At 41.9% G+C, this 57,671-nt stretch carries 52 protein-coding genes (1 of these 52 cut by a window edge); 7 read left to right on the top strand and 45 right to left on the bottom strand.

Annotated elements, in window-relative coordinates:
* Nucleotides 1-92: 92 nt before the first annotated feature.
* The 3 genes from U5K72_08395 to U5K72_08405 form a co-directional block, all read right to left on the bottom strand.
* Entirely contained in the window at nt 93-551 is a 459-nt protein-coding gene (locus U5K72_08395; protein ID MDZ7718819.1) for a hypothetical protein, read from the bottom strand.
* 365 nt (nt 552-916) lie between these two features.
* Complete coding sequence (locus tag U5K72_08400; protein MDZ7718820.1) at nt 917-1,288, bottom strand: DUF2784 domain-containing protein; 372 nt, start codon at nt 1,286-1,288, stop codon at nt 917-919.
* Between the two features lie 340 nt (nt 1,289-1,628).
* Entirely contained in the window at nt 1,629-4,253 is a 2,625-nt protein-coding gene (locus tag U5K72_08405; GenBank protein MDZ7718821.1) for an alkaline phosphatase D family protein, read from the bottom strand.
* 670 nt (nt 4,254-4,923) lie between these two features.
* On the opposite strand from U5K72_08405, the gene U5K72_08410 reads away from it, so the two are divergent.
* The gene (locus U5K72_08410; GenBank protein MDZ7718822.1) at nt 4,924-6,807 is read left to right on the top strand and encodes a histidine kinase dimerization/phosphoacceptor domain -containing protein; all 1,884 of its coding nucleotides are present in this window, start codon (nt 4,924-4,926) and stop codon (nt 6,805-6,807) included.
* Here U5K72_08410 and U5K72_08415 read toward each other — a convergent pair.
* The 8 genes from U5K72_08415 to U5K72_08450 form a co-directional block, all read right to left on the bottom strand.
* A complete protein-coding gene (locus tag U5K72_08415; protein ID MDZ7718823.1) occupies nt 6,802-7,263 on the bottom strand; it encodes a GNAT family N-acetyltransferase in 462 nt (153 codons plus the stop codon). The genes U5K72_08410 and U5K72_08415 overlap by 6 nt on opposite strands.
* 10 nt (nt 7,264-7,273) lie before the next feature.
* On the bottom strand, nt 7,274-8,002 hold the full coding sequence (locus U5K72_08420; protein ID MDZ7718824.1) for a methyltransferase domain-containing protein: 729 nt from the start codon (nt 8,000-8,002) through the stop codon (nt 7,274-7,276).
* Between the two features lie 220 nt (nt 8,003-8,222).
* Nucleotides 8,223-9,968, bottom strand: coding sequence for a histidine kinase dimerization/phosphoacceptor domain -containing protein (locus U5K72_08425; protein MDZ7718825.1), 1,746 nt, complete (start codon nt 9,966-9,968; stop codon nt 8,223-8,225).
* Nucleotides 9,965-11,005 carry an ABC transporter substrate-binding protein gene (locus U5K72_08430; protein ID MDZ7718826.1) on the bottom strand — a complete coding sequence of 347 codons (1,041 nt, stop codon included), beginning with the start codon at nt 11,003-11,005 and terminating at the stop codon, nt 9,965-9,967. Before U5K72_08430 ends, U5K72_08425 begins: the two co-directional genes overlap by 4 nt.
* A gap of 922 nt (nt 11,006-11,927) precedes the next feature.
* Complete coding sequence (locus U5K72_08435; protein ID MDZ7718827.1) at nt 11,928-12,317, bottom strand: VOC family protein; 390 nt, start codon at nt 12,315-12,317, stop codon at nt 11,928-11,930.
* A 132-nt stretch (nt 12,318-12,449) separates the two neighbouring features.
* A complete protein-coding gene (locus U5K72_08440; GenBank protein ID MDZ7718828.1) occupies nt 12,450-12,863 on the bottom strand; it encodes a nuclear transport factor 2 family protein in 414 nt (137 codons plus the stop codon).
* A 222-nt stretch (nt 12,864-13,085) separates the two neighbouring features.
* Nucleotides 13,086-13,439, bottom strand: coding sequence for a VOC family protein (locus tag U5K72_08445; GenBank protein ID MDZ7718829.1), 354 nt, complete (start codon nt 13,437-13,439; stop codon nt 13,086-13,088).
* Between the two features lie 175 nt (nt 13,440-13,614).
* The gene (locus U5K72_08450) at nt 13,615-14,550 is read right to left on the bottom strand and encodes an SMP-30/gluconolactonase/LRE family protein (protein MDZ7718830.1); all 936 of its coding nucleotides are present in this window, start codon (nt 14,548-14,550) and stop codon (nt 13,615-13,617) included.
* A 228-nt stretch (nt 14,551-14,778) separates the two neighbouring features.
* On the opposite strand from U5K72_08450, the gene U5K72_08455 reads away from it, so the two are divergent.
* On the top strand, nt 14,779-15,714 hold the full coding sequence (locus U5K72_08455) for a D-2-hydroxyacid dehydrogenase (GenBank protein MDZ7718831.1): 936 nt from the start codon (nt 14,779-14,781) through the stop codon (nt 15,712-15,714).
* Nucleotides 15,715-16,124: 410 nt separating this feature from the next.
* Here U5K72_08455 and U5K72_08460 read toward each other — a convergent pair whose 3' ends face one another.
* The 3 genes from U5K72_08460 to U5K72_08470 are packed head-to-tail and all read right to left on the bottom strand — an operon-like array spanning nt 16,125 to nt 18,842.
* On the bottom strand, nt 16,125-16,586 hold the full coding sequence (locus U5K72_08460) for an isoprenylcysteine carboxylmethyltransferase family protein (GenBank protein ID MDZ7718832.1): 462 nt from the start codon (nt 16,584-16,586) through the stop codon (nt 16,125-16,127).
* Nucleotides 16,583-17,125 carry a gluconate 2-dehydrogenase subunit 3 family protein gene (locus U5K72_08465; GenBank protein MDZ7718833.1) on the bottom strand — a complete coding sequence of 181 codons (543 nt, stop codon included), beginning with the start codon at nt 17,123-17,125 and terminating at the stop codon, nt 16,583-16,585. The genes U5K72_08460 and U5K72_08465 overlap by 4 nt, the downstream gene beginning before the upstream one ends.
* A gap of 10 nt (nt 17,126-17,135) precedes the next feature.
* A complete protein-coding gene (locus U5K72_08470) occupies nt 17,136-18,842 on the bottom strand; it encodes a GMC family oxidoreductase (protein ID MDZ7718834.1) in 1,707 nt (568 codons plus the stop codon).
* Nucleotides 18,843-19,022: 180 nt separating this feature from the next.
* On the opposite strand from U5K72_08470, the gene U5K72_08475 reads away from it, so the two are divergent.
* The 3 genes from U5K72_08475 (at nt 19,023) to U5K72_08485 (ending at nt 21,243) form a co-directional block, all read left to right on the top strand.
* A complete protein-coding gene (locus U5K72_08475; protein MDZ7718835.1) occupies nt 19,023-19,445 on the top strand; it encodes a hypothetical protein in 423 nt (140 codons plus the stop codon).
* The gene (locus U5K72_08480; GenBank protein MDZ7718836.1) at nt 19,442-19,639 is read left to right on the top strand and encodes a helix-turn-helix transcriptional regulator; all 198 of its coding nucleotides are present in this window, start codon (nt 19,442-19,444) and stop codon (nt 19,637-19,639) included. The genes U5K72_08475 and U5K72_08480 overlap by 4 nt, the downstream gene beginning before the upstream one ends.
* Before the next feature lie 395 nt (nt 19,640-20,034).
* On the top strand, nt 20,035-21,243 hold the full coding sequence (locus U5K72_08485; GenBank protein ID MDZ7718837.1) for a serine hydrolase domain-containing protein: 1,209 nt from the start codon (nt 20,035-20,037) through the stop codon (nt 21,241-21,243).
* Nucleotides 21,244-21,393: 150 nt separating this feature from the next.
* Here U5K72_08485 and U5K72_08490 read toward each other — a convergent pair whose 3' ends face one another.
* The 13 genes from U5K72_08490 to U5K72_08550 all read right to left on the bottom strand — a co-directional run bounded on the left by U5K72_08490 (nt 21,394) and on the right by U5K72_08550 (nt 36,050).
* Nucleotides 21,394-21,828 carry a type II toxin-antitoxin system VapC family toxin gene (locus U5K72_08490; protein ID MDZ7718838.1) on the bottom strand — a complete coding sequence of 145 codons (435 nt, stop codon included), beginning with the start codon at nt 21,826-21,828 and terminating at the stop codon, nt 21,394-21,396.
* Nucleotides 21,825-22,085 (bottom strand): type II toxin-antitoxin system Phd/YefM family antitoxin, encoded by a 261-nt coding sequence (locus tag U5K72_08495; GenBank protein ID MDZ7718839.1) that lies wholly within the window; start codon nt 22,083-22,085, stop codon nt 21,825-21,827. The genes U5K72_08490 and U5K72_08495 overlap by 4 nt, the downstream gene beginning before the upstream one ends.
* Before the next feature lie 449 nt (nt 22,086-22,534).
* Nucleotides 22,535-23,761, bottom strand: coding sequence for an aminotransferase class V-fold PLP-dependent enzyme (locus U5K72_08500; GenBank protein MDZ7718840.1), 1,227 nt, complete (start codon nt 23,759-23,761; stop codon nt 22,535-22,537).
* A gap of 234 nt (nt 23,762-23,995) precedes the next feature.
* Entirely contained in the window at nt 23,996-25,348 is a 1,353-nt protein-coding gene (locus U5K72_08505; protein ID MDZ7718841.1) for an enolase C-terminal domain-like protein, read from the bottom strand.
* Between the two features lie 391 nt (nt 25,349-25,739).
* A complete protein-coding gene (locus U5K72_08510) occupies nt 25,740-26,864 on the bottom strand; it encodes a hypothetical protein (GenBank protein MDZ7718842.1) in 1,125 nt (374 codons plus the stop codon).
* Between the two features lie 406 nt (nt 26,865-27,270).
* Entirely contained in the window at nt 27,271-27,924 is a 654-nt protein-coding gene (locus U5K72_08515; protein ID MDZ7718843.1) for an NAD(P)H-binding protein, read from the bottom strand.
* Entirely contained in the window at nt 27,921-28,640 is a 720-nt protein-coding gene (locus U5K72_08520) for a DUF4386 domain-containing protein (GenBank protein MDZ7718844.1), read from the bottom strand. Before U5K72_08520 ends, U5K72_08515 begins: the two co-directional genes overlap by 4 nt.
* A gap of 817 nt (nt 28,641-29,457) precedes the next feature.
* Entirely contained in the window at nt 29,458-30,537 is a 1,080-nt protein-coding gene (locus tag U5K72_08525) for a hypothetical protein (GenBank protein ID MDZ7718845.1), read from the bottom strand.
* 146 nt (nt 30,538-30,683) lie between these two features.
* On the bottom strand, nt 30,684-32,042 hold the full coding sequence (locus U5K72_08530; protein ID MDZ7718846.1) for an FAD-binding protein: 1,359 nt from the start codon (nt 32,040-32,042) through the stop codon (nt 30,684-30,686).
* 76 nt (nt 32,043-32,118) lie between these two features.
* Nucleotides 32,119-32,847 carry a class I SAM-dependent methyltransferase gene (locus U5K72_08535; GenBank protein MDZ7718847.1) on the bottom strand — a complete coding sequence of 243 codons (729 nt, stop codon included), beginning with the start codon at nt 32,845-32,847 and terminating at the stop codon, nt 32,119-32,121.
* A gap of 34 nt (nt 32,848-32,881) precedes the next feature.
* The gene (locus U5K72_08540) at nt 32,882-33,259 is read right to left on the bottom strand and encodes a hypothetical protein (protein ID MDZ7718848.1); all 378 of its coding nucleotides are present in this window, start codon (nt 33,257-33,259) and stop codon (nt 32,882-32,884) included.
* A gap of 9 nt (nt 33,260-33,268) precedes the next feature.
* The gene (locus U5K72_08545; protein ID MDZ7718849.1) at nt 33,269-34,678 is read right to left on the bottom strand and encodes a SpoIIE family protein phosphatase; all 1,410 of its coding nucleotides are present in this window, start codon (nt 34,676-34,678) and stop codon (nt 33,269-33,271) included.
* A gap of 865 nt (nt 34,679-35,543) precedes the next feature.
* A complete protein-coding gene (locus tag U5K72_08550; GenBank protein MDZ7718850.1) occupies nt 35,544-36,050 on the bottom strand; it encodes a cytochrome c in 507 nt (168 codons plus the stop codon).
* Nucleotides 36,051-36,313: 263 nt separating this feature from the next.
* On the opposite strand from U5K72_08550, the gene U5K72_08555 reads away from it, so the two are divergent.
* Complete coding sequence (locus tag U5K72_08555; GenBank protein ID MDZ7718851.1) at nt 36,314-36,946, top strand: Crp/Fnr family transcriptional regulator; 633 nt, start codon at nt 36,314-36,316, stop codon at nt 36,944-36,946.
* A gap of 143 nt (nt 36,947-37,089) precedes the next feature.
* On the top strand, nt 37,090-37,299 hold the full coding sequence (locus U5K72_08560) for a DUF2892 domain-containing protein (GenBank protein MDZ7718852.1): 210 nt from the start codon (nt 37,090-37,092) through the stop codon (nt 37,297-37,299).
* A 212-nt stretch (nt 37,300-37,511) separates the two neighbouring features.
* On the opposite strand, the gene U5K72_08565 is transcribed toward U5K72_08560, so the two are convergent.
* The 18 genes from U5K72_08565 to U5K72_08650 form a co-directional block, all read right to left on the bottom strand.
* Nucleotides 37,512-38,957, bottom strand: coding sequence for a DASH family cryptochrome (locus U5K72_08565; GenBank protein ID MDZ7718853.1), 1,446 nt, complete (start codon nt 38,955-38,957; stop codon nt 37,512-37,514).
* Between the two features lie 279 nt (nt 38,958-39,236).
* The gene (locus U5K72_08570; GenBank protein MDZ7718854.1) at nt 39,237-40,181 is read right to left on the bottom strand and encodes a matrixin family metalloprotease; all 945 of its coding nucleotides are present in this window, start codon (nt 40,179-40,181) and stop codon (nt 39,237-39,239) included.
* A 472-nt stretch (nt 40,182-40,653) separates the two neighbouring features.
* A complete protein-coding gene (locus U5K72_08575) occupies nt 40,654-42,081 on the bottom strand; it encodes a nicotinate phosphoribosyltransferase (GenBank protein MDZ7718855.1) in 1,428 nt (475 codons plus the stop codon).
* 16 nt (nt 42,082-42,097) lie between these two features.
* Nucleotides 42,098-42,718, bottom strand: coding sequence for a phosphoribosyltransferase (locus U5K72_08580; protein ID MDZ7718856.1), 621 nt, complete (start codon nt 42,716-42,718; stop codon nt 42,098-42,100).
* A 71-nt stretch (nt 42,719-42,789) separates the two neighbouring features.
* Nucleotides 42,790-43,572 (bottom strand): uracil-DNA glycosylase, encoded by a 783-nt coding sequence (locus U5K72_08585; protein MDZ7718857.1) that lies wholly within the window; start codon nt 43,570-43,572, stop codon nt 42,790-42,792.
* A 163-nt stretch (nt 43,573-43,735) separates the two neighbouring features.
* Nucleotides 43,736-43,945, bottom strand: a complete 210-nt coding sequence (locus U5K72_08590) for a helix-turn-helix transcriptional regulator (GenBank protein ID MDZ7718858.1) — start codon at nt 43,943-43,945, stop codon at nt 43,736-43,738.
* Nucleotides 43,946-43,947: 2 nt separating this feature from the next.
* The gene (locus U5K72_08595; protein ID MDZ7718859.1) at nt 43,948-44,577 is read right to left on the bottom strand and encodes a DUF2975 domain-containing protein; all 630 of its coding nucleotides are present in this window, start codon (nt 44,575-44,577) and stop codon (nt 43,948-43,950) included.
* 867 nt (nt 44,578-45,444) lie between these two features.
* Entirely contained in the window at nt 45,445-48,819 is a 3,375-nt protein-coding gene (locus tag U5K72_08600; GenBank protein ID MDZ7718860.1) for a DUF4175 family protein, read from the bottom strand.
* A gap of 63 nt (nt 48,820-48,882) precedes the next feature.
* Nucleotides 48,883-49,764: an MBL fold metallo-hydrolase gene (locus tag U5K72_08605; protein ID MDZ7718861.1), complete on the bottom strand. Its 882-nt coding sequence runs from the start codon at nt 49,762-49,764 to the stop codon at nt 48,883-48,885.
* A gap of 172 nt (nt 49,765-49,936) precedes the next feature.
* Entirely contained in the window at nt 49,937-50,245 is a 309-nt protein-coding gene (locus U5K72_08610) for a cytochrome C oxidase subunit IV family protein (protein ID MDZ7718862.1), read from the bottom strand.
* Nucleotides 50,246-50,265: 20 nt separating this feature from the next.
* A complete protein-coding gene (locus U5K72_08615; GenBank protein MDZ7718863.1) occupies nt 50,266-50,925 on the bottom strand; it encodes a cytochrome c oxidase subunit 3 family protein in 660 nt (219 codons plus the stop codon).
* A gap of 12 nt (nt 50,926-50,937) precedes the next feature.
* Nucleotides 50,938-52,680 (bottom strand): cytochrome c oxidase subunit I, encoded by a 1,743-nt coding sequence (ctaD, locus tag U5K72_08620; protein ID MDZ7718864.1) that lies wholly within the window; start codon nt 52,678-52,680, stop codon nt 50,938-50,940.
* A 7-nt stretch (nt 52,681-52,687) separates the two neighbouring features.
* Nucleotides 52,688-53,629 carry a cytochrome c oxidase subunit II gene (gene coxB / locus U5K72_08625; GenBank protein ID MDZ7718865.1) on the bottom strand — a complete coding sequence of 314 codons (942 nt, stop codon included), beginning with the start codon at nt 53,627-53,629 and terminating at the stop codon, nt 52,688-52,690.
* Entirely contained in the window at nt 53,626-54,462 is an 837-nt protein-coding gene (locus U5K72_08630; protein MDZ7718866.1) for an SCO family protein, read from the bottom strand. The genes coxB and U5K72_08630 overlap by 4 nt, the downstream gene beginning before the upstream one ends.
* A 15-nt stretch (nt 54,463-54,477) precedes the next feature.
* The gene (locus U5K72_08635) at nt 54,478-54,981 is read right to left on the bottom strand and encodes a transposase (protein MDZ7718867.1); all 504 of its coding nucleotides are present in this window, start codon (nt 54,979-54,981) and stop codon (nt 54,478-54,480) included.
* A gap of 23 nt (nt 54,982-55,004) precedes the next feature.
* Nucleotides 55,005-56,204 (bottom strand): hypothetical protein, encoded by a 1,200-nt coding sequence (locus U5K72_08640; protein ID MDZ7718868.1) that lies wholly within the window; start codon nt 56,202-56,204, stop codon nt 55,005-55,007.
* 27 nt (nt 56,205-56,231) lie between these two features.
* Entirely contained in the window at nt 56,232-57,218 is a 987-nt protein-coding gene (locus U5K72_08645; GenBank protein MDZ7718869.1) for a c-type cytochrome, read from the bottom strand.
* A 10-nt stretch (nt 57,219-57,228) separates the two neighbouring features.
* A protein-coding gene (locus U5K72_08650; protein ID MDZ7718870.1) for a DUF3341 domain-containing protein crosses the window boundary here: on the bottom strand, nt 57,229-57,671 show its 3' portion. 109 nt of this gene lie beyond the right edge of the window; the window shows 443 of its 552 coding nt (coding positions 110-552); its start codon lies off the right edge, out of view; the stop codon is at nt 57,229-57,231.

Consider the following 57,671-nt stretch of genomic DNA (forward strand, 5'->3'; position numbering starts at 1 on the left):
AACAGGTTATCTGAAGACCAAGACTCACAAAACAGAATGGCTACTTTCAAAAACTTTTTGAACTGAGAGTCATTTTTTGTGCGAGCAGTGGATTAAAGGTTGTGTTCTTTTTTGTATTTATCTATCAGGTCTTTGGTTTGTTCGGCCAAAAAACGATGAAAATCATTTGCTTTCTGAAGCCTTTCCGGATCCTTATTATTCTCTTTTTTTGCCAGCTCAAGCCCTTTTTTTGTAATGGACTCCAGATCAAGTGTGAGCTTTAGTTGCTTCTCCATGAATTCTATCAGCGACCCTTTTTTTAATTTAAAATAGATTTGACGTTCTCCCTCTAAGCGTACTTTTTCAATAAGTTCTCGTTCCATCAACATTCGGGTAGTATTACTAACGGAAGCCTTGCTGATTCCCAGGTTTTCAGTCAGATCGGAAAAAGACTGATGCGGAGGTTCGCAAATAAGCAGCCAGCCAAGAATTTGTCCATAGATTCGGGGATGACCGAACTCCTCGATTTTCAAACTGAACTTTTCTACAAACTCTTTTTTACTTTCGTACATGGAACTACGGGTTAATCTGTCAGACCAAAATTAGTTAGCTTTATTTACTCATTTTATAAGATACTAAAAACAATTTTCGATCTCAGAATTGTTCACTTCAAAAAATCCCAAAGAGTAGTGTTATGCCAATGAAAGAATGTTGGTTAGAATCATCGGATGAGTCAACTCTGAAAAAATGCAAGACTTCAAAATGGTTGCTTTATCGAAAAATCCCATATTTCTTCTCCATACATCACCTTGCATTTCTTCACCGTTCGAATTCCGAACTCTTTTATTCTCCAGGTTTTTTCATTTCTGCTTGTGAAAGGCAAGTATATAATTTATAAGATGCAGTTTTGTTAAAATCAGTTCTTATTTAGTCGAGATTATTTTTTTGTTTTTCTGTCGCTCCAGTTAAAATAAATTGACAAAAGAAATGCGGAGATACCGATTGCAGCCGTACTCATATTAACCACGAAGGGATCCCAGTTCATCCCGGTCAGGTAATCTGCATAGTATTTAATGTAGGAGGCAGGCAGATTTTGTTCGCCAAGTTGCCGTTTAACCTGCCAGTGCCAGTCGGTAGACGGACAATATCCCCAGCCGTAAAAAAGCCCAAGACCGATCCATGATAGAATTGTCAGGCTGATTGTATAGAGATGAATCCGGCGCGTTCGTTTCCAGGCCCAGCCGAAGATGTTAAAGAGAGTGAAACTCCCGTGAAAAATCACAAAGAAACAATTGAGGAAAACATACATGGATAACTTCTTTTAAATACAAGTGTAGCAACCAGTAAATTAATATAGTGTCAGGATCAATAAATCAATTCAATAGTCAACTTGAAAAGAGGCCACAAAAGCACAAAAACACAAATAATTTTGTGATTTCGTGTTTTTGTGGCTACCTAATTGACTATACCTTTTTAAAGATTGTAAGACTATTGGGCTTTGAAATACCGTGTGTATTTCGACTTCGCTCCGCTCAATAGGACGTCAGTTTGAATACTATGAGGAGGTGCGACGAATGAAGTCGAAAACAAATCAATGGTTCTGCAAAGCCCTCTACTAAACTCTGAATTCCGAGAACAAATATGAAATTTTAAAACGAACAAAGTATGGGCTCATTATCATCCACTGAAATATTCTCAAACTCCTGCCAAAGATTTCTATCCGGTTCACCCACTCGCAATCGATAGGTTGACTGATTATCAAAAATCTTAGGCGTAAACGTTTTTCCTTGAATTCGAAGCGAATACTCCAATTCACTGCTTGTTTCATTATAAACCTGAATAACAGGATTTGTAATTCCTTCAATCCGTAGTTCAGGTAAAAAACCTTTTCCCTTTCTGCCGTAATTTTCATCCTGCTTGATGGTAATCGGCCATCCGTCAAACTGTCCCTCAGGGTCCATCTCAGGATTCACATATCGCGGCCAGCATTCGATCCGCATGGTTCGTTCGTTTTTATCAAAAACAATCATTCCGTAACCGGTGGCTCGATCGTAAATAAGCCCGGGCTTTCGATTGGTTTGAACCGGATTTCCGACTGCATATACGGTCATTTTATTTCCAAATCCATCCTCAAAGTCACCCGTATTTTTACGACGCCCCGGCAATGGCTTATGATCTGTATTAACCTGAGGCCACCATCGTCGCGGCCAGATATTATTTAATGCCGGTCCGGCAAACGCAAACCCGGCATCGCCATGTTCATCAATCCCGTACTGAACAGTACTCGCCAGATGTTGGTCTCCGGCGATATGCAGGGCAAATCCTTTTCGAATTCTCCTTAACGCTTCATCGCGTCCTTTTTGAGGCCACCCATTGGAGTCCATATCAACGGTTGGAGCATCGCCGGTTACATATTCGCCTTTTCGCGGTATAGGAAGCCTGGGTACAATCTCATCAATAACACTGCCTTCTGGTAATGTAGCAACGGTACAAAAGTTAGTTTGCGAAAATACAGCCTTCATTTGCGCATGGTGACTCCAGTCAGCCGACCAATGCTCCAGAAATGTAAGTTGCCGGTCTCCAAGAAGATTAGCCTCAATATCGTAATACTCTTTGATATCAAAATTGTGGTTCTGAATAAATCCATTAACAACTTCTGCTTCTTCAGGTAACACATTTTTGGGAGCGGTCTTGAACTTACGGTCTTCCAAAATAGCAAAACTGACACCACCATAAGTCCAGTCGGTATAATAAACACTGATATCTTGATCAACCGGTGTTGGATCATACGGATCGGGTAAATTACCGGCCTGAGCCCGCTGTACCATGTTGACCCATTCGGGCGGCATTTTGTACCCACCTTCATCTTGAGAATTATAGTTCCAGCCCTTTTCAACAGGTGCATCTTTTCCGCCCTGCCCCCATATATTACCGTGATAAACATCATGATCATCAGCAATAAACGCTGATGGAATATGTCTGAAAATGTCCCGGTACGACCAACCGAACATGTACCATTTTCGCAGCCAGTCAAGTGCAGCTTTTTCAAGGGGGGCGTGCTGAACCCCAAACCCACCGTGGCTTTCATAAAGTTGATCCCCCAGGAAGACAGCCATATCCGGCTGATGTTTTTTAACATTGTCAACCACTTCCTTATTGGGGAAACCATAATGACTATTACAACTAAAAACGGCCGTTTTTAACTTATTTGAATGAATCGGTTCTGCGGCTATAGTTCCCTCATAGAAGAATTCCCGGGTATCATTCATCAGGGGCAATACAAGTCGTATTCTGTATGGTATATCATCATCAGATTTCCAATTTTCCTGCCTGAAAAGAGCAGTTCTGGACAGCGGCTCAACCGTTGTTGTTTGTATTGTATTCCAATCCCCGTTTCGGTGTACTTGTAGTTCTACGGAGTGATCTTTAATGGATTCAACCGGTGCCAATTGTGCAGTCATCTTTAGAATGCCCCGATTCAATGTATATTGAGCAAAACAAATTGGACCAAATTTCTGATTGGGATCCGACTTGAGTGGGTTGCCGGAGATGGACCAGTTGGAAAAACGAACAGATGGTGAATCGGATGCACTGGTTTCGGACTGAAAATCAGAAAGAAGTGCGAGACCACCGATCAATATTTCGGCTTCAATTTCTGAAGACAGTTCACTCAGAACAGTTCCATTGTTAGGATGCAAAGCAGATATTGTTAGAAGATGTTTGTCTTCAAATGGTTCCAAAGAAACAGCCAGCTGAATGGATGTTGAAAGATCTATAGGTTGGTCTCCCGTTTTATTCCCGATAAACAACCTTCCGTCTGCCTGCACTCCCAGGTCTAAGCCTTCACCGAAGATAGCATCCCGCCGGTAATCGTTAAATTCTACGGACACAGGATCATCTGCCGCTTTTGCTCCAAGACGCATGCCAATTTTATCGCTTGCTGAGCCGGATTGAGACAAAAGTTTAACATCCACTTGAAGATCGAGTTTGGAAGGGTTACCGGTTATTTGATGAGTAAGAATATGCAGTGTTCGGTTTGGAGCCGATACTGCACATTGAACTTTGCCATCTCTGAGTTGCCAGTCCTGCAGTCGATTTCCCCAAAAACCGGGTCCAACCCACTCCATATCCGGCCATTCTTTCCAACCACTTTGGAAGGTGACTTTTTTTTGATTGGCCTCTCTGCGATAATTGTTAGTGTTATTTAAGCGATTGTAAAACGGCAGGGATACTGAGCCAAATAAGATGGTTTTTAAACTTTCTCTGCGATCCATTGGTTAAATCCTGTTTTGAGTGTTTTTTCGGTAAACTTATATCTGGCTCAATTTATAAAACGAGGGAAGAAAGACAAGTAATGCAGTGATTTCTTTTTGATTCAGGAGATGGTTTTGCAAAGCTTTTAAAAATATGAAAGCAGGAATGGCAGTAATCGAGAAAGAGGACTTACTCCATTTTTTGATGTAAAAGTATTACAAGTTCTATGTTCTTTTGGCTTGACCCAAAAGGAACCAAAAGGTCAAGGCTGTGAATCCTTGGCGGCGGACACGAGTTCACCGTGGAATCCTTTCAATGGTCCACATCGCTTATAGCCCTTACATTCCGTTTCTCGCCGGTATGAAAGGATTCTTCTCACGGTTCAATCGATGTCCTTTTTTCCGCCAACGATTCAAGGCCAACTATTCTTCCAAAATCATTATTTCCACTTAAAGGATATTATAAAATACTGTTTATATCGATCTTAAATATTATAGTTTGAAAATATTGGGGTAACTTCTCAATCGAGAAAAGCTTGTTTTTTATGGGGTAAAAAAGTATTTAGATTCGGTCAGCACTTTTAATGAATACCTGCTAAATTTCAAGAAAGAACGCTGTAACTGTTTATTATTGTTTATAGCTAAAATCTTTGTGTCCAGTTTAAAAATCCCGGAGGAATAAAATATAAGATTGAAATTTCTTCAAAAATACAGACTTGTTATATCAGTGGCTATAGCCCTGATACTTAGTTTACTAACTATTATTGTATGGAATTACAACCAAGAGAGATGGCAGGATTCACTTGCAAGTAAAGTGGAAGATACCGGCCAGCTGCTTGTTCAGCAGTTCCATGTTATTCTGCAAGAGAATGTAGATCGGCTTGGCAATTTAAAACACCGGCTTGAGCTTACCAATGGAGATTATTTTCAGTATTGGGAGCAAGATGCCTCCAGGATTGTTGAGTCGTCAAATACTTTCAGATTTGTAGAGTGGATTGACAGCACAATGGTTATTCAGCGTATTGAGCCTTATGAGGGTAACGAAGAGGCCGTAGGGCTTGATATTTCGCGACTTGATTACAGGAATTCAGACTGGCAGCAGGCCCGCCGGGATTCAATCTTTAATATGACGCACTGGCTTGAACTGGTTCAGGGTGATAAATCTTTTTTGATGGATGAACCGGTGTACATCAATGGAGAGTTTTGGGGTACAATTACTGCGGGGATCGATTTTACATCCCGGTTCAACCAGGTATTGCAGGGTTTGGATGAGTATAATATTCAGATAGCGGATGGCAAAGGCACCGTGTTCTACACATTTGGGAGTTCCGAGGGTACAGAATCATTTCGCAATTTAACAAAAACACACCAGATTGAGATTGGAGATGCCAACAAAAGTGTCTGGACAGTTACTATGATTCCGAATACCCTGTTCGGAGTTGTCAATTCCACAATTTATAATGATGTAGTTTTGGGTTTAACCATCATTCTGGGGCTTTTCCTGGCTATCAGTTTCTATCTGACTCAAAAATCAGCGGCGGCTGAGCAAACCTCAACAGAAGCCAATCAAAAACTCAGGGCTTTAATTGAATCTGCCCCGGTTGGAATCTATGTGATTGATGCTGACGGGTATATCACGGATTTTTGGAATCCTGCCGCAGAACAGATGCTCGGATGGAAACGCGATGAAGCGATTGGTAATTTTTTGCCCCAGGTAAATGATCAGTATGAGGGAAGTTACCAGGATTTGATGAAAGAGATAAAAGAGAAGGGCAGTATATCCAATCGGGAGATTACCCGAAAACGGAAAGATGACACCACAAGAACCTTTCGGGTCAACATCAGCAATATTATTGGCAGTGAGGAGCAGATGTTGGTTGTTTTTGAGGATATTACCAAAGAGAAGGAGTATGAAGAACAACTTAAAAAATCGGTTGAGGAGAAGGATATACTGCTCTCTGAGATACACCATCGCGTAAAGAACAATCTTGCCATAATCGTGGGACTTATTGAGCTGCAAAATGCCGAGGTGGAGGATGAAGTTACAAAATCAAACCTGTTTGAAACCAAAAACCGGATCTACTCCATATCGGGTGTGCACGAGTTGCTCTACCAGACCGATAATTTTTCTGATATCAGTTTTTCCGAGTATATCAATCAGCTTGTGAATCGGCTGCAGGATACGTTTGAAAATCAAAAGAAACCGGTTACAATTAAAAAAAGTATTTCCGGTTTAAGGATGAATATTAACCAGGCCATTCCGCTGGGTCTCTTGCTCAATGAATTGATCACCAACTCCTACAAACATGCTTTTGATGGCGTAGATGACCCTCAAATTTCTCTTGATCTTGTTCAAAAAGACGGATTTGTAGAGATAGAGTACAAAGACAACGGCATTGGGGTGGATTACAAGTCGATGCAGACATCTCCGTCGCTGGGAGTTACTCTCATCAAAACTTCATTGAGTCAGCTGTCTGCCGAGTATGAATTCCTGGACCATTCCGGTTTTGGCATCTATCTTAAATTTCCCGAAAATTTGAAAGGAGCTCACTCCAATTTGCAGGAAGAGTCATAATTTTTTCTTCATAATCAGTACCTCTTTGCCCCGATAGGTTGCTTTTTCAACCGGTTTCCAGCCAAGGCGTTTGTAAAGTCCACCGTCTAATTTTTCTGTTTGAAGAAACAGAATATCCACTTCATGAGATTTCGCAATCTTCATTGCATGCAGAATAAGTTTTCGCGCGATTTTTCTTCCCCGGTGCTTTTCTGGTACAAACACACCACCCAGCCAATGTTCTCTGTTTGGGTAGATATCCATTTCGTAGAATTTTAGCTGTATGGCTCCCAGGATTTCATCTTTTTCTAAGGCAAGAATTAAGAGAGGCATGGTATTCCGATTGAAGTAATCAGATAGTATCTCTTCAGATCTTTTTACAGAATCTATTCCGTGTTGCCGGCCCCACTGTTCGTAATACCATTTGGCAACGATTGGCAAAGCCTCCGGATAATCTGCTAAAAAGACAAATTTCATGTTGTTTCTATCAATCTTTTTTAATCGCTCCAAACGCAGCAAAGCAGGAGTTTTTATGCAGGATCTCCACTGTTTTAAACCCAGATTTTTTTAGTAAATCAAGCTGATAGGTTACCGGCCGCGGTGAGTCTTCCAGGTCGATATATTCAAAAACTCTGTCCCTGTATTCAGTTCCGCCGGTGGATTTTAAATATTCCCCGTACCGGTTCCACATCAAATGTTCAATAGTATCACTTTCGTGTGTCACCAAATCGCTAATCCAAACGCTGCCGCCGGGTGCTGTTATCTCATATATTTTTTTGAACGCGTTCTCCCAGTCCTCATCATCCCGCAGGTGATGCAGAACAGCCGCGGCAATCACAATATCATAATATTCGGTGGACAGATCTGCATTTCTAAAATCTTCACGCAGTGTGCGAATTTTCCCCAGGCTTTCAGCTTTAATGCGCGCCTGGGCCCGGTCCAGCATCGGTTGGCTCAGGTCAATAAGATCACAATTCAGATCAGGCAGATGTTCCAAAAGTTTTAGTGTGTTGTTTCCGGCGCCACAGCCAATATCCAAAATATTTTTAGCGTCGGGATTGTTGCCGGCGGCTGCCTGCGCAATCAGCTCCATCATTAGTGGAGCATCGATGGTGGCCTCCTGACCGGTTTCTATATTTGAGAAACGTTCTACATCATTGTCAAACCGCTTCCTGATCTCATCAACGGAAGATTTATCACTTAAAGAGGTACTCATAAGGATTTCTATTTACTTTAACTTCAGAATAAAAAGATAGCGGATTCAAGTTGTTGAATCACGATAAAATTTTTCTCGGATTTACTTGTTGGCGGATGCTGGACTGACTAATTTTATAGGGTAGTTGAGGAGCTTTTATGAGATTTAATATTGGGGAATTGACAAAACAGACCTCATAACTACAATTTTGATTTTCCGCTGATAGACACTTGCCTGAGTGTTATGAACTCTCTTCTATCCTGAATTTTAATTTTGCGATGGTCCCGTTACTCTTTTTAATATCAAATGTACCATCCACCTGGCGGATCAATGTTTTTACAATGGTAAGGCCGAGCGATGATTTACTCTCGTCGGTTAAAATATCTTCTGGAATTCCCCTGCCATTGTCACGGACGGTAAACTCTACATCATCATTTTTTTGGGTGATGGTGATATCAATTGTTCCGGACTCTCCCTGTTCAAATGCATGCTTATAAGAATTGGTAATCAGCTCATTCAGTATCAGGGCGCACGGTACCGCCTGTGTCACGTTTATTGAAAAAGAGTCTGATGAAGTATTAACATTAATATTTTCGTCCGGATCGAGAGAGTCCCGTATCAACCCAACCAGGTTGGTAATGTATTCATCAATCGGAATGGAGGAGAGGTCAGACGAGCTATAGAGCAATTCGTGAATCAAAGTCATGGTTTTAATGCGGCGTTCACTTTCGCCGAGTAAGCTTGCAATTTCGGGATTATCCGTAGAAACCCTCTGCATATAGAGCAGACCGGAAGTTACCGCAAGATTATTTTTAACACGATGATGAACCTCCTGCAGCAAGATGGTTTTTTCCTCGATTGATTTCTTTAGCTCATTTTCATACTTCACGTGTTCAGTAATATCCAGTCCAACGGTTTGTCTCGCTTTTTTACCGAAATAGCGGATAGGTACCGATTGTATCTGCACAAACCGCTCCTGGTGATCGAGTCCGTACACCTTGCGAATGGCGGGAGAATAGGAGCCATTTTGTTCTTTTGAGATGTCGGCCTCTCTTCTTTTTTGATAGTCACTTTTATGGAAAAAATCGCGTGCTGATTTTCCCACAAGATCTTCCGGGTTGGAGGCTCCCATCATCTCTGCTCCGGCCGGATTAATAAATTGTATTTCTCCGTCAATATGAATCATCACAAGATTGGGATCCTGTTCCACCAGGCCTTCCCATCGTTTTTGATTTTCTTCGGCTTTTTCTCGTGCATCGCGTTCTCTGTTAATGAGTTCTTGAAGGCGGTGGGTCATCAGATTGAAATTATCAGCCAGGGTTTTGTGCTCGTCATTTCCCTCTACTTCAATTCTTAAATCCAAATTTCCTTTTGCAATCTCCTTGGTACCCTTAAGTAAATTATTAAGAGAGCTTTGAATCCGGGACCGAAGTTGATAAAGCAGATACCCGAGAAATGTAACTACAGGTATCAAAATCATTAAAAAATTCGACTGCTGGCTTACCTGTATTTCGCGAATGGTTTGCCTGCGGTTTGAGGCGATATTTTGCGAGATAGTCAGCAGCATCTGGATGTCAGACCGTATTCTTGATTCAGCACGCTCCAATAGCCGGTAACGATCAATAATATCGGGGTATTCATTGGGGTTTTGCCGAACTTTTTCAATCAGTTCGAACGCACTTTTGATGGAGGAAAGTGAATTACCAATAACGTTGGTTTCAGAGAGATCGTCAATATTTTCCTGGTACTCCGTTAGCCGGTTGAATAGAGTATTCCAGCTATCAAGGTGACGCTGTTCCCGGTACTCCAGGTAATTCTCAATAACCAGGTTCATCTCAGAAGCGGTATTTGTAAAATCACTAATCTGATCAATTTGATCAAAATGCTGATCTACCTGGAACGTAGAAAACCACAGGTACAGATATAGCCCAATTATAGAACCAATAGACAGAATTGTAATTATATTCAGTCGAGTTTGAATTTTCATCTTACAATAGTGATTCCACTTGGATGAACTTCTTCCATCGGACCAAAGTTTATAAACCGTTCCATGCTTTGGATGGTTGTATCCGCCAGGTCATTACGGATCATCCAGCGGGCCTGCTCCTCGAGAAGAGTTAACATTCGTTCGCTCAGCGAGAGCTTAAAATCTATCTCAGTCCACAAAGATTTTACAACACCCAGTGGCACATCGATTTTTTGAGCTAAAAGTTCCTGCGTGTATTCCGGATTTTCCAGGATATAATCCTGAGCAGTTTTGATGGATTTGAGATAAGCGGTAAGTATTTCAGGATGAGATTCTGCATAAGAATCGAGTGCAACGGATAGCCAGAGTGTAGAGTAGGTAAGATCGGTATCGAGATATTTGGCATTGTCCCCCAGTTCTTTTTGGATATATGATGAATAGGGCTCCCATGTAACTGATATATCAATATTTCCGTTTTTTATCGCTTCTAATTGATTTTCGGGAGTCATATTCACCGTCTCAACTTCATCATTTAAAATTTGATGCTCCAGCAAAAATGAATCAAAAAAATAATCGAGTTGAGTACCCTTATATATAGCCACTTTTTTGCCAACTATATCCTCTGCTTCGTTAATTCCCCGATCCTTCCGGGCAATAATTTTTTGAATTTTATGAGAGTAAATCTTGTCAGCAAAAATTTGGAAGGAGGGCAGGGAGGATCCATCAATGTAATTGGTGTCCATTATGGAATAAATGAACGGTGTTTCGGCCACATGAGCAATCTGAACGGTTCCGTCTATAAGATCCTGTAGTGAGTTTTTCCCCGATGCATTTGCCTTCAGTGTTACATCCAGGCCATTTTGTTTAAAGTAACCCAGATCTTTTGCAACATAGGCAGCAGCTTCTCCCTGGTAGGTAGAAGTAATGCCAATGGTTACCTTTTCAAGCCCTTTGTTTTGCCCCGAATTAGAGTTGTTACATGCCACCAAAAGTAAGCAGAGGCCGGCAATCCAGCAGCCGGACCGCAATGTGTAAAAAATATTTTTGCATACAATCATCGTAAAGAAAAAAGTTGAATTCTCAGAGCAATGTACTTTTTCAAACCGCATAGTTGTACAGCATATTGAATCAAAAAAATAAACATAAATACAAGCAATAGCTTGTTGAGGACTTACCCCATTTTTATGATGTAAACATGTTACATGTAGTTTGTTCTTTTGTCTTGATACAAAAGAACGAAAAAATCAAGGCTGTGAATACTTGGCGGCGGACCCGAGTTCACCGTGGAATCCTTTCAATGGTCCATCACGCTTTTAGCCCTTAAATTTCGCTTCTCGCCGGTATGAAAGGATCCTTCTCACGGTTCACTCGTTATCCTTTTTTCCGCCAACTATTCAAGGCCCATTACACTCCCATGTTTACCATTTCCACTTTATAAAAATTATAAAACACTGATTATATTTGTCTTAGATATTTTAATTTGAAAATATCGGGGTAACTTCTCATAGCTTGTTGAGAGCGGGAATCTAATGTTCAATAAATAATAAGCCAATCGCACATCATAAATAACATAAAGAAGGCTCTGAAACGGCGGAAATTATCGACTTTTCTGACAGTTTGGAACAGGCTGCTCAGCTTCTGATCAATAATACCTGATAGAATACTCAAGGCATTAATCTTGGGGTAATGTGGAAGTATGAACCCGACTGCTCAAATAAAAAATAGGGGGTTGATTCTTCAAAGCTTTCAGTATAGGGGTTTAGGATGTTTCCAATAATTGCAGATGATCTTATAAAACACAAATGAATGTAAAATAAAAGTTGATCTAAAAAATTGAGTAAGCATACATACATAGGATGTATGAGAGTGGCTAATGTTACACATATTTTTTTGTGAAGTATCTTGATTCGTATAGCTATCAATAGTGGTGAAAGCGAGAACAGTTTTATTAAAGAAAAGACAGGTTGATCTATGATCGGTTCAAACAGTAATCTCTATTCGATTTCCGTCAGGATCTGTCACTACGCTTTCATAATATCCGTCACCGGTTCGTCGAGGTCCGTCAAGCACAGTGAATCCATCTTCTTTTAATATATTTGTAAGACGATTAACCGTTTCTTCTGAACCGACAGAAATGGCGAGATGTGCATATCCATAAACTTCCCGGCCATCCGAACTTTGGTTGGATTCAATATCAGGCCGTTGCATCAGTTCAAGTCGGGCTCCTGAATCAAATGTTAAAAAGTAGGACTTGAATTTCTTAGTTGGGTTGATGTAGAGATCGTTCGAAGTGGCTTGAAAATATTTTTCATAGAACTTTTTCATCCTATCAATGTCTTTGGTCCAGATGGCAAGGTGTTCAATATGCATATCAGCCGGGTTTATTTATCTTTGATAACGTGAATTAGGGATAAGAATATTAAGAATTGGTATGGAAAAGTCCCCTCATAATCATAGGAGGGGATTTCATTTTCAATGTTCTCATCCCGAACTCAGACTTTGTTAAGTATTGGTATAATGTGATTCAGGAATTGAAACGTGTGTCTGAACAATCTGCCAGTTCCCATCTCTGTTTTCAAGCACTCCTGTAAATCTTGCCCCTTTCCAGGTTTGAACAGTTGTGGCGGATTTGATCTTTGCATCCAACAGATGGGAATACCACGCTACCGCACCGGTATCTGAAAGATGGATGGAAAGTTCACGAATAGTAGCTTTATAAAATTTGAGGTTCTCAAACTGCTCGGCAGTGGCTTCACTGAGTTCACTCCATCCACGCCAGATTTCGTCCGTATCCGTCCCGATGTGTACCATATTTTCTTTTTGAGCAATCACCTCTTCCATCAGGTCAAAATCCTGGACATCCATCGAATGAAAGAACTTCTGAATGGTTTGTTCGATCTCTTCTTTGGGAGACATGGAAATATAGTTTTTAATTTTAAATTAAAGCTGATTTCAGAATGATCGGGGCTTACGACAAATTTCGTTTAGCTTAAACACATCGTTCAAAAGAGGGCGCGAGCGTCTCGCTCGTGTATTGAGAAAAAAATCTTAAGCAAAACGCTTACTTCAACACCCAACAAAAAAGTGCAATTTGTCTTACACTGAAACAATCTCAGGTCGAGTTCGACCCGATAATTTTTACTTATCCGACCATATCGAAAGTTCATTTCCACTCGGTTCGGTAAAATGAAATCGTCGTCCCCCCGGAAAAGAGAAGGTTGGCTTAGTGATTCTGCCGCCCGCTTTTTTAATTTTCTTCCGGGTTGATTCAAGATCATCACTGTAAAAAATAATCAGCGCAGCTCCATTTTCAGTTGAGGATTTTTTGTCTGATTGATAGAATCCGCCCTCGAATCTGTCTTCGGTAAAAGCGGTATACTCATCGCCATAGTCCTGGAAAGTCCAATTAAAAACCTCTTCAAAGAATTTTTTTGTAGCCGATATATCAATAGCCGGAAGCTCAAGGTAGTTGATGGTTTCGTGTTTACTCATGGGACCAACAGATTAATAGTTATGGTTTACAATCCTAACCGGTAAACGTATTATAAGAATCTTATCATCACTTATTATTTACTATTTTTTTATGGCATCTGATAAAATCTTTCCTTCTCAAAATAAAAGAGCCCCGGTCCATAAAGACCGAGGCTCAAAGAAATTGAATGAATATTTACTCCATTGGCAGTTGCCAGATATCAACACGATTCAACGCAATGTACGGTACGGCAATCTGGTTTCTCTGTGTATCGATGCCGATATCAGCGGGATCGCCGGGGGTTTGGATAGCAACATGATCGGTGCCATCAGAAATCACATGAATGCTGTTATCATTCTGACTGGCTACAACCATTCGTCCGTTTACGAATTCAATCCCGTCAAAATTTCCGCCGCTTTGAGCATTGGTGTACTCTTCGTAACCGGCTTCATTTTCTGCCAATACGGGAAACATCGTTGCACCATCCCACGGTGCGAGAACGAGGTTGTTATCCGGATCGATGGTGATTCCATTGGGTGGTGCCGGAAGATTCTCGACAAGAACTACAGGTGTTCCATCGTCAATTCTGTAAACGGTGGATTTTCCGGTGTCGGTTACATATAAGTGTCCGTCGGCTCCCTGTACAACGTCATTTAAAAAACCCGGTTCGTGAGCGATAAAATCGACAAAGGCAATCAATTCACCGGATTCCGTATCAAAACCGTGAACGCCTTCAGCATCGGCCGCCCAGAGTGTATCACCGGCAATGTACATTCCGCGGGGACCGTGAAGCGGACGAACATCGGATCCTGTGATAAATTGCAGATCCTCAATGGTTCCGTCAGGCGTAACTTTGGAGATAAACCCGTTGGAATCCCCGGCGGGATCACCGTTAAAATTGGATACAAAGTAAACATCCTGGGCCGGATCGTACCGAACGGCTTCAGGTCCCGACAGGCCGGTAACGCTAACCAGGATATCTGTAGAATCCTGTACAGAATCCCAGGTCAGATCAACTGAGTCCGCCATTGGTTCGGCCTCTTCAGAAGATTCTTGTGAGCAGGAGATAGCTAAGATACCCATTGCTAAAACAGCTGTAAGTGATAAAGTAATTGTTTTCAGACGTTTCATTTTTTTGTAAGAAGGTTTTGGTTAAGAATTAATTCCGAAAATCCGCCATAAATAAACGGCTTTTTGTAAATTTATAATCCCTAATTGATTGATATATTTGATTTTACTTGTAATATAATAGATAAAAATAGAGATGTTAAAAACAAAGAAAAGTAAAGATATTTTTAAGCGATAAGGAAGTCGATTATCTTAAGGCCGAATAGTCAATTAGATCAAAAAGTATTAAGCATGAACATTGTATTTCTCGATGCCAAAACAGTCGGTGATGTAACCAATCTTGAAGATTTACAAAAGTTTGGCGATACAACTTTTTATCAAACCACATCACCCGATCAAACCGAAGAGAGAATCAAGGATGTCGATATTGTTATCACCAATAAAGTAGTTTTAGATCGCGAGTTGATTGAAGGAGCCGGGAATCTGAAGCTGATCTGTGTGGCGGCTACGGGAATGAATAATATCGACCGGGAGGCTGCAAAAGAAGCCGGAATTCAGGTAAAAAACGTGAGCGGATATTCCACCAACAGCGTTGCCCAAACCACCTTTTCGATGATTCTTCACCTGGTTCAAAAAGTCTCGCAGTACGATGAGTTTGTAAAAAGTGGTGAGTATGCAAAGCACGATATTTTTACCAATATGGATCTCAGTTATTCTGAAATTCACGGGAAACAGTTTGGAATTATCGGGCTTGGAAATATCGGCAGTAAGGTAGCTGCGATTGCGGAAGCATTTGGGGCGAAGGTGGTGTATTACTCAACATCGGGGAGGAACCTGGATCAGCCGTATCCTCATATGGAGCTGAACGAATTGTTGAAGAGTTCCGATTTTGTATCTATTCACGCGCCCCTGAATGAGAACACGGAAGGATTGATAGGTGCGAACGAATTGGAATCAATGAAAGAAACAGCATATTTGATTAATACCGGTAGAGGTGGAATTGTCAACGAATCTGATTTGGCAGAAGCTCTTGATAAAAATGAGATAGCTGGCGCTGCACTGGATGTGTTTGAAGAGGAGCCGATCAATGCGGATAATCCGCTGCTTTCCATCAATAATAAACATAAGTTGGTGATGACCCCGCATATCGCCTGGGCAAGCATCGAAGCCCGAACGGAGCTCATTGAGGGAGTGAAGGAAAATATTGAAGAGTTTTTGGGTGGTTAATTCCAAAAAAAACACCGCGTTCCCCGCGCTCTCAGCGGTTACTAATCAACCGCGGGGTACGCAGTGGGACGCGAGAGATGTACACAGTGCTTCCTAAAGGCAGATTCCCAAAAAGGGTTGTAAGAAAACACCCTGTCAAATGTTTAAGAACTTAAATTATTTAGGTGATTGATTTTATGAAGGCTCCCCCTCCTTGTCACGCTTCTTTTTAGCGTGATAGGGAGGGGACGGGGGTGGGTCCGAAAAGACAGAACTCTGATTATGGTTACTAACTTAAATTTTTAAAGTCAGAATATTTTGAAAAATAATATTTTCATAGCCTCTTGAAGTTGGAATGTACACCCCTCCTTCCGTCGGCTGACGGAAGACTCCCCTCCCCGAATGGTCGGGACGCAAGCGCAAGGGGAGATTTATATCCACCGCCGAACCGATTCTTTGTAATCTAAAAAATCCTCTCCAAATTTTTTGGTCATTGCTCTCTCTTCAGGTATGATTTGAAATCGATTCATGTACAGGATGAAGCCTATCACCAATAAAATATTGATCGGATTTGCGAAGAAGAATAGAATTCCAATCAATCCGATTAACAGGCCCAGATACATAGGATTACGGGTGAATTGATAGATCCCGGAATTCACAAATGATGATGCTTTCTCGGGCCGGTGCGGATCAACGGTAGTTTTCTTTTTCCAAAATTCCCAGACTCCCGCAATACCAATTAGGATTCCAATTGAGAAAAGAGCTTTGGCAATCCAGGGAAGGATGGGATGTGAAAACGAAAAGCTTTTTAGATATTTAAAGGTGACCCACATCAAGCCTGTAGAAATCGCAAAGAGAAGTGCCGGCGGAACCTTGCATTCCAAAAACTTCATGTAGCCCAGGTTTTGCCGCCGAGTTCTTCCAGAGATTCACAACCCAAATATCCTCCCGGAATAGGATCGTATTGCAATACCTGGGTAGCACCGATCTCGGAAGTAAAAAATCCCATCAAAGTAGTTTGCTTGAACAATAGGAAGAAATCCCGGTTTTCTTCGTTGCTGATAAACTGAGAGACGAATTCAGTCTGGTTCTCAAAATTCAACTCTAAAAAATCAGATCGGTTCAGTTCATCAAGTGAATCAATGATCAAATTTCGTTCAGCAGTGGGATAAAATTCGCTGACCATCCGATCGATAAACCGCTCTACTTTTGCATCTTTTGCTCCGGGAGTGTCGGTGGCGGGCAGAATCACTTCGGCGAGATCGGCTGCAACCTGCAACTGTTCATTTGTAAGGGCAGAAGGTGACCATCCGGAAGACGTTTGCGTATTTGAACAACCGGAGAGAACGGCTGAGATTAGTGTGCCGCTCAGCGTACAGCCCATGATTGCTGCCGTACGTTTAATGGCTTCTCGTCTATCTATTTTTTCCATAATTATTGGTTTAAAAGTTGCCCTTTTTTAATTCACTCACAGCATAATCACAAGCACGGGCTGTCAATGCCATATAGGTAAGCGACGGATTTCCCCAGCCATTGGATACCATACAAGAACCGTCCGTTACAAAGACATTTGGGATGTCGTGAATTTGATTCCATCTGTTGAGCACCGAGGTTTTGGGATCTCGCCCCATCCGGGCTGTTCCCATTTCGTGGATACTCAGGCCCGGCGGACTTTCTTCGTTGTATGTTTCAATATCTCTGAAACCGGACGCCTCCAACATCTCCGCGCTGGATGATTCCATCTCCTTTCTCATTTCGGCCTCGTTTTCACCAAACTCCATGTCGATCACCAATTTAGGGAGTCCCCACTGATCAGTGTTTTCATGATCCAGGTACACACGGTTTTTATGTCTTGGCAGGCATTCGCCAAAGGCTAATAATGTCATTTCCCAAGGACCCGGCGTTGTCTGCTGATCTTTATATTCAGCTCCAAAATCCATCGGATCACCCTGGCCCACTCCTTGCCGACCGGCCCAGCCGTAGGTAGAAAATCCGCGGAGATAGTTGTTTCGCTTCGTTTTTTCATCCAGGTTTTGGAAACGAGGGACAAGCACATCCACCGGGCGTCGTCCTTTATAATATCGGTCTTCAAAGCCATCGAACGTTCCGTACGCGCCCACCTGGAAGTGATTATCCATCAGGTTGTGGCCCAGTTCACCGCTGCTGTTGGCCAATCCGCCGGGGAAGGTGTTTTCAACGGAATTCAAGAGGATACTTGTGGATCCAAGAGTAGAGGCGCAGAGAAAAACGATATCTGCATAAAAGTCGATGGTCTCTTTCGTCTCCTTATCCACAATTCTCACACCGGATGCTTTTTTACTTTGCTCATCATACAAAATCGTGTGGACGATGGAGTTTGGCCTGAGCGTCATATTTCCGCTGGCTTCGGCTGCCGGAAGGGTAGAGGAATTGCTGCTGAAGTAGGCTCCGTAGGGGCATCCCCGCCTGCACAGGTTTCGTGCCATACATTTTCCGCGTCCGCCGTGCGGCTGGGTAATATTCGTAGTCCGCCCGATGGTTAAAACACGATCATCAAAATTTTTCTTCAACTGATCCCGAACATGTTTTTCGAGACAGTTCATCTCCCAGGGCGGGAGAAAATTTCCATCCGGGATCTGCCAGAGTCCATCCCGGTTTCCACTCACGCCGATGAAATTTTCCACGTAATCGTACCACGGTTCAATATCCTCATACCGAATCGGCCAGTCGATGCCCACGCCATCCTGTTCGTATACACCCAATTCCAAATTACCACGGCGATATGCCCATCGTCCCCAGATCAAAGATCGTCCACCCACCTGGTAACCACGAGTCCACAAAAATGGTTTTTCCTGGATGTAGGGGTGCTCCGAATCCTTCACAAAAAAGTGTTTGGTATCCTGTTTAACGGCATATGATGTCTGACTCTGAACCGGGTAGATCTCCGTCTTCTCTTCATGTGTCAGTTCATTGGCATAGGGCAGTTCCCAGGGATGCTTCATCATGGTGGGATAATCTTTGACGTGCTCCACCATCCGGCCCCGTTCAAGCACAAGTGTGTTCAATCCCTTTTCTGAAAGCTCTTTGGCCGCCCAGCCCCCGCTGATGCCGGTTCCTACGACGATGGCATCGAAGGTTCTCTGTTTTCTGGATTCAAGATTCAGGTTCATGGCTGCTTTATTTGATCAGATAGAATGAAAATTTCAGTCCTAATTTAGCAATGATGTAACCAGTTACAAATCAATAAAAGTAAAGTCTCTAAATTATTTGTCAAGTGTGCTTGACATTCATCTGGAAGAAGAATATTATATGTAAAGTAAACTTAACATAAAGACAACTAACATAGACTTATGGAAAATCAAAAAGTAAAATCAAGTGATTGGTCGAGTCAGATCAAAAAGTCAACAGCACGGCTCGCAACATGGACGATTTTGTGGGTAGTGACGGTTGCCATACCTGCATTTGGCCCGGAACTGTTTTGGGGAGAGAATAATCTTATAAATGTGATGGCAATACTACTAAATATTGGAGTGGGAATCGGGATGATTATTGCGAATATCCGGCATATCAAACTACAAGATGAGATGATGCAGAAAGTCCAGCTTGAAGCTATGGGAATTTCCCTGGGTGTAGCTGTGGTAGGTGGTATTGCCTATTCTATGCTGGATGCAACAAATGTGATTCCGTTTGATGCGGAGATCGGCTTTCTTGTGATGCTAATTGGGTTTACCTATCTCATTTTATTATTTATTAACATGAGGAGATACAAATGAAGAATAAACTGAAGGTACTACGGGCAGAAAGAGACTGGACGCAGGCAGATTTGGCAAATGCACTGGAAGTGTCGCGCCAGACGGTAAACGCAATTGAAACGGGAAAGTACGATCCCAGTTTACCACTGGCGTTTAAAATCGCACGGCTTTTTGAGAAGCAGATTGAGGAAATTTTTGATGATGAAGAGGAGTGAAAAGGCAAACGTGAAACGGCAGAAGTGGGTACTGTCATCAAACTGGTGCAGGTTATAAATCCAATATTTCAGATTTTGAATTGGAGAAGTGGAAGTATTTTTTAGTTGGGAAATTTCATCTGCTCTCAGTAAATCAAGGATGTCACTTGTGGCCAAGCTTTTTTGCAAAGGGAAGGGGCACAAGTGACGCTACGCTGAACACTTGCGCCAGCTGGGGGACGCTTCATGTAACACTTGCACCAGATGAGGAAAGTTAAGGATGATTTAAATATTGGTTTAGATCAATGCGTCCAAAACGATAAATACTTTTTATATTGTAGTCAGTTTTTTAGTATCCTTGACAAAATTTCTTCACAGAAACCAGAATTGTCTTTAAAACTACACATCTATATTCAGTGATTCGATTTTTTTCTGCAATTTTTTTACTGGTCGTAACAATCGGGTTTTACATGGCCTTTACCGACATCAAACCGGAACCGAACGCTGTTGAGTCTGAGCCCGAAGAAGAATGGATGATGGATGAATCCTTAGCCATCTACCTGGATGAATTTGAACAAGGTTTTAAGGAAGGACTGAACGACGAAGAAATACCAGGTGCTTCTGTTGCCATTGTAAAAGATGGCCGGGTTCTGATTCAAAAGGGATTTGGCGTAAAAGAGAAAGGGACATCCGAAAACGTAGATGAACATACCGTATTCAGATTAGGGAGTCTGTCAAAAGGCTTTGCTTCGGTTCTAACTGGTGTATTGGTGGAAGAGGAAGTTATAAACTGGGATGATCCTGTATCCCGTTATTTGGAGGAATTCAGGTTGAATGATCCGGGACAAACTGACCGGGTTCAGATCAAACATCTGTTATCTCATACCTCTGGATTGCCGCGCCATGCCTATACAAATTTGATAGAAGACGGTCTTTCGTTGGAAAGCATCCTCCCCCGATTGGAAGTAGTTCCTTTAATCAATAAAGAAGGAAGGCAACATTCCTATCAAAATGCGGCCTATTCAGCGATAGAAAGAGTTCTTGAAGTGCAAACCGGTACCGACTTTAACACTCTTCTTCATGAGAAGCTTTTCGAGCCATTAGCGATGGATCATTCCTCGGCAAGCTATGAGGGTATTAAGAGTTCCGGGAATAAAGCGTTGCCTCATCTGTACTATTCCCGTTCGAGGGGACGTGTGCTCACTTCAATTTCTGAGAAATACTACAATGCGGTTTCTTCCGGCGGGATGAATGCTTCAGCCTCCGATATGGGAAAGTGGTTGCTTTTGTTAACAGGCCATTATCCTGAAGTGATCTCTAAAGAAACGCTAAAGGAGATATATGAACCGTTAGCTACCATCCGTAACCGCCGATATAGCCGGCATTGGGATGGAGTGAACAGGTCGCAATATGCAATGGGGTGGAGAGTGCTTGATAATCATGGACAAAAGATTGTTTACCACGGAGGATATGTAAATGGATACCGCAGCGAGATTGCATTTGCTCCTGACGAAGGGGTGGGAATCTGCATTCTCACCAATACCAACTCAAGCTATCCGTTAGAAGTCATCCCGGACTTCTTTAATCACTTCAAATCAAATTCTTCGGTCGTTATTTCAAAGTGAGCTATAAGTGCATGGCATTTATATCCCCTAACTGGCACAAGTAACGCTTCGCTTAACACTTTCGCCAGTTTGGGGCTCGGGCTCGCCAGGGATAGATTTCCTTGAGCCCGAATAGCTGTCACTAAAAGATGCCGCCTGAATAAAATAAGGTTATGTGTTTGGTTCATAGGTCCATGGATTAATCACGTCAACTCCTGAGCCTTCCATGTCCTGCGTATTTCTTGTAACAACTGAAAGTTCATGAACCTGGGCTGTTGCAGCAATAAGTGAATCAATTGCCGGAAGTGGTTTTCCATTTTTTTCTGCTGTAGCCAAAATCTTGCCCCATCTATTCACTTCTTCCATGTTGATGTTGATTACACGATTTTTGAATCGACGGTTTAAATCCTCATTGACCCATTGATTTAACTCTTTCTTCTTTTTTGAGTCAGGCAATTTTTCAATTCCTTTTCGTAATTCACCAAAAGTAATGACGCTTAAATACATCGAAAGCTCATCCTGATCGGCGAACCATTTCAGAACATTTGGATTTGGTTTCTTTTTAACCAATTCTGAAATACAGCATGTATCAATCAAATAGCTCATAGTTCAACCTGACGGGAAGGGGATTTATCTCGCTTCAAATCAATCTCGATCTTTGAAAGTGGAGAATTTTGAAAAAACTCTACCAAAGATGTTTTCGGTTGTTCCAATTTTCGATAATCTTCAGCCGAAAGAACCACTACACTGTCTTTTCCATGCTTTGTAACCGTTTGAGGCCCTTCTTCGGATGCTTTTCGGACAACTTCGCTAAATCTGTTTTTAGCTTCCTGTAACTGCCATTTTTTTGTTTTAGATTTCATAAACACCTCCATTTTCATCTAGTCTGTCCAGAAACTACTAATTTATAACAGATTATAGAAGTGAAAATTGCCTGTTGCAAAAAATGTGGCTTCCGACACATAACGTGTATTTAAAGGAGATAACATTGACCTTGATTTTGCCTCATAATAATCTAAAATGAGTTTTTGAACAAACCATACACGGATTTTGCCGGATGAATATTTAATTCAAAGGGAAAAATGTCTGATGAATCCGCCGATTAATTCTTAAAAAGGATTTGGCGAAACGATTTTGCCAAAAACCTTATCCAGAAAGTATCCGAAGGCAGCTAAAGAACTGAAATGGCAATATCTGTTTCCATCAAAAATAAGAAGAGTTGACCCACGGTCGGGAGTAAGACATCGCTATCATATTTCACCAAGAACAGTTAGACGGGTGCTTAGAAAAATGCCCAATCATCAGCAATCTATCAAACAGCCTCCTCAAGAACCTCTCTCACCCGCTCACCTACAACCGAAACCTGTTCCGGTTTCAGTGTTACCACGGCAATGTTGAGTTCTTCGTCATTTCCGCCCACTTCAATTCGGGGCGTGCTGGTTCTCAGTTTTTCAGCTAAATCTGTTGGTGAGATTTTTACACGGCTTTGATCCCATCGTACTTTCAACCCCGGGAAGTGGTTGGCCGGTCCGTCGTGAATATGAGTTTCGCCTTTCACTGTTGGTACATTTTCTACAGCCGCGGCAATCTCTTCGGTTCGGTCAATCCACTCCTGCCACTCTTTTTCGTGATCTTTTTCAAGATACGATTCCAATGCCACGAGCATCGCAAAGATCTCTTCCTTGTTTACTTTCATCGAGCGTCCGATTGGGGACTCATGCGGATTGAAATTCAGTTTGGCGGCTTCAACCAGGTCTTTTCGTCCCAATAAAATACCGGCGCTTTGGGGACCCCGAAGCATTTTTCCGCCTGAGAAGGTGACCAGGTCAAAGCCCATCTCCTGGTATTTGAAGAGGTTTTCAACAGGAGTTACGTCTGCCGCTGCATCATTGAAGGTAGGAATACCATGTTTCTTTCCAATCGATACAAATTGCTCATGCGGAATGCTGTACTCTTCCAATCCAAACCAGGACGCTGCCCCATTAAAAAACAGGGCCATGACTGTATTTTCGTTGATCGCCGCTTCCATCTCGTCCGGCCCTTCCACTTCAACCAGTTTCACTCCGGCACATCGAACCGCGTGATCAAACACATACCGGTGTTCTTTTTGGATGATCACCTCTTTTTGCGGACCCGGCAGATTCGGAAGCTGCTCGATTTTCTCAGGATCATCTCCGGTGATACATGCCGCCGTTCCCAGCGTCAATGCTCCGGCCGCTCCGGAAGTCACCATCGCTGCCTCAGCGTTTAGCAACTCCGCAATTCGTTCGCCCACTCTGTTCTGCACCTCATACATATTGGCAAAATCGTGGGAGGTAGATTGAATCGCCTGAACCACTTCCGGCAGCATCAGCGAACCGGAGAGGTAAGTCATCGTCCCCCGTGCATTGATGATTGGCTCGATTCCAAGCTCATCAAATAGATTTGGTGCTTTCTTGGAATTTTCTGTGGCTGTGTTACTGAATTGAGCTGTCGCTGCCAGTGTGCCAAGAATTGGAATTCCGGCAAGCGCTTTTAACATTTTTCGTCTGCTGAGCATAATCTTATTTAGTGTTTATAAAAGTTTAACTTGAATCGTTTTCGGGTGTAAATGACAAAATTTGGACCTTAAAGGCAAGGTGTTATTCCCAGCTTATTCAGAGTTTTCAGTCATCGGAATAAGCTCAGGATTTTCCACAGCCTCACTCTGCTTTGGATCGATCTATTTCAGAAGGATCTGCTCCACAAATCCACCATAATAGTTTGTAATCTAAAGCCACTTCTCTGTATCCGTTTATGGACGAATCGGTGTTCCGTCAAGTGCACGGACTTGAGTCCAGGTGTTGAGTTGCTTGTCGGGAATTGGGAATTTTTTAGCTTCTTCCTCATTCAGGTCAACACCAATACCCGGCGCTTCATTAATTTTTACGTAGCCATTTTCTACACGGGGTGCTCCCGGAAATATCGCACGCAACCGGTCCGTCATATTCGGTGCCTCCTGGATCCCAAAATTCCATACGGCCAGGTCAATGTGGGCGTTGGCGGCATGTCCTATCGGGGATACATCACCCGGTCCGTGCCACGCAGTACGAACATTAAAAAATTCGCCCAGCCTGGCTACCTTCATGGCCGGTGTGATGCCACCGATCTGTGAAATATGAATGCGGATGAAGTCGATCCAGCGGTTTGTCATCGGTTGGGTCCACTCGTGGGGATTGTTATAGAGCTCTCCCATAGCGATGGGGACAGACGTTTTCTGCCTCAAAAGCTCAAACCATTCGTTATTTTCGGGAGAAAGCGGATCTTCAATAAAGAAGGGGCGGTATTGCTCCAGGTCTTCGCAGAGCTGAATCGCATCGCGCGGCTGTACCCGCTCATGGACATCGTGACAAAGTTCGATCCGATCACCGCAAGCTTCCCGTACTTTCTCAAACAGTTCCCGTGTGCCCTGCAGATAGGTATGGGTATCCATAAAACGATCGCGGTCCATTCCAAATCCTGCTTTTTTGAAATCGGGCTCGCCCGAAATGGCTGTTGAACCGTATCCTCCAAGCTGAATTCGGCAGTGACGAAAGCCCTGCTCCATCGCTTCTTTTACATTATCAATGACCGCTTCGATCGATTCATCGCCGCAATGGGTATAGGTATCCACTGCAAAACGAGTTTTTCCACCCAGCAGCTCATAGACCGGCATATTAGCCCGCTTACCTTTGATATCCCACAACGCCATGTCGAGGCCACTCAGGGCATTGTTCAGCACCGGGCCATTCCGCCAGTACGAGTTCTGGTACGTCATCTGCCATACATCCTCAATGTTGTTTACATTCATTCCCACACAGAAATCAGCCAGGTAATCGTTAACCGCGGAAAGTACCGGCTTGGCGCGTTGCCTGAAAGTCGCACATCCCAGTCCATAGAGCCCGGGTTCGTTTGTTTCCACCTTCACTACGATCAGTTCAATGCCGTGCGGAGCAGTGGCAATGGCTTTAACATTGGTGATCTCCAGGGGCGGCAGTCCGTTGGTTGCTTTTGAGTAGCGTTCCTGTTGATTCTTCTGGCTCGAGGAATCATTTTTCAATGAAAATTGTCCCAGGGCACCGGCTGAAAGTCCCATACCCATATTTTTAATTGCATCACGTCGATCCATAATCTTTCCCTATTTATTCGTTGTTACTGTTTGAATGAAAGTTTCTGAAAGATGTACAAATAAATACTTTTTTTCTTGGGAAGTCCGTAGGGGTAATGATTACTGGGAAAAGGGGGAGACATTCAGTCGGGCTTCCTTTTTAAAGTCAGCAATTAAACTACCCGAAAAGGACCCTTAGAAGTGAGGATAGTAGGCATGGAAGGAGTTCTGTGTAAATAAATGTAATAGAATAGTATTGAAAAAGTCTCACCATTTTTTATAAAAAGTGATATAAGGTGGCACAAGTGACGCTTCGCTGAACACTTGCGCCAGATACGCGTAGACTGTTTCGACCAAAAAGCGGCCGAAACTGTGCTCTGACGCCCTTCAATAAATTCATGTCGAACCTTGATTAGTTTACCAACCGAAGCCTTCTCACGCGATGATTTTCCCAGTCGGAGATGTAAAGGAAAGTTTCTGCCTTGCTCAGTACCAGGTGATAAGGTTTGTTGAATTGAGCCTCTGCACCAACGCCATCAGCCGAACCTATTTCGCCATTACCGGCTAATGTGGTGACTCTGTTATCCCTGATCATTCGAATTGAATGATTTCCGGAATCAGAAAAATAGACCGTTCCATCTGAACCGATGTCGATTCCCGCAGGCCTGTTTAACCGAGCATTTTGCAAATTTCCATCGGCAAATCCAGCTTCGCCATTGCCTGCTATTGTGGAGACATTGCCTGTAGATAGTTCAACCTTTCGGATCCGGTGACCAAAAAGATCGGCAACGTAGAGATATTTTTCATCCGGACCAAGAGCAATACTAACGGGAAGTGCGAACTGTGCCTGATCGGCGGGACCATCTTTAAACCCCTGAACTCCCGTTCCGGTAAGAGTCGATACTTCTCCGGCGTTACTGATTTTGCGAATTTTATAGTTGAGGCCATCCGCAACATAAACCGTTAGATTCGAGCTCACAGCAATATCTGCCGGGTTGTTAAACCTGGCTTGTAAACGGGGCCCGTCAACATCGCCGGATAAACCAACTCCGGAGTATGTTTCCACTCTTCCATTTTGAGTTACAATCCGAATCGCATGGTTTGATGCATCTGCTATAAATAAAACGCCGTTGAGGGCGAGTTCTACACCCATTGGCTGCGCAAAGAGAGCTTCATTCCAGAAACCGTCTATAAATCCGGTTCCGTAGCCTCTTCCAGCAAATGTTTCAACGGTTTGATTACTGGTGATAATACGTATAGCGGCATTGTCCGAATCCCCGATATAAATTTCGTTGTTACTGTTCAGTGCTATTCCCCAGGGATTATTAAATCGGGCTTTGTCTACAGTTTCGTCGATGTAACCCTTGGAGTTTCCGGCGATTGTTTTTACAGTCAGCAGAGCCTCTTGAGCAGATGGTTTCTGGTCTCCGGATTCGGACACTGAATTTTCTGAACATCCGGCTAACTTTATACAGACCAATGCAGTAACAAGAAAGGTGGAAATCAGGAGTTTTATGCCGGATCTGCTCCGATACATGAGACTGTTATTTATTTACTTATTGCACAGACAGGCAGTATAATAATTATTTCTGATTTTTCAAGTACGGCTGTCCTTTTGCTTGAGGCTGTCCAAAAAAGATGTGAGAGAAATCAATATTCTAATTTTTGTCATACCAGCCCACGATCTAACTACGCCAAATTTACGAATGACAGGTCCGGGTACCTCCAAACATAGATAAAGAGTGGAGATTTGGTCCCAAGGACTCCTCTGGAGAATCGAGCCTGCACCGGGAATGCGGGGTTCCGAATGCAGTCCTTTTTGGACAACCTCGTTGCATCTGGAAGCACCGCTTCTGGTAAAAAACTGCACGAGAAAAAACCCCTCGTGATTAGACCAATCAGATATTTATTTATCTGGGTTATGAGCCAATGCCGATTCCGTTTTACATCCCAACAATTGCCGGTGCTTTTTGGATCAGATTGTCATTTTCGAGTGCCTCGACCATAAAAAGTGCAAAATCGATGCGGCGGGTCAGGTTGCTTTCCAGGATGGGATCACCCACGTGCTCACTCCAAACCGGCAGTCCCTGGCTTTTTCCCTCTTCAAGATCGCTTCCGCGAACCACCGTCCACTTTCTATCACTTTCAAATATCAGATCGCAGGCCCGAACCTGGTCGTCGATATCAACGAGTCTGAAAAATTTGGCAATACCTCCGAGAACATTCACCAGGAATTTTACCTTCCAGGAGTATTCGTCTTTACCGTCTTTGGTGATGTGCCAGCCGCAGGAGAAGATCAGGCGGGCATCGGGTTCGGCAAAATCTAACACAGCTTTTGCAGTGCCTGAGGAGTAATCATTCACACCAAACGGTACCAGAACTGTAAGTACCCCATCGCAACCTTTTACCGCTTTTTTGATCACTTCTCGATTGTTAGTTCTTCCCGGAACGATGGTAATCTGGTCTTTAAATTCATCCAGCTTTGGCACGCTTTTCTCCCGGCAAACGCCAACCACTTCGTAGTTTCTGTCCAGGCAGTGCTGGACCATATATTTTCCAAGTTTCCCGGATGCACCGATGATGCAGACTTTTTTCATGGATGATTCTTTTTGATTGAACCTCTCTTCAACGTGTCGGGAACTCCTTTGAAACCGATCCAGATCAGCCAAAAAATCAGCAAGATTTCACCGGCGAATGTATAAAGGCCAATGGTTAAACTGTAATCAGGGGAGAGCATTTTTCCGAACGAATCGATGAAGTAGCCGGCACCGGCAATAACCACCAGGATACCCAGAATTCGTTGATCTGCTTTGAACACAAGATACCCCAGCAGAAACAGGTGAAGTCCAAAAATCCCGAGGCCGGTATCCCATTCATTTCTGAATGAATCTATCAACAACATCACCTGGGCGTTTATTTGATCCGTTCCCAAAAGAGCCGTATAACCCGCATCGCTTAAAAGTGGCAAGACGTTGTAGAGATTGGCGATTGCCACTACATAAATAGCAGCGTACACAACTCTGATCCAGGCCATTAATAATGAAAGGCTTTTGTTGATCGGTTTTAGCAGAACATACAGTCCCCAGGCCACCAGAATATCAAGAATGGCCACGAAAAGAAGCATCACTATGCTCATTCTGAATGAATCTAAAGACTCCACAATGTTGGCTGTTGTTGCAGGAGCATCTCCAGGTACGATGAGATTTTGAATGATTGAGAAATAGGCAACAGGTGCAAGAAATACCATCAGGATTAACCCGACTCCTGCTGCTAACGCAGCCTGACGTGATGAAATGTCCGACATGTTATTCATGGGGTAAGTTATTTTTTGGCAGCTATATTTTGAAAAAAACTCCACTAAAACTACGCCAGTTTTTTTAGCAGGTTACAAATCTCTCTCATATGGAAAGAGAAGAGCCGTTTTGATATTGAAATCACTAAACCAGTTCACGAATCTCCATTGATGATTTTTTGAAATGTTTTTATTTGTGAACCTGGTAAAGGCGGGTGCTGCTTACAATCGGACATTTTGCCGCAATCTTTTTCGCTTCATCAATATTTTCAGCTTCAATGATGGTGTAGCCGGTCAGAGAATCTTCACCGAATGGGAGTTCATCAATTCCGGATTCAGTGATTTCAAATCCGCCCCGAAAGCCTCCGCGATCTACTTGTTTGTCACTGATAATCTCGAACTATTTTTTCCATTCCTCCATCTGTGCAGGAGTTGGTTTTTTGAAGCCGTGATGTAGAAATGAACTACCTCGGGGCAAAGCCCACGAGGTATCAACTTATAATCCAAATTTTTTTAACAATCTATGCACTTATTGTGAAGTGTCCCCCTTTGAAGGGGGCAATGGGGGATGATCATTTATGCTTCAGAACCAAGACTTTGTCAATTCAAAACTCAGATAGTCATCCCCCAGCTCACTCTGTTCGCTTCCCCCTTCGAAGGGGGAATTTAGTCTTTTTCCGACCCAGAGGGTCGGGGAATTAAACCACTTTAGATTAAGAAATTTTCCATTGTGTTTATTTAAGTTTGTTGATATCTGTAATAACATGAAAACCAATGATTTATAAAATTATTTTCTGAATTATATAAAACTGCATTCATATTCAATGTGGTTAAGTTACTACAGTAAGTCAGTATCAACATCTGCCGTCACTAAAAAATGATCGGATGCATACCTGTATTTTCTCCAAACTTTTTGGCCATCCGGCATCTCCTCGCGGGATATGGCATTGCTGATCCACGTATCGGGGCGATTCCGGGTATAGAGTATGTGGTCGATCCAAACTTTTCGGTAGGTATCAAAAATAGGATCTTTAAAACTGGTTGTTGAGATAGATGAAAGATCAATTTCCCAGCGGTCGTCATCGTCAAGTGCATCGTAAAGAGCGTTTCCAAGGCAAAGACCCGGTTTCCAGACGGTGCCCATCAGGCGCTCAATGCCACTCACATTTAGTTTCTTTTCGCTGGTATCCTGTCCCGGACCATCATTGATATCCCCGCAAATAATCATCGGGATATTTTTGGTAGAATCTTCCGTCAGATAATAATCAAGAAACTCGTGCCGCAGCTGTGTACACTGTGCGACAATTTTCTTGCGATTGGCATCCGCCTGACTCCACCATTTGGACCATTCATAGGATTGAAAAATCCCCTTGCTCTTCAGGTGAAGTCCAACAACTCTGAGTTTTTTATTATTGGCGAGATTTATCTGGGCGTACAGCGGCAACCGTTCAAACCGGTGAAGTTCCTGGATTTCATCATCGTCCGTGTCAATTGTAAAATCGGTCGTAGCGCTGCTCAGACGTTCACTTTCGCCGCCCATTCCTTCATCAATGTGAAAGCGTTCAAAAGGTTCGCTTGCAAAATGGCCTTTATCGGTGCGGACGGCCAGTCCCAAAATTTGTGATCCACCTTTCGTTGGCTGAACATCGCATGTCCAGGTTCCGTTAACATCTGTATCAAAGAAGAGTTGGAGTTCAGTGGCTTTATTTGGCCCTTCGACAATTACCAATGCATCCACATCTACTTCGTTTAAGACTCCGGCCAGCGATTCCCGGCGATCTTTCACAGTTGGCCTGTTGCTTGATCCAAATGGATTCGGACCGCGCACTTTTTGATCATTATCTTTGAAAGCAGGACCGTCGGTAAACAGGTCGTTCATCCATTCCATATTCCATACGCCAAATCGAATCTGTGCCATTGTTCTCACCTTGTTTTTTTGAAATTAACATTGAATCGGCGGGCATTGGTTCTTCGGCTGTTTCCCTCCATCGCATTATGAACCTCTCCCAAAAGATTATAGAAAATTAATATGATTGATGCAGAGTCAATTCAACGACATCAAAATTATCCCCCAAAAATATTTTCGCGGACAAACGTATTGCGGAATTTGCCATTTGGATCGTACTCAGAAATCAGTTCCCGAAAATCACCCATTCGGGGATAAACCGACTCCAGCTGCGAGGGACTCATCGTAAACATTTTTCCCCAGTGCGGGCGTACATCAAACGGGCGGAGTTTTTCTTCAATTACAGGTAGCAGCTTTCTCAGCTTTTCCCAGTTTTGTTCGCAGGTAAAATGAAATGCAACAGAAGGGCGGCCATTTGCGGTGCTTATCCATAGGTCGTCTTCTGCAATGGTTCGAATTTCAGAGATCATCAGAAGTGGTTCAATTTGAGACTTCATACTGTTGATGATTTGATAGGCTTCAACAGCATGCTCCTGTGGTACAAAGTACTCGGCCTGGAGTTCTTGTCCGCTGCTTGGGGTGAACTCCAAACGAAAATGGGGGAGTCGATTATACCAGGGACCGGGAATGCCCATCTGCCGGGTGCAATTTTCTGCAGAAATGTCAATAATCGGGTGGACGTGCCTCTCTGCAAGGCGGGCACCAAAAAAATCAGATTCAGGTTCTGGAAGATCCGTTTCATCTTCAATCTTTTGTTTGATCCAAACCTGGTTTACCATATCGGATTGGTAGTCTGTAAAAAGGCTCACACTATATCCGGCTGACATAATCTCCTCAAAGTTGTTTTCTAACTCTGAAACCGGCAGATCTAAATACACAAATTGCCGCATTTGATAAGTCGGCTGAACATCCAGTGTTAATTGGGTAACAACTCCCAGGCTACCAAGTGCTACAACAGCTCCATTAAATTTGTCTCCGTCGCTTTCTCGAGAAAGGGAATGCAGTTCGCCATCTGCATCAATAAATTCTATTTCTTGCACGGCCGTTGCCAGGTTCCCGTTGTTTATTCCCGATCCGTGAGTGGCCGTTGCGCATGCACCCACCACAGAAATATGGGGAAGAGAGGCCAGGTTGTGCAGGGCATATCCGCGTTTATCAAGAAATGGACCGAGTTCCCCGTATGTAATGCCGGCACTAATCGTTACGGTTTGAGCCTTTTCATTCAGCTCCATAAAGTGATTCATCCGATCAAACGAGATCTGATTTTCCGTACTGTCGGCCACAGTATTAAAGCAGTGCCGTGTACCAAGTATTCTCAGTTTTTCAAGGTTTGATACGAGTTCTTGTAGTTCATGGATTGTACGCGGGCGATAAAAATTGGAGGCACTGTATTCCAGGTTACCAGCCCAGTTGGTTCGAACTTCTTGCAGGTTTTGAGGGATCATCTGCTTAAATGGCGTTAAAAAACTGCCCGCTACGAGCGCTGAAGATGTTTTGAGAAAGGTTCGTTTATTCATATCAGGTGGTGGAATGTAAAAGAATGCTTTAATATGATAAATTCGGGAGGTTTCTCAAAGTTTGGCTATGGCTTCTCTATTCCTCACCCAAGTGATATTTCGAATAGAAAAGGTTGGCTTTCACAAAGAAATGATTTCCCGATTTTATTAATGACTCTTTCAGTTTTCTGAATGGATTTTCAGTTTCAAATTTTTTAGCGATCCTATTATATCGATTAGGATCAGACAGCAAGAGATGAGCCAACTGAGCTCCGGTGCATTCAATATTAATCTGATCCTGTTTGTTTACGATCTCTTTAAATCCATCAACGCCGGAAAAATTAACCGTATGATCGTACTCTTTTTTAGTTGTTTGATGATCCAAACCAAGCAGAGCTAAAGTTTCATTCAACTGAATTTTAAAATCATAGGGAATAATAACAGCCTCTTTTCTGCAAACCCTTCGAATTTCTGAGGCTGCTTTATTCAAATTGATGTAAAACAGAGAACCCGCCAAAGTGACGATATCAATTGAATCATCCGGCAATGGAATCTCTTCGCCGGAACCCTCTACATACTTGACGTTTGGATATTCGGTCGCCCGATCCAACATCGACTGACTGGGATCGATTCCAATTACATTCGAGCAGTATTTCGCCAATGCAAGTGTAGAGTATCCTGTTCCACATCCCACATCCAATCCCTTTAAGAACATTGGATCCTCAGGAAGCACCTTTTCCAAAATAGTGGAATGCAGCGATGGCCGGTATGCAGCGTAGTGAGCGGCAATTGCATGATTGTAGGCATGATTGTAGTCAGTTTTCATATTGATCTAATTCTTATCAATGTAATACTGAACATCAATTTAATTTTTCAATCTTTCGAATCATCATAAGAATTGTCCAGCCTAAAAGAAATGATACACTTGCAAAGGCGAGGCTAACAAGGGGCATCGGTGGTCCCCACACTAAAGCTGAAAGAGCGGCGGTTCCGATAAAAGAGATAATCCATGCCAGGCGAATAAGCCGAGCCGAATCCTGCCAGCAAAAGAGAGTACCAATCATTAAAAAACTCAGGATTCCACTACAGAACTGAACAACTGTTTCAATTTGTTGGCCGAATGTGTCGGAATGAGTCCATTGGCGAATGCTGCCTTCAATTGCCCACCATGCAAATATCGTAAGAAACAATATTACTATAGCTGAGAGAAGTAGTTTTATAACTTTTTTTTGCTCCATTCAATTTGGTTAGCTTTTGTATCTGAAGCTCACAAACGTAATATCATCATTCTGTTTTGAAGTCCCCCGCCATTGCCGCCCAGCCGTGAAAAGACTTTCCACAATTCCATTTACCGATTTCTCGATATTTTTTGAAAACGTTTTTTTGATTCTGTCCATCCCAAATGATTTTCTCTCCTCATCAAACAGTTCGGCCAGCCCGTCAGTCATCAATAGTATAGTATCTCCATCATTTAATTCTGTTTCCATAGTTTGGTAAGGAAAAAATTCCAAAGAACCCAGTGGCATTCCTTTAATTTTGAACTCCTCAATCTCACCTGTTTCCTCACGGTAAATCATTAATGGCGGTATACCGGCGGATGAGATTCTAAGTTGATTGCCGTTAATTTTCACAATCATCAAAGCCATAAATAGATTTTTTAGTTTCATCTGCTTGATGGTTTTCGAACAGTGATTCAGGAACTCTGTAATTTCCAATTGATCAATATGGGAGATAAAAAGACTTTTCATAATTGAAACCATCATTCCGGCCTTCATTCCGTGATTGGTGGCATCTCCAATGGCGATTGAAATCTCTCCGGATTCAGAAATGGAGTAGTCATAATAATCCCCGCCGACCTCGGTAGCCGGGTGCATTTCAAAACAAAAATCATAATTCTGCAGGCCGGTAATACACTTCGGCAGGAGAGAGAGTTGAACCTCTCGCGCTTCCTGCAGCTCCAGGGCTTTTCGTTGATCTTCGGCCTCCAGAACTTTTCGTTTGATCTCCATCTCCCTGGCTTCCCGCTCTTTCTGTAGTATGGTTCTGTTTGCTCTCGAAAAATCTCTCGCCAGGTAGATGGAAGCACAAAGCATCAGGCCCATAAATCCAAATGGGTAGCCGTTCACAATTCCCGCTACGGGCGAGATGAGATTCATGTCCATAAACACATCATACGATGAGAAGATAAATAAAAGAATAAACCCAGTTGTGATGATCCAGGCATCATTTTTTTTAAGTTTGACAGCCGATATTAAGATCCGTATTCCTTCTGCAATAACCACCAACAACGGAATTTGCACGAAGATGAAATAATGAATCGGCTCGATAACGGCAAGAACTCCCGTAAATACAAGTGCGGCGGTAAGTCCCCAAAAATATTTGGGAATGTTAAGATCAAAAGCATTATACAGGAATAGCAATGCAAAAAGAGAATTATAAGGGATCACCAATCGGTGCAAACGTAAATAGAATAGATGATGCTCCTGTACTGAAATAGATGATTGGTAATCGAAGAAAATGTTTAGTGCAAACAGAAACAGAAAAATAGAAAGATATAAGTTACTCTTGAATTTTCGGTTATAGAGATAGAGTATGATGTGTAACATCCCAAAGGATGCCGCCAATGTTGTAAAAAATATTTGTTGAGCGAATTCCATACGTAAAATGCTGTTTGAAATATTTTCAGTATACGTGTTTATAGAAGCTTGTATTCAAAATTGGATAAAAAAATGAATGTACGAGCAAAGTTTATAAAATATACAAGCTAACCTATTGAAATAGGTACTTTCGAGAAACCGCTTGTTCCGACAGGGCCTCCGTTTATTCTTCGCATTAAAGAGAGTTTACTGATATGGATGAATATATCAGAAATTGGTACTTGTAAAGTTTATAGATTCCAGCTTCTTGCAGTTCTGCTCGAGCTATTAAATCATCAAATGATATCAGTCCATTGTTAAATCTGATGGTTTCGGAATGCAAGTCTAATACTTCAAGACGTTTGTAATTGAATGCTCCATTTTCAATAATATCTTTGGATGTACGGAGTAATTGGTGTATATGATTGATGATTTCACAGCTGGTTTTTGCTCATTCAGGCACCAATTGCCTAGGAACGTCTTTAGAAATCATCGCAAAATTGTCCCTTGCTTCGTGAACGTGATTCAGGATCTTGAATACCGGCTATAAAGGCAATGAGATTGCTAAAGTTCAGTTGACCGAATAACTAGCGGTTTTTTGAATGCTCTGCCATTAGTCTTGATGATCTGATTATTCTGAATTCGATAAACTATAGCGATAAATGTATGTCTTAGGCTGATGTTTTTTGGGAGACATTAGTTTATTATTGAGTTGTAAGTTGGCTTAAATATAAAAAGCTCTGTAGACGACTGAGCTATTAAAAATTGTAAGTTACTCGGACTAAAACGGAAATCGAATATGTTGGTTTCGACATTATAGATCTCGATATCGGGTATATTGATTTGAATAATTTATCATCGAAAATCTACAAACCTAATGATAGAATCACTGCGATGCGTAATAATCACGCAGAAATTCGTAGACAGCTCTTGCCTCATCTTCAGAAACATCTCTGTAGGGCATCTCTACATTATGTTCTGCTAAGAGGTCCAACCCAACGGGGTGATTTAATACATTTTCTCCAGGGTTTAGCATAAAATTCATGATAAACTCAGGGCTTCTTCGGTTTACAACATCACCAAGGGAAGGACCAACTTCATCTTGCTCCAACGAGTGGCAGTCGATGCATTTCATCTCAAAGATTTCACGGCCCCGCATTACCATTTCTTGATCAATTTCATTGCTAATCTCAATTCGTTCTGTTATCGGGCCAATTCCATGCTCCTGTTCAAAAGGTGTCAATCTCTCTTGGAACTGTTCAAGATATGGATCCATATCCTGTTCTTGCTCCGCTGTTGAATCATCTCCATTGCCTCCGCAGCCTTGAAGCGAAAGTGAAATTAAAATAAAAGCCGGTAGTAAAAGTGTGAGTAAGAATGGATACTTTTTCATAACAGTCTAATTTTTATTCCTGCTCTCTAATGGATTTTTAGATCTGTATTGTTAACTCTTTTTAAATTAGTTTCAACAGGATTTTAAAATCCAAATAGATTTAAATGCAGATTTACGTTTAAAAATAAATGTAACTATTAATTTATATTCACAAAAAAAATGTGATTTACCAAAGAATATTTCTCATTGTAAAGTAAAATTACAGTTGTCTGAATCCAGAATTGAAATACTTACATTTAAAATAGATTAAACGAAATTTTTTTATGATAAATAAACAGAAGCTTTTGCAAGTATTTCCACATCTGAATTCTGAGCTGATTTCGGAAATTGCAGATAGTGCCATGATGAAAGAAATTCCCAAGGGCACTGAAATCTTACGTGAGGGACAATATGTATCCGTTGTGCCGATTGTTCTTGAGGGACTTATCAAAGTGTTCAAACAATACGAGGAGAGAGATTTGCTCTTATACTATATCAAGCCAAATGAAAGCTGCATTATGTCATTTGCGGCCGGTTTGAAAAATGAACCGAGTAATGTATTTGCACAGACCGAAGAAAATACTACCGCTTTATTGCTGCCTGTAGAAAAAATCTTTAGCTGGATAAAGAAATACCCGGATCTAAACTCGTTGTTTTATCAACAGTACAACCTGCGTTATAGTGAACTGCTTGAGACGATACAACACGTCATGTTCAATAAAATGGATCAACGATTGTATGATTACCTGAGAGAAAAGATTGAATTGTTGGATAAAAATCCGTTAAAAATTTCTCACCGCCAAATTGCAAGCGACTTAGGGACGGCAAGAGAGGTTGTCAGCCGGGTCATGAAAAAACTGGAACATGAGGGAAAGGTGGAGCAGCAGACGAATGGTATAAAAATATTAAAGTGGTGACTTAGGTCACTGAATTGAATAGCAACGATGATTAAGTTGGTCGAAGAATGAATACGAGTACTGCCTGTTGGAAGTAATGATAAGTATTGTTAACAGGAAGTACTTTTTTATATAAAAACTTAAACACTCAAACCAACAGAACAATGAAAAAGAATATGGGTACGGCAGACAGAGTTATCAGAACTATTTTAGCTGTCGTTTTTGGAATACTATACTTTACAAATGTAATTACAGGAACAGTGGGTATCGTTTTAATGGTACTGGCGGCTGTTTTTCTGCTTACCAGTTTTATCAGCTTTTGTCCGCTTTACGCACCATTCGGTTTAAAAACCTGCAAAGTGGAAGAAGTGTAAAAGGTACTGAATGCCTTATGAGTTGAAGCTCGGTCAGTTATTAGATACAGATCTTAGATCGTTACGTCAATAAATCGGAAATCGAATATCAAATCTCTTGTAAAACCGTTCGAAACTGTTAATTTCGCGATTTTTGAGATTTCCGATATTCGATTTAATGATCTTACTATTCAGTAATAAACTGTGCTGCATCCTCTTTAAGCTTCTCCAGATCAGGAATTCTTATTTCTCAGTCTCTCATAAGACTTTTCCAGATCAATGATCGGCTTCGGATAGTCTACACCAAGAATTACATCATACATCTTTAGCTCTTCAGGGTTCTGTCTATGAAACTCAGGGAGCAGTTTACCGGGAATATTATCCAGTTCCGGAAGCCAGTGATGCATATATTCACCATCATTGTCGTACTTTTTGGCTTGGTTGACGATATGGAAATATCGGTTCCGGCTGTCGGTTCCCACGCCTGCAACATATGCCCAGTTTCCGTAGTTGGAGTACACATCGTAGTCAATCAATTGGGATTCAAACCAAGCCGCTCCCCAGCGCCAGTCGATCCCAAAATTTTTAGCCAGAACGGAGGCTACGTTTTGTCGACCCCGGTTCGACATGAATCCGGTGTGTTTGAGTTCCCGCATATTGGCATCCACAAAAGGGAAGCCGGTGGTGCCCTCTGCCCATCGTTGAAAAAGTTTTGGATCGTGTTTCCAATCTATATCTTTACCCTGAATTCCGCCGGGATAAAAGATCTGAGGATCATACTTTACAAACAAAAACTTCCAGTAATCACGCCAGATCAGTTCAAAAATCATCCAGTATGTCGATTGGTTGCTGACCCGTTCATCTTCATATTTTTTCACTTCTTTGTGAATCATTCGCGGAGAAAGTGCTCCAACCGCCAGCCAGGGAGAGAACTTTGAGGAGTAATTCGCGCCCAGCAATCCGTTTCGGGTTTTCTTGTAATTTTTAAGATGGTCACCCTCCCAGATGTAATTGTTCATTCGTTTAAGTCCTTCAGTTTCTCCGCCTTTAAAATGGAGGACGGCACGGTCGTCGAATTCGGGTTCTGCATCATATCCCAGATCCTCAAGAGCAGGGATCGACTTATCGGACTCAAAATCCGGTGGAAGGGGAGGAATGGATTCAGGTACAAGTAAGGGATCGTGAACATCCGATTGTTTTTCACACTTTTTTCGAAACTGTGTATAGACATCCGGAATTTCTGAAACTGAAAATGGAATATCACTCAACTGGTATAGAGTAGATCCCCAAAACGAGTGAACATCTACACCCGGTTCAATCTGTTTCTTGATATTATTTCGAACTGTCTTTTCTTCGTGAGCCGGTTCTGCCTGATGGTAGAGATCAGTTACGTGGTATTTATCAATCAGATCTGGCAGAAGTTTGGCCGGATCACCCACTAACACATGAAGTTTCGAATTCTGCGATTGCAACTGTTTATCCAAGTCAGTAAGTGTTTCGAGCAGAAACTTGGCTCGCCGTGCTCCCATCTTTTTAAAACCAAGTGTGGAATGGGGTTCAAACAGTGATTCATCCAATACGAAAACAGGCAGAAGAGTGTCTGAATCCAGGGCTTTTGTGAGTGGGATGTTGTCGTGGAGTCGAAGATCGTTTCTAAACCAGAGAAGACTGTTTTTCATATGGTCTCATTTTTTTTAATCAAACAGACTTAAAGATGATCAACGTTCCTGCTTTTATGGACTTTCATTTCTAAAAAATAAGTAGAGAAAACTCTTTGAATGAAGACTAAATCTAAGTTTTCAAACGGTTATCAAACTGTCTCGTCTAAACAAAAAACATATAACACTTAGATAAGAAAAAATGGCTACCAACAATAACAACAGAAAGAAAAGCATTCACTATTACATGCGTGTACTTCACCGGGACGTGGGTTTTTTTATTCTCGGGCTGATCGTTATCTACTCTATTAGTGGGTGGCATCTGTTTTGAATCGCATCTCTGTCATCATCGGATAGTTTAAGGCTCTCATCGAGTTGGAACTGCATATTATAGTTCATAATGGATGCGGGATTATCGGTATGGTTCAAGCCGAGAGCATGCCCAAATTCATGAGCAAGTACCAATCGTAACTTATTGAGATTTTCGAACTGGTAGATATTAATTTTTTTCTGATTGCCTACATTGATGTAGATACCCTGGTGAAATGTTCTGACCTGTCCAAAACGATTCCTGTATTGGTAGATAAATTCATTCACCTCATCCGCATAGGCGTTTAATTTCTCAGAAAGTTGGTTGAGCTTTCCCTCTTCCGTATTTAACTTTTCCTCGAGAGGATTTAGTTTTTTTTCAAGGAACTCCATCTGTTTTTTCAGGTTTTTAAGCTTCTCATCATCATTCCGTGATACGATACCCGAATTCGTTAACCTGGATAGCCGGAGGTTGTATTCATTTACGATTTCAGCATACTCTGAGAAGATTTGGTTGTACGATTTCAGTTGGCGCTGAAATTCAACAGATCTCCTCTGATACTTTGTACGCATGGAGAAATAGTTATGCCTCATCTTCTTAATCTGCCCGGATAGTTGTTGTTCATTCTCTGTGAACTTTTGATTTTCACTGTAGATCAGGTTGATAGCCACCTCACCGCTGTCGCTATACTGTATCAACGTACGGTTGGCTGCATCTGACCAAAGATTCCGTACATCTTTCATGATCCTTCGCAGATCATCTTTATTCAGGTCAAAACGCTGATCAATAGAACCAATTCTCCAGGTGATGGGCTCTGAACAATCGGAAGATGTTGAATCATTCGGAGAAGAATTGATTCCTGCTGCAGAAGGATCGGCAAAAAAAAGACCCGACCAGGCAAATAAACCAATGAATATGATGAACAAATAATGCATCTGATTTCTTCTCGCTTGAGTTTGTTACTTATATCAATATAACGAATTGAATAAAGCGGATTTGTTTTGTTTGATGCCGGGGGAGTAGCTTTGGGTTTTTGGGTCTTTAATGTTGTAATTCACCGATTGAACCACCCCTAAATGAAGCTGTCCAAAGAGTCTTTTTATCAATAATGATACCTTATTAATTTAGGTTTTATTGTTTCCATCAAATAGACCTCCAAGGTTTCTAAAACCTTGGAGGTCTTAGCCTAAAATCTTTACGTTTTCGAAACGTGTTAAAGATTTTTTGAACAGCCTCACTTCCAATGAATACATTTGATAAATGATGAATCGAGATCAGATTCAAAGAGTCTTGATTGGAAGAGTTACTATAGATTTTTGTACCTGTTTTTATTGCTTGATCAGCAACCCATCCCTGTTATAAATAGGAGGGAGATCCGTTTTCGATGGAAAGGTTAAAAGATTTCGTTTAAATGACTGTCTCCGCTTTCTCCTTATAATGATCTACAAGTCTGTCGCGTTTTTCTTTTAGCGCTTTTGAGAGGCCGATTTTGTAGATATGAGGATTTTCAAATCGTTTAAATTCGTACGGCAGTTTGTCCAGTTGGGTACGGCTAAATTCAGCAATTTCATTCAAATCTTTAGGTTCAGTTTGTCGGTCCCCATTTTTTACAACTTTACTCAACAAGGGTTCTTTTTCAAACTGATCAAGACGAATTGATTTTGTAGAATCGGATATATGGTGCATAGTTTTGATATCATCTTTCTTCTCATCAGCAAAAGCGACTACATCCCCACCGTAAAACTCGCCATTTTTTATGAGTCGATACACCTTTTTCTTCCCTGGCAGATTTATTTTTTCAACATTCTCAGACAGTTTTAGACGGGGTTTAGAATTGGCATAAGACAGTTTATAAACGCCATCGAGCGCTGCATCGGGACGGCCGGTTACCAAGCTGGTACCCACGCCAAACAGATCAATAGGAGCGCCTTGATCCAGAAGGCTTTTGATTACATATTCATCAAGTTGGTTAGATGCGGCAATTTTCACATAATCCAGTCCGGCGTCGTCCAGCATTTTCCGGGATCGCTTGGCAAGCCATGCGAGGTCACCGCTGTCCAGACGGATACCTTTCATCTTTTCACCCCGCTCTTCCATCTCTTTTCCAACTTTTATAGCATTGGGCACTCCGCTTTGAAGCGTATCGTAGGTATCTACAAGTAGTACGCAATCATCAGAACGAACTTCAGCAAAATCGCGGAAGGCAGAAAGTTCATCATCATATCGCTGGATAAATGAATGAGCCATGGTTCCGGCAATGGGAATATCGTAATCACGCCCGGTTCTCACATTACTCGTTGCGTCATAGCCGCCAATGATAGCCGCCCGGCTTGCTGAATATCCGCCAAGTCCGGGTGCCCGCCTGAGCCCAAAATCTACCAGCTTTTTATCATCCCCGGCTGATAACCGCATGCGACTTGCCTTAGTGGCAATGAGCGACTGATAATTCAAAATATTGAGTACCATCGTTTCCAGGATCTGTGCTTCCGGTAGCGGGGCTTCAACACTAATAACTGGCCGGTTTGGAAAAATCAGGTCGCCTTCTTTTGATGCATAGATATCCCCGCTAAACTCAAATGATTGCAGATATTCGATGAACTTATTATCAAAGTTTTTCCTCTTCAGAAATTGAATATCCTCATCTGTGAATTGAAAATCTTCAAGAGCTTTTAGAAGGTCTTCCAGGCCGGCGAAGATAGCATAACCGCCGTCAAAAGGCAGTTTTCGAAAAAAATAATCAAATATAGCAGTTTCATCTCTCAACCCTTTATTAAAATAGACTTGCGCCATCGTCAGTTGATACTGATCGGTATAGGTGGGTGTATAATCAATCATGATTTTCTCTATTTCATTATAAATAGTTATTCTTCATTTCCAGAATATGTTGGTACAGATCCGGATCAATGGTAAGCTTATATTTTTTCCTAAGGTGATTTAGTGCTTTTTCTTCAGGGACATCCAGCATATCGTCTTTATTCAAAAATTCAAGGATATCTTCCGTCACAGCCCATTGATAGATCAGCCATTTCCATTCCTTTAGGTACTCTCCAACAAAATCAGCTTTTATTTGTGTGTTCTCTTTCTCGTGTATAACAGCACTTTTTAAAAGGGCAGGTTCAAGTGATTTGATTTGATCCGTAGCAGCTGAAAGTGTTTTACCGGAATCGTTTACATCGTCAACCAGTAGCACATTCTTATCCCGGATATTTACACCGACCGGATCTGTTATTTTAACGTCCTCAAGTTGCTGAGCGCCACTGGTGTAATGGCGAATTTGAAGAGAAGTGAGGGTGTCGACATTTAAAAAATCACAAAAAAGTCGTGCAGGAGTTACTCCGCCCCGGGCAATTCCCACAACAACATCAAATGAGATTGAGCTGTCGGTGATTTGACGGGAGATCTTTTGGCTTAGATCATAAACCTCGGTGAATGTGACAATTTTTGCTTGAAAATCTTTCTTTTCATGTTCCATAACTATATAAAAACAGTTCAGAACAGATATCCATTCATTAGGCAGGAATTACGAATCATCAGGTCATAAGATCAGGGGTTTCCACCTAACTCATCATACCGTTTTCTCACATTTTGAACGTCTTCCCATGCAGGTCGTTTCCATTGTGGATTTCTGAGAAGAGCCGCCGGGTGGTAGGTAACTGTCAGTTCAGCATTTCGAAACGGATAAAATTGTCCTCGTAAATTTCGAAGTGAATCTTCTTTTTTGAGAAGCGTGGTACCGGATACTTTTCCAACACAAAGAATAATTTTCGGATCGATCAGGTCAATCTGTCTCATCAGGTAGGGGAGGCTTCGCAGCCGTTCATCCGGATTTGGATTTCGGTTTCCGGGCGGGCGGTGCTTTAAAATATTAGCGATATAAACATCCTCCCGCTCAAATTTGATCGCCTTTAAAATCTTGTTTAACAACTGACCTGCTTTCCCCACAAACGGCTCACCCTGCCGATCCTCTTCCTGGCCCGGCGCCTCACCAATAATCATTAAATCTGCATTTTTATTCCCAACACCGAAGACAAGATTTGTATTTTCAAGATCAGTTTTTAGCTCATCAGCTCCTTTACAAAGTTCCCGAAGTTCATCCAGCGAACTGCATGAATTTAGTTTTTCTTCCAGGCTCTTTGGCTTGGTTGATTCTTGCGTAGTGTACTCCTCTGCTTTTTCCTCTACTTTTGATTCGTTCGAATCCAATTCCAGTTCCTCTTCCTGATCTGTTTGAGGGGAATCTGAAACAGTGAACGGACCATAAACTTCCTTCTCATATTCAAGGAAATGAAGAATATCTTCGTAAAGTTTTTTTTCTTTATCGCTCATAGGGAATGGTTTTACAAGAAGGTAAATGGTGGTGGGAATGGAATCAAGTGTTTTGACCCATTCCCATCTGTTACCCTTTCCCATTCCGCAAAAAATCTGCACGTCACTTTCTAATGGCTGGGATAAGTCTGAATGACTATTCACAGAGAAAAATAAACAGGAGTTATACCTCTTTTCGATATTCAAGAATGTCTCCGGGCTGACAATCGAGAGCCTCGCAAATTGCTTCCAGAGTAGAAAATCGTATGGCTTTGGCCTTACCTGTTTTGAGAATGGAAAGATTTGAAATCGTAATGTCTACTTTCTCAGAAAGTTCGGTAAGAGACATTTTTCTTTTTGCAAGCACTACGTCAAGATTAACGATAATAGCCATCTCTATACCGTTAATTGTTGTTCCTGATAAATGCGATGACCTTCCTTAAAGACGTAACCGATTACAATAATCATAATTCCTATAAATAGAGAAATATAAAAATTATCCGGCGTTCGTATCAGTTCAAATGGTTCTGATGAGAACGCATCGAAGGTAAGCCATTCAACGTAAAATGCCCGTCCTAAAGCAATAAGTTCAGCCAGAATAAATATCCATCCTAAAATAAAGAGTCTCTTATAATTGCTCTCTGAAAAAGGTTGATCTCTTGCAACAGCTCTGAATATTTGCCAAACCAAAAAGGCGCAATAAATAAACATACCGCTCTCTATGATTTTTAAAAAGATTAGAAAAAGTGAGTGGATATCCGATCCATTCTCTGCTTCCAATATTAGCAATCGACCTTCTTGTTGCTGATCAAGTACCAGCGTCATTCTGTAAGTTTCTCCATTTACTAAATGAGTGCCGAGTTGATTAGAGTTCTCAACAGAATATTTAACTGGGAATTCCATACCAAATGAAGAGGATAAGTAGATCTGAATTATTAGTTGAATTCCTAAAAGAACTGCAGTAATTGCAGCTATGTAAGAAATGAAGTGAGCTAACGTCCAGTCATTCTGCAATTTTGTTTTCATACAAATAACATTTATCAATTGATTTATCCTAAAAACGGTAAAAATTTGTTGATAAACAATAAATATTATCTGTTTAAAGAAAAAGTAATTAAATATTTTAATTTCTTTTTCTGAAAAAACGGAACAAAGAAGTGGAATTTTTCAGATTATTATCGAATGACTTAAAAACCCCTCCTTGTTTCAGCAGTGCATTCCTGTTGAAATAGGGAGGGGTTGGGGCTGACATTACCCATAAAATCTCAATTTTTGAGATGATATCTTTACCAAAGTTTATTGGAAAGGTTGAGTATCATTCATAATAATAGGCTATCAATCGTAACATTCATCTTGTTCATTTTGTCTTGAAACAAAAGAACCAAAAATTCAAGGCGGTGAAAGAATTGGCGGCGGTCACTGAATCTCTGCTACCTTTTATCAATGGTCCACCGCGTTTATAGCTTGTTAACATCGTTAAGAGCCGGTATGATAAAAGGTCTCCGCAGATCTTCAGGCTCCCTCAATCCGCCAATTCTTTCGAGGCCGGAGTTGTTCTGACCCTAAAATAAATCAACTCTAAACAGCATGAATGATGTTGAAGCACCTATTATTCTTCTTTAAAAGCGTATTGCAAATCTATTTTTAAAATGATAAACAGATATTTTTCGAAAATATACCTAACAGCTTTAAGTCAATCATTACCAATACTTTACATAGACTAAATTAGTCATATTTGAAATTACATGGGTAATGTCAGGGGGTTGGGGTGGGTCCGAATAAAGGCAAGACAAGGATGTTTGCGTCATCATCAGGAAATTCGGTAATGAACAAGTGTCATCCCCTTGGATCAACTTTATTGATTCTTTCCCCTTCGAAGGGGGATTCTTTTTATCAAGGTAGCGATTCCTGTTCCAGTCGTCTCAATCGTTCAAAATATTGCTCGATAAGCCTCTGGTATTTTTCTGAAAAGCGGGTGAAATTTGGATCTTGCATTCGCGCCCGAATCTCCTGCCGCAGCTCTTCGAGGGTCATGTCCGGTGGCAGGATACGTTCAAATTCTGAGGCACTCGTGCCTTCGCGCTGATCTTCCTCTCCACGTTGCTGAATCGCATCCTCGGCATTCAGCATCCGGGATAAAATATTTTGCTGCCGCTCTATCATAAGAGGATCCGTCACTCCCCCTCTCATATCGTTAATAGAATCTTCCATATCCTCCATCATACGTTGCAATTCACTAAGCATCTTGTCTCCCTGCTGTAATGCACCGCTTCTTTGAAGTTCTTCAAGCTGTTTCCGGATTTCATTTTGCTGTTTTGCCATCTGGTTCAATCGCTCCGACTGCTCTCTTGACAACCGGTCGCCCTGCACATCATTAATCATCTCCTGGAGCTGTTGATTAAGCTGCTGTTGGTTGCCCGACATCTGTTGCAGCTGCTGAGTCATCTGCTGCATTGTCATTCCGCTTCCTGCTCCCCCACCACCTTGCTGATTCATCAACTGATCGAGCAAAGAAGCAATCATCGAGGTCAGATCATTAATTCCGCCCAGCGCTTCCCTGGAAGCAACAGTTGAACCACGTTGACTCCGTTCCACCATCTCATCTATTGTTCGGTTTAACTTGCGTTCAACATCCTCTTTTTTTCGGTTAATCTGGTTAGGAATCCCCGGGATTTCGGATGAAATTTCAAAAAGAGTGTCAGCCACAGCGGTAAACTGATCGTTAACGTTTTGCTGAACTCTGGCGAGATCCACAAAGCCCTGGCTTCGGCTGCGTGTATCGGTTGCCGTTTGTGCCAAATACTCTTCCATATTTGAAAGTTCAAGAAGTGTATAGAGAGATCGCTGCAAGGCAAGAATATTTACCTGTATCTGTTGCCCGCTCATTTGCTGAATGGACGATCGGAATTTCTCAGATTCCTTCTGCAGAGTTTCGCTGATCTGCTGCTGTTGTTGTTGCATCTGCTCGTTAGGCGAAGTTTGTTTCTCCTGCATTTCGCTTTCACTCTGTTCCCGCAGTTTTTTCATATCCTGCCTTGTAGAGTCCAGTTGTTGTTGTGAGCTTTTCTTCAGCTCTTGCAGCCGTTCTTTGGCATTATCAGGCGGATTGCTGTCCAGTTGTTCCAGTTGTTCTTCGACCGATTCCATATCCTCTTCAACAGTCTCCATCTCGTTTTGAAGTTGTTCAATGGAACTATCCTCTCTTGGCTGCATGCGTTGGGCCATATCCTCATACTGCCGGGCCAGTTTATCCAGGTCACTGTTCATCTTCAGGCGTTTAAACAGCTCAACTGTACGTTTTAGTCGCTCCTGATATAAATTTTCATTGAATTCTACATCCTCCAGGGCTTGCTCCAGCTCTTCAGGAGAGAGATTTTCCATCGCCTTCTGCAACTCCTCCATTGCTTCCTGCAGGGCGGGGTCATCCAATTCTTCCATCAATTGTTGAAGCTCCCTGTACGCCTGTTGAGTTTCATCAGATACCTGGTTGCTTTGTTCCATTTCGTTTCGCAGTTCCCGGAATTTCTCATTCAGATTTTTTACAGTTTCGTCAATCTGTTTTTGCCTCTCCTGAACTTCTTCCAGCATCTGTTGCTCTTCAAATCCACCCTCGGGGTTTTGCCGCAACTTGTCCAAAAATTCCTGGTACTGGTTCTCCATATTCTCAAACTCACGGGAAACATCCTCCAGTTCATTTTGAACATTCTTTTCCTGTTCATCCAGTTCATCAAAATATTCTGTAAGAGAGGGTATCTGTATAATCACTTCAGATGATTCACTCATTTTTGCTCCTTCAATCTGATCGTTATCCCACACTTGAATGCTAAATGTCAGTTGATCGCGAGGCTTCAGATCAAACTGTTCCAGATCCCATTGATACCGGGTCACTTTCCCGTTTGATGGTTTAGAGAGCCGGAGTGATCCTGTTTGAGGTTCTTCTGTAAACGCCTGCTGATAACTCCAGGTCAGATCTGCCCGCGATAAACCAAAATCATCCGTAGCCTGGAAGATAATTTCCAGCTCGGCAGGATCTGTTTTCATTACAGTCCCCGTCGGTTCCTGGATAACAATGACAGGGTATTGATCCTGCTGTACGTTTAAAATTGTTCGAAATGGATTTCTGTTTTGAAGTCCCTCCTCATCGGTCATTGCAAAGGTCAACGTATCGGTTTCATCCGGTTTGATGGAGACTGAAAATTGGTTGTCAACAGTATCCGCTCGTTGTAAATCTAATGTATCATTCACTGAATTCATTTTGATAAACTGAACAGGCTTATTTGTGACCCCCTGAAAGTGTACATCTGACCCGGGATAAAGATTGATTTCAGAAAATGGATATTCATATTCAGAATCAGGTAATCCGGTGTAGGAGGGAGGCGTCACTGAAGCGACAAGATGATCGAAACGAGGTTGAAGCTGTACATCTATTCTGTACTGCTCACTCTCAAAATCATCCATAATTACGCGGTAGGAAATATCGTTTGTAAGTTCAATTTCGGATGACCGAAACAACCCATTCTCCATTTGTTGCATCTGTCTCTGACGATAATTTTCTTCAACATCTGTTTTAAATTCAAGAACCGATTCATGGGGTAAATTTCCGTTTTGGTACTGAATTGATACAGCAGCTTCGGAGCCGTGTTCGATGGTTGTATCTGCAGGAGTGATAGTAAATGTAAAGGGATTCGGCTGCTCATAACCATTCCAGAAATGGAGAGTCCGAACACTTTCAGATGGCAGTGAAAGAGCAATAATCACTGCAAAAACGGACGCGACTCCACCAGCGAGTAAACTGATCTGAGAGTATTTATGATGCCGTGACTGGCTGACATAATCGTCCAGTTCGGATTGCAAGTTTGCCGTTTTAACATCTTTCAAATTGGCATTAATAGCCGCATTGTAAAATCTCGATTTTTTCTGTTTTTCATCGAGATACATGTCAATGGCGCTTAATACTTCGTCTCGGTCATAAGTATGAAAAAAATCTTCAATAAATGGTTTGAACGGTACCGTCTTCATTAATTTTGACAGACTGTACACAGCAATCGAAGAGCCTGCAATGAAAACCAAAAACAGAATAGATTTTACAAAAGCAGACAGATAAAAATTACTTTCAAACAAAATCAGGATCGACAGAGCACCCAATAAAGATGCAGCAAAAACGGCAATCTGGGTTAGTCGTTTTTTGGTGCTAAGTTTTCGGTGATACTTCCGAAGAAGGGATACCACCTCACGCGCCTTGAATTCTGTTTGATTTTGATTGTGCATGATTTGCACAGATTATTTGGGGATTGAAGTTAACTTCACGTCACTAACGGGAAAGATGCGATTTTATGAGAGATCGGCAAGTGATAGAGTATCCTTTAACAAAAATTTCCCGTTTTCTTTTTGGACTGTAATTACTTCATGCGTGGCATCATGTTCTAAAAACAGGTACCAATTCTCATCTACAGCCTGATTCAGAAACGACTCTTTCTCCTTCAGCGTTTGAATGGGTTTCATATCGTATCCCATCACCCAGGGAAGCGGGAGGTGAGCGAATGTGGGAATCAAGTCGGCTGCATAGATCATGGTTGTTTCGCCATCACTTAAAACCGGTAGTTGCTGACCCGTGGTGTGGCCGTCCATCGGGAGAGTTTCAAATCCGCGTTCAAATTTGTGATGATCATCCACAAGATTCAGGCGCCCGCTTTTTTTAATAGGATCAATATTCTCTGAAAAGAAACTTGCTTTTTCTCGTGCATTTGGATTTGTGGCGGTTTGCCAATGCCGTTTGTTTATATGATAGGTTGCATTCGGAAATCTCTCCTCAATTTCACCGCTCTGGTTATACGAAGTGGTTCCTCCGCAGTGATCGAAATGAAGATGTGTAAAAACCATATCGGTAATATCAATCGGGGTCACTCCGCACTTTTCAAGGGATGAGAGAAGATCGCTGTGGTCGTAATCCAGCCCGTATATAGAAGACATTTTATCGCTGAATTTATCCCCGCTGCCGTTATCAACAAGATAAATTTTTTCCGTTTCTTTTGATTTGATGAGCAGGCACCGCATTCCCATTGGAATACGATTTTTTTCATCGGCCGGAATTTGTTTACTCCAGAGTGTTTTGGGAACAACGCCGAACATGGCGCCACCGTCTAACATAAATCGTCCGGCTTCAATGGGATAGAGTTCAAAATTCCCAAAAACAGTAGGTTTGATATCAGGCATAGCTATTTAAGTGTTTTTTAATTCATCAAACAAAATACAAAAACTTACTCTTGAATTTATTTACGGTAATAAACAAAAAAAGCCAGTTTCATTTGAAACCGGCTTTTCTGAAAATTATTAATCTATATAAGATCAACCCAGCCCCGGTGGAGAGCCTTGAGCGCGAGCATTGTTAGAATGATGGAATCGGATCTGTTCTGTACATCGTATCCAGGAGTGTAATGCCAATCAATAACATAAAGAATATGATCGACATGATCAGCAGCATCCCGTTGAATTTGCTATCCCAGTAAAGATTCATAAAAAAGGCAGCTACCAGAGTTGCTTTCACAACAGCAATTGATATTGCTACTACAATATTCCATGGTGCTGGGAAATGAATGTAGGTTACGGCAACGGTTATAACTGTCAGGATAAAGAGGGCAATACCGATTCCCCATAAAAATTTGGCTGATGATATGTGATGGTCGTGTCCGGACATAATCAAATATAGTTTTTCAGTTAGTCAATTAAGTATAAGAGTGGAAACAGGAAGATCCAGATGATATCCACAAGGTGCCAGTAAAGTCCCGTAATTTCTACCGGTGTATAATAACCACTGTGAAAAACTCCTTTTTTGGCTTTAACAACCAGCCAGATCATCAGGCCAATTCCAATGGTTACGTGAAGGCCGTGAACTCCGGTCATCATGTAATAGATGCTAAAGAAAATATTGGCTTTTTCGTGTGCAATCCCTTCATATGTATAATATTCGCCTGGATATATGCCGAGATGGAATTTATGACTGTATTCGAAGAATTTAATCACCATAAAAACCAAAGCGAGTGCAATGGTTATATACAGGTTATAAATCAAACCTTTGATCTGATTCAACTGTGCTGAGCGAATTGCCATGGCAACAGTAAGTGAACTTCCAATCAGAACTGCGGTGTTAACAGCCCCCCAAAGTGTGTTTAACTCTTCGGAAGCCTGAACATATAGGTCGGGATACCAGGCTCTGTAAACAATGTAGGCACAGAAAAGTCCGCCGAAGAAAAGGATCTCCGTTACCAGGAAGATCCACATGCCAAGTTTAGCGGAATCAAATTGTTGATCGGAGTCGATAAAATGGTGCTGAAGATGATCAAGTCGTTCTTCAGCTGCTGCAGAAGTTCCAGCCATGATATTTTTCGTTTATGCTTTTTCTTTTTCGGTTTCAGCAACGTCCACATGCTCTTCTGCGTGGTGGCCGTGCCCGTTGTGTGATGTAGCAATTCCCAGTTGAAATTCCGACATCGGTTTGTGATAGTCGTAAGGTCCGTTAATAATTACAGGGGTATGTTCGAAATTATGAAGATCTGGAGGAGATGATGCCTGCCATTCTAATGCCCGACTATTCCAGGGATTTGATGGCGCTTTTTCTCCCCTGAGAAGTGAGTGCAACAAGTAAGCAGCCATAATCAAAAAACCAACTCCCATTACATAAGCTCCCATCGTGGAGAATTGATGGAAGGGTTGGAATTGATCGATGTAGTTGAAATACCGCCGCGGCATTCCCTGAGACCCCATGATAAATTGAGGCAGGAATGTCATGTTAAATCCGACAAAAATGATAGCAGCTACTATTTTACCCCAGAATTCACTGTACATTTTTCCAAACATTTTTGGCCACCAGTAGTGTAATCCTCCGAGGAACGCCATCACCATACCGCCCATCATTACATAATGGAAGTGAGCGACAACATAGTACGTATCGTGGAGGTGAATATCGACGGAAAGTGCACCGAGCATGATTCCTGTAAAACCACCAATCGAGAAGAGAAACAGGAAGATCATAATATAGAGCATAGGGGTTTTAACATCTATTGACCCCTTGTACATCGTTGCCAGCCAGTTAAATATTTTAATGCCGGTTGGTATACCCACGAGAAATGTAAGGAATGAGAAGACCATATTGGCCAGGGAAGATTGACCGGCTGTAAACATGTGATGCCCCCAAACCAGGAAACCAATAAAGGCAATAGCCAATGATGAAAGCGCAATTGCCCAGTATCCAAAAATCACTTTTTTGGAGAATGTGGAGATCACTTCTGAAACAATTCCAAAACCCGGTACAATCATTATATAGACCGCGGGGTGGGAGTAAAACCAGAAGAAGTGTTGATATAAAACCGGGTCTCCACCAAGTGCCGGATCAAAAATTCCAATTCCAAGAACTCTCTCCATCGTAAGAAGAAGAAGGGTAATGGCAAGTACAGGGGTTGCAAGAATCTGGATTAAACTGGTTGCATATAATGCCCAAAGATTAAGAGGAAGTTTATCCCATGTAATACCGGGTGATCGCAATTTGTGAATTGTTGTGATAAAATTAAGGCCGGTTAATATGGATGAGAATCCAAGAATAAAGACTCCGAGTGTCATCATAGCCACACTGCCGCCCGTTGTTGAACTGTAGGGTGTGTAAAATGTCCATCCGGTATCAACACCGCCTGTAAAAATCGCTGTAATAGTAAAAAGAGCTCCGATCACGTAAATGTAAAAACTGGCGAGATTTAAGCGGGGGAAGGCTACATCCTTAGCACCTAATTGAAGAGGTAAAACAAAGTTACCCAAAGCCGCCGGAACCGACGGAATCAAGAAAAAGAAAATCATGATTGCACCGTGCAGGGTAAATACCTGGTTATAAATATCGGCCGTCATGAAATTTCTGGCAGGTGTAAGAAGTTCCGTTCTTAAAAGAAGGGCGAGAACTCCGCCAATAAAGAAAAAGAAAGCAACGGACATGAGATACATCAGGCCGATCTTCTTGTGATCAACCGTAGTGAGCCATGCCCAGAGTCCTTTTTCCTGGTTTAAATAATGCTTTTCAGGATACTCTTCCGGCTTGAACCGTTTAACCTGAATTTTACGAGTTGGTGTTTCTTCTGTGGTAGCCATGTGCTGCTTATTCTATGGTTTTGATATACTCTATAATTGCATTGATCTGGTCATCGTCCAGAGTACCGGCAAAGGAAGGCATAACAGGTTGAAAGCCTTCATGAATTTTTGCCTGGGGTTCTAAAATACTTTCGCGAATGTAATTTTCATCAACTGTTACTGTTTCGCCACTTTCAAGTGGGGCATCAGACCCAAACAATCCCTGGAAGGAGGGGCCTTGCAATACTGTTCCGTCAAGTGAATGACATGTCGTGCAAGCGTTTCGTGTGGTTAACTGTTCACCCAGTTCAACAGGACTGAGGTTGTCATCAGCAGATCCCGCTGTTTCAAGCCAGGTTTCAAAATCTTCTTGGGTGTGTACGATCGCTGTGGCCATCATATTCGAGTGAGCCGATCCGCAGTACTCGGTACAAAATATTACGGACTCGCCCGTATCAGTTGCTTCAAACCAAAGAGATGTGTATCGATTGGGAAGTACATCGTGTTTTACCCGGTAATCAGGAATATAAAGCGAGTGAATTACATCGGTGGAACTCATTACAAGTTTTACAGGTCTGTCTTCAGGCACGTGCAGTTCACCAACACTTACATATCCATTTGGATAGTGGAATTCCCAGAGCCAGCTTTTTCCTACCACACGAACTTCATAGGAGTTATCAGGAGCAGTGGCTTTATTCATATAACCTGTAAATCCCCATGTAAATACAATGGTTACTAAAATGAGTGGAATTATCGACCAGGTAATTTCGAGCTTGCTATTGTGGGTGATAACCGGTGTAACGTCATTTTCAGATCGGCGTCTGTATTTCCATGCAAAATATATAATTGCAAAGGTAATACCGATGAGGAAAACAAGGCTTGTTACATTAATAAAGTTGAATAGTGCATCCGTTTGTCCCGCCAGTGTACTTTTAGCAGGGGGGAGCATAAAATCACTAAGGCTATTCATCGATCAATTTCAATTTTTGGTGGTTGGGAAGAGTTCCGCTCGCGCTTCCAGAAAACGCCCAGAAATATACCCAGAATAATGACGGTAGCCAAGCCACCGAGCTTCATAATGTTAAGTGCAACGGGTACATAACTGTTGGAATCCGGATCGTACGAGAAACAGTATAAAACCACTTTGTCGACTGCAGAGCCGATTTTTCCGTCGGCCGCTTCGTAGAGTGCATTTCGCAGATTGAATTCACTGAAATTTGCACCGTAAAGATACCGGGCAATCTCGCCTTTAGGGCTGAGAAGCATGATACTTGCAAGATGGTAATATTGGTCTTTTGTTTCGTCGTATTTGTAGCGAAAGCCGATCGCTTCCGTTAGTTTATCTATAGATTCTTGAGGTCCTGTTAAAAAGTGCCAGCCTTCTTCCGCACCGGGTCTGTTCAAATCGCCTAAATAGTTTCTTTTAGATTCAGCGGCGATGGCTGGTGTTTCATCAGGATCAATACTAAATGAAATAATTGTGTAGTCGGTGCCGGGTGTCCATTGAAGTTCATCAACGACTTCAAAAACTGCATCAAGCACAACTCCGCAAAGTATAGGGCACTCGTAATACAGAGGATTTAACAATACAGGTTTTTCCTCCTCAATAAGATCGCCAATACGAACCGAATCACCTTCAGAGTTTACAAACCGGAGATCTAATGGAATTGGTTCTCCAAGATTTTCATCTACGCCAATCTCTTCGAGAATGGCAGGTTTGCTCTTATTTAATTGCGCATGTGAACTATCAAAAAGAAAAAACACTGAAACGAACGTTAGTATGCTCAGTGCCAGGTGTTTCATCTTCAATATTAAACTCTATTCATTTGCAATTTCTGTAATTGCACTGTCTATGGGTATTCTGTAAATGCCTGATTCGGCATCTACAATACCAAAAGAATTCAATGTCTCCTGGTCGTTCTGCTTTAATTCGTCAATATTGTAAAACTGACTTTGCTCCGACCGAAGTTGCACTGTCGATGATGTTGTATAGTCATGAATAAAAATTATAGACTGCACAAAAATCAAAATCACTGCTACTCCAAAAATGCTCCAAAATATCAATCGTTTGTAATTGAGGTTATCAAAATTGGCTCCAAAGTTTACAGATGCAATGAAATCATCGGATGCGTCTAAAGAGACTTCTTCTTCCTTCTCTTTAACGGGCTTAACACCTGTTTCGCGTATCCAGTTCCTAATCTCCTCTTCAGAGATTTTATGTTTTTCAGAAAGTTCTTTTACAGCCTCATCACCACCGGATACAGCCTTTAATGCAATGCTGTTTTTTTCTTCATCAGTAAATTTTTTTTGCTTCTTACTCATAGAGGTAAAGTTACAAATGGTAATTATTGGTGATAGGTTTTGTGCAGTGAATCCTGAAGTTTCGGATCATTCACAGGTACCAAATTGTGTTTTTTGAGGCGCTGGAAAAAGAGCCCCATAAAAATTCCTCCAAGACCGATCAGCGTAGCAAAATCGAGCCAGCTAACGGCAACTCCGTGGTGGTGTAACGTTGGCATTACAATCCAGTAAAGTTCAATAATATGCATCGCTATCACCAGGATGGATACAAATGTCAATACTTTGTGATTGTGTTTCGTATCGCGGTTTAGAAGAACAATAAATGGAATGGCAAAGCGGCAAATAATCAATGAGTAACTGATGTATGCCCAGCTTCCTTCCAGCCTGTGATAAAACCACAATGTTTCTTCCGGAATATTTGCATAATAGATCAGTAAGAATTGGCTGAATGCTATATATGCGTAGAAAATGGTAAATCCGAAGAACCAGGCTCCAAGATCGTAAACATGTGATTTCTGTATTGTATTTTCGAGAATTCCTTTGCGGTGCAGCCAAAAGATCAACAGTATTAAAATAGGGAAGAGAGCCTGGAAACTCATTGCAAAAAAGTAGACTCCAAACATGGTTGAAAACCAATGAGGATCGAGTGACATCAACCAGTCAAAACTTGCAAATGCCACGGTTAAAGCAAAAATTAAGATTCCCGGTGCACTAAGTTTCTTGAGAAGCTCCATGAGCCCCCAATCGTTTGTTCTGTCCATCTGTACGGATACTTTATGCAGTCTGTATCCTAAGTAACCCCAGATGGCAAAGTAGATAATTTGTCGTATCACAAAAAACGAGGTATTCAGGTACGCTGTCTTACCCGTTAAAATGGGGTCGCCCGCTACGGCATCAGCATGCGTCCAGTGGTATAGTGTATGCATTCCCAGCAAAATTGGAATGATAAAAATGGACCAGATCCAGATGTTGGAAGCAAATGCTTCAGGAATTCTGCGAATCACAACTCCCCAGGATGATTGGGTGATGTGATGAATCATCAACAGTATAAGGGATGCTAATGCTATACTCGTAAAAAAGGCAAAACTGGTGAGATATGAGAAGAAAAACTGTTCAGCATTTAGAAAATATCCCACACCACTGGCAATTAAGCCCACTGCACCGAAACCATAGAATGTTTTTGTTACATCCAGATTTTCGGGAAATTGGAGTGAATCAGTAATTTTTGGACTTGTTGAAGCCATTTATTCTAAAATTATTTTTGATCTAAATTATTCCTCAGATACTGATTTTATAAATTCAATAAGTGACTGTACTTCACCTTCACTCAGATAATCGTATGGAACCATCGCATTTTGGTAACCTTCAACAACTTGCGAACCTGGTTCTCTTATAGATTGAGTGATGTATGCTTCGTCTGCCACTCTGGTTGATCCATCGGTAAATGTTCTTTGTCTACCAAATAATCCCTGGAAAGACGGCCCCACTAAACGACTTCCGTCAAGCGAGTGGCAAGTTTGGCAAGCATTTTGTGCATAAAGTTGTTCGCCTCTTGCAGCCGATATTTCTTCTTTACCACTTGCTGCTGCCCGTTCTTCTTCAAGCGCGGCCAGCTGTTCCTGTTCAGCCTGGTATTCGGCTTGTATCTGAGCCAAATCTACATCATACTGTTCCATTTCCGATTCGGGAACATTCTGACTTCGCTGTAGCGCACGAATGTAGGAAACAATTGCCCACCGATCTTCCACTTTTATTTGTGTTGCGTACGAAGGCATATTTCTAATACCGTTCGTAATGGCTGAGTAGAAGTGTCCATCCGGCATTTGGCGGATGTTATCTGTGTGGAATGACGGAGCTGGTACATAACCATACTGACCAGTCATAATTACACCGCGTCCGTCACCAACTCCACCATGGCAAACGCTGCAATAAATATCATATCGTTCTTTTCCCCGATAGATAAACTCTTTGGTTACTTCAACCGGAATCTCTTCAACCAGGTTACCGTTTTCATCAAGTCCTTCATAATAAGCATCATTTTGTTTGAGCTTACCTCGTGCAATAGTTCCTTCAACAGGTGCTCTCATAGCCATATTGTTTTCAAAGAAGGAGTTTGTTTCCTGGGCATTGAACCGATTCTGGAAATCCATATTCAGATTTGGGTGAACGGGTGGTTTTTCAGAAATCTGTCCCCGGCACGATAGCATAAAAAGGCCGGTTAGGAGTAAAACACTAATATTTGTTTTCGATAATTTCATAGTTGAGAAACTAATCGTCGTAAATGGTTTCGATGTTGGTGGCACCGCTATCTTTTAAAAATCTGGCTACTTTCTCTTCCTCGAATTGAGGATCATTGGATTCGATGCACACAAAAAATCCGTCGTCAGTAGCTTTTTTGAAATTATCTGAGCTAAAGAGCGGATGATTGAGTTTCGGGAGTCCGTTTAAAAAGAACATTCCAAATACGGCACCAAAGGCGGACAAAAGTACTGTTAATTCAAACATGACAGGTACCCAGGCCGGAATATTGAAAAAAGTTTTACCACTAATATTCATCGGGTAATCTACAGTCATCATAAAATAGATCATAGCAAAGGCACCTGCTAAACCCAAGAGGCCATGCCCGGCAACAATCCATCCAAGTTTGGATTTCTTCAGATTCATTGCTTTATCAATGCCATGTATTGGAAACGGGCTAAAAGTGTCGAAAT

Source organism: Balneolaceae bacterium (assembly GCA_034521495.1).
Taxonomy (GTDB): domain Bacteria; phylum Bacteroidota; class Rhodothermia; order Balneolales; family Balneolaceae; genus Rhodohalobacter.

Coding starts and splice junctions, on each gene's coding strand:
- U5K72_08455 (MDZ7718831.1), top strand. CDS start 14,779: ATGAACATTGTATTTCTCGATGCCAAAACAGTCGGTGATGTAACCAAT.
- U5K72_08590 (MDZ7718858.1), bottom strand. CDS start 43,945: ATGGCTATTATCGTTAATCTTGACGTAGTGCTTGCAAAAAGAAAAATG.
- ctaD (MDZ7718864.1), bottom strand. CDS start 52,680: ATGGCTACCACAGAAGAAACACCAACTCGTAAAATTCAGGTTAAACGG.
- U5K72_08445 (MDZ7718829.1), bottom strand. CDS start 13,439: ATGAGTAAACACGAAACCATCAACTACCTTGAGCTTCCGGCTATTGAT.
- U5K72_08565 (MDZ7718853.1), bottom strand. CDS start 38,957: ATGAAAAACAGTCTTCTCTGGTTTAGAAACGATCTTCGACTCCACGAC.
- U5K72_08555 (MDZ7718851.1), top strand. CDS start 36,314: ATGATAAATAAACAGAAGCTTTTGCAAGTATTTCCACATCTGAATTCT.
- U5K72_08595 (MDZ7718859.1), bottom strand. CDS start 44,577: ATGAAAACAAAATTGCAGAATGACTGGACGTTAGCTCACTTCATTTCT.
- U5K72_08520 (MDZ7718844.1), bottom strand. CDS start 28,640: ATGAATAACATGTCGGACATTTCATCACGTCAGGCTGCGTTAGCAGCA.
- U5K72_08575 (MDZ7718855.1), bottom strand. CDS start 42,081: ATGATTGATTATACACCCACCTATACCGATCAGTATCAACTGACGATG.
- U5K72_08430 (MDZ7718826.1), bottom strand. CDS start 11,005: ATGATTGTATGCAAAAATATTTTTTACACATTGCGGTCCGGCTGCTGG.
- U5K72_08605 (MDZ7718861.1), bottom strand. CDS start 49,764: ATGCCTGATATCAAACCTACTGTTTTTGGGAATTTTGAACTCTATCCC.
- U5K72_08420 (MDZ7718824.1), bottom strand. CDS start 8,002: ATGAGTACCTCTTTAAGTGATAAATCTTCCGTTGATGAGATCAGGAAG.
- U5K72_08490 (MDZ7718838.1), bottom strand. CDS start 21,828: ATGAGCTATTTGATTGATACATGCTGTATTTCAGAATTGGTTAAAAAG.
- coxB (MDZ7718865.1), bottom strand. CDS start 53,629: ATGAATAGCCTTAGTGATTTTATGCTCCCCCCTGCTAAAAGTACACTG.
- U5K72_08460 (MDZ7718832.1), bottom strand. CDS start 16,586: ATGAAGTTTTTGGAATGCAAGGTTCCGCCGGCACTTCTCTTTGCGATT.
- U5K72_08500 (MDZ7718840.1), bottom strand. CDS start 23,761: ATGCTCAGCAGACGAAAAATGTTAAAAGCGCTTGCCGGAATTCCAATT.
- U5K72_08600 (MDZ7718860.1), bottom strand. CDS start 48,819: ATGCACAATCAAAATCAAACAGAATTCAAGGCGCGTGAGGTGGTATCC.
- U5K72_08535 (MDZ7718847.1), bottom strand. CDS start 32,847: ATGAAAACTGACTACAATCATGCCTACAATCATGCAATTGCCGCTCAC.
- U5K72_08610 (MDZ7718862.1), bottom strand. CDS start 50,245: ATGTCCGGACACGACCATCACATATCATCAGCCAAATTTTTATGGGGA.
- U5K72_08525 (MDZ7718845.1), bottom strand. CDS start 30,537: ATGGCACAGATTCGATTTGGCGTATGGAATATGGAATGGATGAACGAC.
- U5K72_08635 (MDZ7718867.1), bottom strand. CDS start 54,981: ATGAGTAAGAAGCAAAAAAAATTTACTGATGAAGAAAAAAACAGCATT.
- U5K72_08475 (MDZ7718835.1), top strand. CDS start 19,023: ATGGAAAATCAAAAAGTAAAATCAAGTGATTGGTCGAGTCAGATCAAA.
- U5K72_08630 (MDZ7718866.1), bottom strand. CDS start 54,462: ATGAAACACCTGGCACTGAGCATACTAACGTTCGTTTCAGTGTTTTTT.
- U5K72_08615 (MDZ7718863.1), bottom strand. CDS start 50,925: ATGGCTGGAACTTCTGCAGCAGCTGAAGAACGACTTGATCATCTTCAG.
- U5K72_08540 (MDZ7718848.1), bottom strand. CDS start 33,259: ATGGAGCAAAAAAAAGTTATAAAACTACTTCTCTCAGCTATAGTAATA.
- U5K72_08570 (MDZ7718854.1), bottom strand. CDS start 40,181: ATGCATTATTTGTTCATCATATTCATTGGTTTATTTGCCTGGTCGGGT.
- U5K72_08495 (MDZ7718839.1), bottom strand. CDS start 22,085: ATGAAATCTAAAACAAAAAAATGGCAGTTACAGGAAGCTAAAAACAGA.
- U5K72_08400 (MDZ7718820.1), bottom strand. CDS start 1,288: ATGTATGTTTTCCTCAATTGTTTCTTTGTGATTTTTCACGGGAGTTTC.
- U5K72_08580 (MDZ7718856.1), bottom strand. CDS start 42,718: ATGGAACATGAAAAGAAAGATTTTCAAGCAAAAATTGTCACATTCACC.
- U5K72_08435 (MDZ7718827.1), bottom strand. CDS start 12,317: ATGCATATTGAACACCTTGCCATCTGGACCAAAGACATTGATAGGATG.
- U5K72_08645 (MDZ7718869.1), bottom strand. CDS start 57,218: ATGAAATTATCGAAAACAAATATTAGTGTTTTACTCCTAACCGGCCTT.
- U5K72_08515 (MDZ7718843.1), bottom strand. CDS start 27,924: ATGAAAAAAGTCTGCATCATCGGTGCATCCGGGAAACTTGGAAAATAT.
- U5K72_08465 (MDZ7718833.1), bottom strand. CDS start 17,125: ATGGAAAAAATAGATAGACGAGAAGCCATTAAACGTACGGCAGCAATC.
- U5K72_08405 (MDZ7718821.1), bottom strand. CDS start 4,253: ATGGATCGCAGAGAAAGTTTAAAAACCATCTTATTTGGCTCAGTATCC.
- U5K72_08480 (MDZ7718836.1), top strand. CDS start 19,442: ATGAAGAATAAACTGAAGGTACTACGGGCAGAAAGAGACTGGACGCAG.
- U5K72_08425 (MDZ7718825.1), bottom strand. CDS start 9,968: ATGAAAATTCAAACTCGACTGAATATAATTACAATTCTGTCTATTGGT.
- U5K72_08545 (MDZ7718849.1), bottom strand. CDS start 34,678: ATGGAATTCGCTCAACAAATATTTTTTACAACATTGGCGGCATCCTTT.
- U5K72_08470 (MDZ7718834.1), bottom strand. CDS start 18,842: ATGAACCTGAATCTTGAATCCAGAAAACAGAGAACCTTCGATGCCATC.
- U5K72_08450 (MDZ7718830.1), bottom strand. CDS start 14,550: ATGAAACGTCTGAAAACAATTACTTTATCACTTACAGCTGTTTTAGCA.
- U5K72_08640 (MDZ7718868.1), bottom strand. CDS start 56,204: ATGGCTTCAACAAGTCCAAAAATTACTGATTCACTCCAATTTCCCGAA.
- U5K72_08560 (MDZ7718852.1), top strand. CDS start 37,090: ATGAAAAAGAATATGGGTACGGCAGACAGAGTTATCAGAACTATTTTA.
- U5K72_08550 (MDZ7718850.1), bottom strand. CDS start 36,050: ATGAAAAAGTATCCATTCTTACTCACACTTTTACTACCGGCTTTTATT.
- U5K72_08440 (MDZ7718828.1), bottom strand. CDS start 12,863: ATGTCTCCCAAAGAAGAGATCGAACAAACCATTCAGAAGTTCTTTCAT.
- U5K72_08415 (MDZ7718823.1), bottom strand. CDS start 7,263: ATGAAATTTGTCTTTTTAGCAGATTATCCGGAGGCTTTGCCAATCGTT.
- U5K72_08585 (MDZ7718857.1), bottom strand. CDS start 43,572: ATGAGCGATAAAGAAAAAAAACTTTACGAAGATATTCTTCATTTCCTT.
- U5K72_08505 (MDZ7718841.1), bottom strand. CDS start 25,348: ATGGATCGACGTGATGCAATTAAAAATATGGGTATGGGACTTTCAGCC.
- U5K72_08530 (MDZ7718846.1), bottom strand. CDS start 32,042: ATGAATAAACGAACCTTTCTCAAAACATCTTCAGCGCTCGTAGCGGGC.
- U5K72_08510 (MDZ7718842.1), bottom strand. CDS start 26,864: ATGTATCGGAGCAGATCCGGCATAAAACTCCTGATTTCCACCTTTCTT.
- U5K72_08395 (MDZ7718819.1), bottom strand. CDS start 551: ATGTACGAAAGTAAAAAAGAGTTTGTAGAAAAGTTCAGTTTGAAAATC.